Below are 57,671 nucleotides of genomic sequence, written 5' to 3' on the forward strand. Positions count from 1 at the left end.
CGCCATCGCCTGACAAGCATACTTTGACCTCTGCACTTACAGCTTTTGAAAGACACCGCATCAAAACAATCGAAGGATTGGCAAACGGCCCACCGACAGCTTGTAAACCGGCACAAAGTTCCTGATGGATTTCCTCAGCAGTTGTCGGAGCAGATACAACATGCAGTTCTTGCCCGAGATGCTTGCACAGGTTATGCGCGGCAGCGGTTTCGTCATAAGCCGGGTCTTCGAACCCCATGACAAATGCCACTGGCGGTTCCTGCCCGCGTTCCTGGGCAATATCGCTGGCCAATGCGGCAACCCCGGCACTATCCAGACCGCCGGACACCAGTGTTCCAATGCGGCAGTCCACATCCATTGCATCGGCAACCGATTGTCGAACAGCCGATAGCAACACTTGCGGTGCTACCGCCTGCGTTCGGCTTTGTGCCGGGTGCGCGATCATTGCTGATGAAACACTACCACCGCGCCAGCAAAGGACCCTGCCCGGCGGCAAAAGCGTCACGCCCTGTGCCCCGGTCTGTGCTGCATGCACGAACAGATGCGCAAGATAGCTTGGCTTGATGCTCTCGTCCGGTGCTGTCGGTGCGATTGAAGAAAACGCCGATATCTCGGACGCAAATGCGATTTGTCCGGCTGGCAGATTCAAAACATAGAGCGGCTTGATACCCAGCGGGTCCCGCGCCAACCAAAGACAAGATTGCACAGTATCCCACAGCGCAAGCGCATATTGCCCGGATAGGGTTTCAAGCACCTTTGTCGGCTCATGCCCGCGTCGGATGGCATCGGCCAGAAGCAGCAACACAAGTTCAGCATCATTCCCGGTTTCGCATGTCAGCCCGCGGGCAGTTGCATCACCTGTCCTGCGCCGATGTCCCGCGATATACCCGTTAAACACCAGCACAAACCGCCCATCGGATGTGACGCATGGTTGATTGGCCTGATGCGTCAGGTCCGTCGTGGCCAACCGAGCACAACCAACAGAGACCTTCCCGACCGGATCATCCCAAACGCCCGATGCGTCCGGCCCACGATGGGCAATAGACTGAAGCATGGCACGAACGGAACCGGGGTCGTTTGGTTCGGTGATGCCAACGATGCCACACATGGATTCCTCACTTAAATCCGTTCACTGTGGCTTTCAGGATCCGACAGCTTGGCATCGTCACCCGCACTCGGAACGCGGCTTTGCAGATCGCGCAAAACAAACAGACGCAGGGCACTCGACAGGTTGCCTTCGCGATCTGTGTCAATCTCAACAACCAATTCGGCCAAGGTCATGTCGCGCCGTTGCGCAATGCCGACCAATTCTTCCCAGAAGGCATCTTCAAGTGAAAAGCTCGTCCGGTGCCCGGCAATTGTCACTGATCTTTTACGAACGGCATCTTCCATCGGTGTTTAATCTTTGATTCTTGAGCAAAAACGACCATGATTTCAAAAGCTTTCCGCCATGATAGGCCATCGACATGAAATTCATACATCTTTCCGACCTTCACATTCTGGCCCGAAATGATGCTTCGCGCCTACCCGATGCCGCCGCAACGCTTCGTAAGGTCATTGACGAGGTAAACACCTATCACGCGGATGCCGAAGTTTGCATCATCACCGGTGACATCACCCATCGCGGCACGCCGGAACAGTATGAAAATGCGGTTGAGATCCTCTCGGACCTTACCATTCCCTATCTGATCATTCCGGGCAATCACGACATCCGCGAAGCGTTTTGCGATGCCTTCCCGACAACCGAGACCGACACCCATGGCTTTGTCAATTTCGGGCAGACGTTTAATGGTGTGCGGTTTGTCATGATGGATAGCATCGTGCCCGGTCATCATCACGGTACACTATGTGCGCAGCGCCTTGACTGGCTGCGCGATGAATTGACCGCGCATCGGGACACGCCGACCTTCCTGTTCATGCATCATCCGCCGATGGCAATGGGCCTGCCATTTATGGATACAATTCGCCTTGATGCCGAAGACGCGCTTGGTGAAATCGTATCAAGCAACCCGCAGATCAAACATCTGTTCTTTGGCCATCTGCATCGCCCTGCGACCGGCACATGGCTTGGCGTTCCGTTTATTCTGGGCAACAGCACCCAGTCGGGCGAACCACTTGATTTCCGCCATGAGAAAGAAGAAGAGCTTCAGGACCCCAACCCGCTTGGGCCGGGCTATGGCATTGCCTTTGCCGACGCGAAAGGCGGGCTTCGGTATCACTTCAACTTCGTGAAGTTCGATATGCCCGGCTGATCAGTCGGCCTTGGCGGCCATATCCCATTCTTCAAGAACCATGGCATCGTTTTCCTGCGGGGCGTTTGCCTTGCAGACCTTGTCGAATGCTGTGGGTTCCATCAACTGCGACAGGGCCCAAACCGCGCTGGCCCGGATCAGGGCACTTTCATCTGTTAGCAGATTTTCAATGCGCGGGATCAGGCGCGGTGCCCCGCTATTGCCCGCCGCAATCAGAACGTTGCGCAGGAATTTCGCCCGACCAATCCGCTTGATCGGCGATCCGGTAAAGAAAGCCCGAAAACCTGCGTCATCCAGATCAAGGAAGTCCGCCAATCTTGGCGCCGTCAATTCGACACGCGGGATAAAGGCCATCTCGGCTGTCCGGGTCGCAAACTTGTTCCACGGGCACACGGCCAGACAATCATCACAGCCATAGATGCGATTGCCCATGGGTCTACGGAACTCCAACGGGATCGGCCCGTCATGTTCAATCGTCAGATACGAAATGCACTTGCGCGCATCAAGCTTATAGGGTTCTGGAAAGGCATCGGTCGGACAGGCCGACAGGCATTTTGAACAGGATCCGCAATGATCGATTTCCGGTTCGGCTTCCGGCAGATCAAGGGTCGTAAAAATCTCGCCCAAAAACAGCCAACTGCCAAATTCCCGCGACACAAGATTGGTGTGCTTTCCCTGCCAGCCAATTCCCGATGCCTGCCCCAACGGCTTTTCCAGCACAGGGGCGGTATCGACAAACACCTTGACCTGTTCCGTCCCGCCCGACTGTTCAACAACCCAGCGCGCCAATTGCTTCAGGCGCTTTTTGATCAGGTCGTGGTAATCCTTGTTCTTGGCATAAACCGAAATCATCGCCCGATCCGGATGATCCAGCAGTGCCATCGGACTTTCCGCCGGACCATAATTGCTACCAAGCACAATCACAGATTTGACATCGGGCCAAAGCATTTCCGGATCGCGCCGACGCGGCAGGCGTTCAGGATCATTCATCCACGCCATGGAGCCGTATTCACCGGCAGCGACAAATTCATCCAGACGTTGCTGATTGCGCGCATCAACCTTTGGACGCGCCACACCACAGACATCAAAGCCGATTTCACGGGCTTTGGCCTGAAGCATGTCAAACGTGATATTTTGGCGCGTCTTGGTGGTCATAGCATCAGTTCAGTCATTCGGCCTGTTCATTCTTTGGCGCGTTATATCGCCTTACGATCATAACGCAAAAGGCCGCAACATGATGCTGCGGCCTTTTTAACAAACTCATAAACGCAGGTTCTAGCCGCGGCCGCGATACGGGGCCACGCCCTGCTCGGGGATCCAGACACCTTCTGGTGCCGGGCCGGTCTGATAGAACACATCAATCGGAATGCCGCCACGCGGATACCAATACCCCCCAATACGCAGCCATTTCGGATCAAGAGTTTCGACAATCCGCTTGCCGACCTTGATCGTGCAATCTTCGTGGAAAGATCCATGGTTGCGGAATGACGTCAGGAAAAGCTTCAGCGACTTGCTTTCAACCAGCCAGTCACCGGGCACATAATCAATCACCAGATGGGCAAAATCCGGCTGACCGGTGATCGGGCAAAGGGATGTGAATTCCGGTGCGACAAACCGCACACAGTAATCGGTTCCGGCCTGCGGGTTCGAAACGCGCTCCAGAACCGCTTCATCGGGTGATGCCGGCTGTTGGGTATCGCCGCCCAGCATGGTCAGGTTGTCGTAGATCGTTTGATCGGCCATAGCTTAGTCCTCGATAATCGGCACGGGATCGATATCCCCGCCTTCCTGTCTGGAATGGAAATCGCGCGCGAAGGCGTCCATACGTCCTTCGGAAATGGCTTCGCGCATGCCACGCATCAAGTCCTGATAATAGGCAAGATTGTGCCAGGTCAGCAGAACCGCGCCGAGGATTTCCCCAGCCTTGATCAGGTGATGCAAATAGGCGCGCGAATATTTCGTGCAAGCCGGGCAACCACATTGATCATCCAGCGGCCGATCATCATCGCGATGACGACCGTTCTTAAGGTTCAACGTCCCACGATGGGTAAAGGCCTGTGCATTGCGCCCGGAACGGGTCGGTAGAACGCAATCAAACTGATCAATCCCGCGCATCACCGCCCCGACAAGGTCAGACGGTTTGCCAACACCCATCAAATAACGTGGCTTGTTGGTGGGCAGCATATCAACGCAGAAATCAAGCGTATCAAACATGATCTGCTGGCCTTCGCCCACCGCAAGACCACCCACCGAATGGCCGGGAAGATCCAGCTCAGCCAACTTTTCGGAGCTCTCACGCCGCAGGTTTTCAAACACACTGCCCTGCTGAATGCCGTAAAGCGCATAACCTTCGCGGTTAACAAACGCATCTCTGGACCGTTTCGCCCAGCGCATCGACATCTGCATGCTTTCGCGCGCCTGCTGTTCGGTGGCCGGGAACGGGGTGCATTCATCAAACGCCATGGTGATGGTCGACCCCAGCAGATGCTGGATTTCCATCGAACGTTCGGGTGTCAGGTTGAACTTGCGGCCATCGATATGGCTTTTGAAGGTTACACCTTCTTCGGTGATCTTGCGCAGTTTCGCCAGCGACATGACCTGATACCCGCCACTGTCGGTCAGGATCGGCTTGTCCCAGTTCATGAATTTGTGCAGGCCACCCAGACGCGCGATGCGTTCGGCACCCGGACGCAGCATCAGATGGTACGTATTGCCCAAAAGGATCTGCGCGCCGGTATCAGCCACGTTTTCGGGCAGCATGCCCTTAACCGTGGCGGCTGTTCCCACCGGCATGAAAGTTGGCGTATCAATGACGCCGTGGGCGGTGTGAATACGCCCCAACCGGGCCTTGCCATCCTGGGCGAGCAATTCATAGCGAAATTCGGTCATCGGTTCTTATGTCCGTGCATCAATTTTGTTGGCGCATTCAAGCAGGCTGCAATCGCCATAGGAATAAAAACGGTATTCGTTGTCGATGGCGTGCTGATAGGCCGCCTTCATCCGGTCGAACCCGGCAAAGGCCGACACCAGCATAAACAGCGTCGAACGCGGCAGATGGAAGTTGGTCAGAAGCATATCCACTGCGCGGAATTTATAGCCCGGCGTGATAAAGATGTCGGTCTCTGCCTCAAACGGTTCAACCACCCCGTCCTCGCGTGCGGCACTTTCAAGCAGACGCAGTGACGTGGTCCCGACCGCAACCACACGCCCGCCATTAGCACGGGTTTCATTGATCAGGTCGGCGATTTCCTTGCTGATCGATCCCCATTCGGCATGCATCTTGTGGTCATCGGTATCATCGACCTTGACCGGCAAAAATGTGCCTGCCCCGACATGCAGGGTAATCGTCCGGCGATTGATCCCGCGTGCATCAAGATTGGCCAAAAGTTCCGGGGTGAAATGCAAACCCGCCGTCGGGGCCGCCACAGCACCGTCCTTTTGGGCAAAGATGGTCTGGTAATCAGATTTGTCCTGATCATCACCACCGGCATCACGCCGGATATAAGGCGGCAGCGGCATGACACCGAATTCTTCGAGGGCCGCAATCAGGTCCGCGCCGGTTTTGTTAAAGCGCAGGGTCACTTCGCCGCCATCCTTCTTGGCAAGAACTTCGGCTTCGAATTCATCATTAACCTTGAAGGTTTCCCCGATGCGCAGCTTCTTGGCCGGTTTGGCAAATGCCACCCACGTGCCAAGGCCTTCCTGTTTGTGCAGGGTGACTTCAACCTTGGCTTCCCCGCGTTTGCCAAACAGGCGCGCCGGGATCACACGGGTATCATTGGAAATCAGCAAATCACCTGGACGCAGCACATCAGGCAGTTCCCGAACGATGCGGTCCTGTGTCCTATCACCGGACAAATCAAGCATGCGGGCTGCATCGCGCGGATTTGCCGGGTGTTCGGCAATGCGGTCGCGCGGCAATTCAAAATCGAACAGATCGACTTTCATGGATCAGGGCAATTCCGGGTCAATTGAAACACAAATGAAGGGGCGTCTTATGCGCCCCTTCGCAATAAATCACAAGGCCACGGACGGCATATCTGATCCGCCCCGGCCATGCATCAGGCCGGTCTTAGCCCCGGGCTGGTTGCGCATCGGCGCGCGGGGTAACCACGGTCATCAGAAGGCGGAACGGTGCCAGACACGTCAGCGCCATGATCACCTTGGCGGCAAAGTCGCCCATCGCCCACGTATCCCATGGAAGACCGGTACCGGCAAACGCAATCGAGAAGAACAGAGCGGTATCAACCGCCGAGCCAATGCCCGACGAGATCAGCGGGGCTTTCCACCAGCTTGCACGGCGCAGTTTGTCAAACACGGTGACATCCAGCATCTGGGCAATCAGGAATGCCGAACCCGATGCGATGGCAATGCGCGTATCGGCAAAGATCAACGACAGAACAACCGCCAAAGCAAAACCGGCCAGCACCACAACGCGCGCCGCCGCAGCCCCACGCGCACGGTTTGTCAGGTCGGTTACCAGAAAAGCAACCGGATAGGTAAATGCACCATAGGTCAGCCAGTCGGCCAAAACGCCCGGAAGCGGGTATTCGACCAGAATGTTCGATGCGACAACGGTCACCGCCATGGCGAGGACACCGAAAATGATCGCTTTCATATTTTAGCCCTTCTAAGCAAGTGAACCCACGCATAACAAATCTCGCGGCCCACCGAACTGGGCGACGATCACGAACGGATTCTGTGTAACTTTGGTGCGGCTGTTTACGCGCAGACCAAAGGCCGGTCAAGGAAAAACGGCGATCAGGAAAACCTGATCGCCGCTGCAGATCGCTGCAAGTCGCCCCGGGGAAAATGGGGCGCCGCGCCGCGAAACTATATTCGTATGCAATTACAGCATGATGCCGCGAATGGTGAAGAACAGCAGTGCCCCAAGGAAGGCACCGGCCGGCACCGTCACCACCCAGGCGGTTGCGATCGTCACCGCATAGCGACGACGCACCAGAAGGCGCTTGCGGATTTTCTTTTCGGCCTTTTCTGCCTCGCGCGGATCGATCTGACGAAGCGCCTCGATATGTTCATCGGTCTCTTCGTTTTCGGCACGATCGACCAGCATCGGCGGTGCAATCTTGCGACGACGGTGTGAAAGACTTTCACGCAGGAAGCCAACACCGAACACCGCACCAACCGCAATATGCGTCGAGCTAACCGGCAGCCCCAGGGCAGAAGCGATAATCACGGTAATTGCCGCCGACAGCGCCACGGTATAGGCGCGGATCGGATCCAGCTTGGTGATCTTCGAGCCAACCGTCTTGATCAGTTTGGGTCCAAACAGGATCAGACCGGCTGAAATACCAAGTGCACCGATCACCATCACCCAAATCGGAATTGGAGCTGACGTCACGATCTGGCCGCTATCGATGCCTGAGACGATGGCAGCAAGCGGGCCAATGGCGTTGGCCACATCGTTCGAACCATGGGCAAAGGACAACAGGGCAGCAGATACAACCAGCGGAACCCGAAACAGCGATGCGATTTCCTTGCGACGGCCTTCCATATTGGCCGATGCCCGAATGACAGCCTTGCGCATCGGAATAAGGGTCAGGAAGAAGGCGGCAATACCAATCGCGATCACGACGGAAATATCGGCCTTCCAGAGTTTCTTGACCCCCTTCATCATCAGATAGACCGAGAAGACCGAGACCATCACGGCCACCAGAACCGGCACCCATTTGCGGGCAGCCGTTACGCGGTCATCCTGATAAAGGACCCGGAATTTGATGAAGGCCAGGAAACCAGCAGCAATCAATCCACCCAGAACCGGTGAAATCACCCAGCTTGCGGCGATGGTACCCATGGTCGGCCAATTGACCGCACCAATGCCAACCGCAGCCATGCCAGCCCCCATAACACCACCGACAATCGAATGGGTGGTGGAAACCGGTGCGCCAAGCCATGTCGCAAGGTTCAGCCAAAGAGCAGCGGCAAGAAGCGCAGCCATCATCGCCCAAACAAATGTCTGTGCGTCAGGCATCGCCGTCGGGTCGATGATGCCCTTTTTGATGGTGCCAACAACATCGCCGCCAGCGATAATCGCACCGGCCGCTTCGCAAACGGCGGCAATCAACAAGGCACCAACCATGGTCAGCGCCTTGGAGCCGACCGCCGGACCAACATTGTTGGCAACGTCGTTGGCACCAATGTTGAGCGCCATATAGCCGCCAATCACGGCAGCAGCGATCAGAAAGCCACTTTGCGGCAGTCCGCCCATGTGGAAGGCGACAAACGCACTACAGGCAAGGAGGAAAACAAGTGCAAGACCAAGCTTGGCGCTGATCGATGCTGTTTCACCCAGCCCCGCATCCATGCGCTTTTGCCACTTGAGATCCTTATCCAGAGCAGTTTTCTTTACCGACATAATCAACCGTTACCATCAAAGGGAATCGACGGGCGGATCATGTCGAAGCCGAGCCTCTTTGTTAAGGTTTTTTTGCTTATTTGTGACACTCATCACTCAAACGGCTGAACACAAACAAAAACGGCCCCGCAAAGCAGGGCCGTTTCGTTATCAATTTACGCGTTAGATCCTTAACGTCCAAACTGGTTCAGCAGACCTTTTAGCAGTCCCTTTGCCGCATCCTCGGCAGAACCGCCATCAGAGCCGGTCGAACCACCGCTTGATCCATCCCCGCCAAGCGCCTTGTCGAGAATGTTATCAAGAACCTTGACGGCAACCTTGTCCATACGGCCTGTAATGACCGGATCGTCAATCTTGCCTTTGGCATAGACACTGAATGGCGGCAGTTCTTCGATCTTTTCGGAAAAGTCGAAATCGGCCTGCGTATCCATCACCCAACGCGGCAGATCAAGCGTTGCGTCCGCGTCCGCCGTCCCAACCCGTGAAACTGCTGCAACACGGGTGGTTTTGGCGATACCGTTTGCAATCGTCATGTCGGCTTCCAGCGACTGCATGATGTCGTTGTTACCTACACCTTCGACGACCATGGCCTGCGGCCCCTGACGCAACAATGCTTCGATATTCAGTCGCGGATCCGGCGAACGCTTGTCCGCGTTGCTAAAGCGCACATTGTTCAGAACCAGATTGGCCGTCCCATTGAGTGCGGATACCAGACGGCGCGACGTATTGCCCTGTGCGTTGACATCAAATGTCAGGCCTGCACCACCAAGAATGGTGTCACTGGCAACACGGATCGGGGTCAGGCTTTCAATCCGTGCTCCGTCAAGTTTGCCGGCAAGTGCCAATTGCGGGACATCGGTGTTGCGCGCATCAAATGTCCCGTTTATCGCAAGGTCGCCCTGCCCCAGAAGCCCGGTGAAGGATGGAATGGTCAAAAGACCATTGACCAGGTTGGCCGTAAGATCCGGATTGATCAGGCTATAGGTATCAAAATCAAGCTGGTCCAAAGCAATGGCGATATCCGCGTCAATCGACCGCAAGGCCGATACATCAATCACATTGTCATCCCACGGAGTGCCATCGCGGGCATCAACACGCGAGACCATCATGGATTGCGGCAAGTTAAATGCCGCCTTGCGCGGGCCACTGCCGATACCAGGCATCAGGCTTGCCCGCTCTGCCGCAGGCAGGAACGGGTCCACGACAAGCTTCCCACCGGAAAGGGTCACAGAAACTTTTGGCTGCGCCTGCGATGTGTCGAACTGAACCGTCCCGCCTGTTTCAAAGGCCCCGACAATTAGCTTCAAGCCGTCCAGTGCAACATTTTGGGCATTACCCTTAACGTCGCCGGAAACGGCCAAACGGCCAAGGTTACCAGATGGCGTGTAGGCCGGCGCCAACAGTTCCAAAGCGCGGTTCAGGCTGGATGCCTGCAATGCAAGCCTGCCATTGACCCCGGGCGTGCTGCCCAACAGATCCGATACGACACCTTCAAGCGCCACCTGCATAAGCGGGTTAGAAACATCAAGGTCTATCGTCGGGCCGGTGACCGGACCGTTCAGGCCAAGATTTGCCTGAACACTCTTGTAGCTGCTGGCCGGCGCAGGCAACGTGATGCCGGTAAGCTTTGCCAATGGCTCAAGCGTCTTGGCTGTTACACGCACAGACAGATCATCAAATGCCGGAACAGCAGCGCCGCCGTTGAACACACCCTTTGCGCTGGCCGAAAGACCCGCGGCATCCGCAATCGCGAAATTATTCAGTGTGATGTCCGGGCCACTGATGCTGCCGTCAATCGCAATGCCACGTAACGCAACACCTGAGGAGATGACCTCGTCCGCTGCAAGACGATAATTGGCAGCCAAACCTTCAAGCGGCGCCAGGGCATCCCTGATAATCTTGACCATATCCTGCTGCGCGGCGGAAGCAGCACCGCTGTTTGCCCCCGTGTCGGCAGCGCCGGAAGATGCGCCATTACCGGCATCAGAAGTCGACGAAACCGAAACATCAGCAGCAGGCGCGGCCGCAATATATTGATCAAGGTTGATCCGGTCCAGTTTCAGCCCAATCCCCAAAGCAGGCAGCCCTGATTCGTTCAGATTGGCAACAACGGCACCACGAATGGCCGTGTCATCCACCCGCAGATCAAGATTGGAAATGTTGAGCTGTTCGGACGTGCCTTCGATACCACCGGTTAACGAGAAGCGACGCAGGCGATCTGCACGAATGCCATCGACATCAACGCCCAACCACCGAATAACTGCACGGATGTTTTCCGAAGCGACCTCGTAGCTAAGTGCAGCGCTTGGCTTTGGCGTTTCACCGGAAATGCTGCCAAACACAGCCACATCGGTTCCGCCCGGCAGACCGGCCGAAACTTCGTTCAGCGTGATCTTGCTGTTGGCAATTGCCGCATTGATCCGCGCATTGTGAACCGGCGTCTGGTTATAGATCAGGGTTTCAACTTCAAAGTCGATTGAAGCCGTAAGATCCGAAGGAATAGCCGGCGCATTGGCCGCACCGGATTTCTGGACCGAGCTTTGCGACGGGATCGATTGTGCGCCACCTGCTGCATCTCCGGATGCATTGGAGGTTGCTTCACCGTTGCCCGCTGCGGGTGACGCGCCTGCTTCACCGACTTCGGCCAGCACCAGAATGCTGTCAAGATCAAGCTGGTTAAAGCGCAGCGCAACATCGGCACTCAGGCTTGGTTCCTGATCAATGGCAATTGCGCCCGACCCACGGGTTTCACCAAAGCGGATCGACAGATCATTCAGGGTGACGGATTTGGCATTGGCCGTAATGTGCCCGCCCAGATCAAACGGCTTGGCTGCGATGTCGGGGATGTCGGCATTGTCACCGGCAATCCGAAGGGCGGCTTCGCGCAAGTCTTCGAAATCACCATCAATTTCACCATCGAAACCCGGTGTATCAGTCGAAAGATCGACACGTCCGGCAACGGTAACGCCACCATCAACCTCATCAATGCCAAGTTTGACGCTGACCGGGAACGGCGCTGTTTGACTGATCTGTCCGACATTCAATGCAAATGTCAGCGGGATACCACGATAGAAGACATACCCTTCCCCCTCAATCGGACCATTCAGACTGTCTGCTGATATGCCAAGGGTAAGGCCTTCGATCCGTTCTTCGGAACCCGGGGCGCGATAGATAATGGTCGCGTTTTCAATCTCGAGCCGATCAACCTGAATGGTATTGGCAAAACCGCCATCAGAACCATTAGCGGACTCTTCTGTTGCCTCGCCCCCATCGGCGGACCCGGCGCCACCATCTGTCTCACCCGGGGTGGTGATAAGGCCCGCATCCGGGCCAGAGCGCGCGGCCTGATCAGGATCAAACACCAGATTGTTTGAACCATCTTCAAAGGTCTCGATGGCAATTACCGGATTGATCAGGCTGACTTCCGTAACCTGCACATTGCCGGTCAGAAGTGGCATCAGGGCGACGGATACCCGAACCTCGCCAATCGATACCATGTCGGCATCCTGCGCGCCTGCCACATTCCCAAGGCTGACGTCAGCCGCATTCAGCGATGGGGATGGGATCAGCGACATCGACAGATCGCCCGCCAGATCAAGCTCGCGGCCCGTGGCATCGCGAACGGCTTGACTGATTTGTGCCTTGTAGCCATTCCAGTCAATCAGCGACGGAATGATCAGCAACGCGGCAACAAGAACCACGAGAAGTGCACCAATTGCGGCAAGGATTTTTTTCAACAGTCGGGCTCCGCTAGATCGCGAGGTCGTCCGCCGAATGTGGCCGCGACCCTCAAAGGTTTGATTTTATGTCCGAAAGCATAAGGCTCGTGATCGCTCTCGCAACAGAAAATGGCCAAAGATTATAGCTTATTTCGGGCACGTTTGATCATTCAGTAACGCCGGGATCACTCCCCGTGTTCCATTCGCACCATCTTCATGTGTGCCAACACAGCCCGAGGATCAAGCATCATCTTGAATTTGCATTGTTTTGAAGCATTACAAACAAAACCGGAATCCACGGAAAGTAAACCCTTAACGAGATTTTCGAACTTACCAGATGGCGAAATACATAGTTTAAAATCAATTGGATGTGGAAATCGGCTTTCAAAATGATACATTTTAAAAAACAAAAAGAAACTCGATCCTGACTTTCATTCAAATCGAATGATCGTTGTACGCAATCGCGACAGGGAGGATTAAAATGACCGAAACAACAATCGAAACGCCGAAAGAAGCGGTCGATCCCGGTCAGCGCGGAATCGTCATACGTACCATCACCACAGATCAATCGGGCGCCTGGTTGCAAGCCGGATGGCGCGATTTCAAACGAACGCCCGCCATCGGTCTGACGTATGGCGCGCTTTGCACCATTGCTGGCTGGCTGATCGTACTCAGCATCTTCCGGTCGGGAGAGCCTTACCTGACGCTGCCCCTTGCGGCCGGTTTCATGCTGCTTGCACCGCTGGTGGCCGTTGGGCTTTATGAAACAAGCCGCCGTCTTGAGATGGGCGAAAACGTCACCCTGTGGCACAGTCTGAACGGTTTCCGCCGCAATCCGGGGCAGATCGGGGCCATCGGCATACTCTTGATGCTGTTCTTCTTGGCCTGGACGCGCATTGCAATGCTGCTGTTTGCACTGTTTTACAACGGGACCATGCCATCTCTTGATGTTCTGGTGTGGCAAACCTTCTTCTCGCGCGATGCCATTACATTCCTGATTACCGGCGGCCTGCTGGGCGGTGTTTTGGCCGTGATTGCCTTTGCGGTATCGGTGGTATCGATCCCGCTTCTGGTTGATCGCGATGTGGATGTGATTACCGCCGTCATCATCAGCGTTTGGGCGTTTCGCAAAAACTGGAAGGTTCTGATTGGATGGGGCGCTGTTATCGCCATCCTGTCTGCTTGCGGGATGGTCGTATTCCTGTTCGGTCTTGCCATCACGATGCCGCTTCTGGGCTTTTCAAGCTGGCACGCCTATCGCGGAATCATTGATGAAAGCAAGGCCGAAGTCGCCCGATTGCGCCGACAGGTCCCCTGAAACAAACCGATAAAAGATCAATGCGTAAACGCCGCCTGAACAAGGGCGGCGTTTTCTGTTGGGGGCCCGGTTCAATTTTCTTATCGCTGGCGACGGAACAAACGCCGTATCTGGAGGTTTAAGATTTGTGGTAATCAACCTGTGTCACGACGGGTGAGACATCGTTCACAGATCCCAAACTTCGCTGGCATGCTTGCCATAAATTGTCCAAGATCGGACGGCACCAGATCGGTGTATCGCAACCAACTGCTTTTACGAGTAATTTCGATCATGTATCAGGCCAGTGCGCTTCGTCATTTCATCACCATTTCCGCCCCGCTTTTTGTCTTGCTGATGGGGATGAAAGGTGCACTTGCGCAGACCGATACCGCGGATGGCCCGCAATCGACCCGTGCCCCGGATGACAAGTGGGGCGTATCCCTGTCGGTTGAAAATGATCTGTTCACGCCCACCAACAGCGATCAGCATTACACGAATGGTGTCCGCCTTGCCTTTATCTCGCCCGAGGACAACGCACCGGCAAGTTTTCTGAACGTTGCCAAGAAAGTCCCGTTCTTTGCATCGGAAGGCCGAATTCGCACCAGTTACTCGCTGGGCCAGACCATGTACACGCCCGATGACATTACGGTTGCGGAAAATCAGCCCAATGACCGCCCATGGGCCGGGATGCTGTATGGCACGGCGGGACTGTTGTCCGACACCGGTCAGCAGAAAACTGGTTCGGACAGCAACTATTCGCGGATTGATACGCTGGAACTGACCCTTGGCGTGGTTGGTCCGGCATCGCTTGCCGATGAAACGCAATCGTTTGTCCACAAGTTGATCGATAGCCCCCATCCCGAAGGCTGGAACAACCAAATCAAGAACGAACCGATCATTGGTGTGACCTATGAACGGAAGTATCGTGGCTGGTTTGAGGCTGATCTGTTGGGTGTTGAGTTCGACGCCACCCCGCACGGCGCCGTAACGGTGGGCAATGCCTTTACCAATGCGGAACTGGGCACGATGTTCCGGATGGGCTTTGACCTGCCTGCCGATTATGGCCCACCGCGCATCCGTCCCAGCCTGCCGGGATCGGATTTCTTTGTTCCAGACACCGATGGCTTCCCGCTGAGCGGTTATGTGTTTGCCGGGTTTGCGGGACGCTATGTCGCACGTGACATCACCCTTGATGGCAACACCTTTGCCGACAGTGCGTCGGTGGACAAGGAACCATGGGTTGGCGATCTGCAGGTTGGTCTCGCGGTCATCATTGGACAGGCACGCTTGACCTATACCCATGTTTACCGCACACCGGAATTCACCGCGCAAAGCGGGGCGGACCAGTTCGGATCCCTATCGCTTTCCTTCCGCTTCTGAGGCGAGAACAAAAAACGGGGCCAAGTGGCCCCGTTTTCAATGAGATAAGCTTATTTGTCTGATGATATCAAAGACCCGGAATCAGCTTGCCCGGATTCATCAGACCTTTGGGATCAATCGCTGCTTTAATCGCACGCATGACCGCGATGGTGTCTTCGCCATGCTCGGTCACCATGAAATCAAGCTTGCCATAGCCAATGCCATGTTCGCCGGTGCAGGTGCCGCCAAGTTTAAGTGCACGTTCTACCATGCGCTTGTGCAGGCGGTTGGCTTCTTCCATCTGGGCCGGATCTTCGGGATCAAGCAGGATCAGGGTATGGAAGTTGCCATCGCCAACATGACCAATGATCGTGCAGGTCAGCGGGCTGGCATCGCAATCAGCACGGGTTTCTGAAATTGCCTCGGCCAGCTTTGAAATCGGCACACAGACATCGGTCGGCATGCCGGCCTTGCCCGGTTCAAGCTGAAGCGACGCGTAATAGGCCTTGTGACGTGCCGCCCAAAGCTTGTTGCGATCTTCCTGACGGGTAGCCCACTGGAATTCCTCGGCACCAAATTCCTCGGCGACCGATTGCACGAATTCTGCCTGTTCCTTCACCCCGGCCTCTGTGCCATGGAATTCAAAGAACAGGGTCGGCGCTTCCTTGTGGTCCAGCTTGGAATAGTTGTTGACCGCACGGACCTGCAAAGGATCAAGAAATTCAATACGGGCGACCGGAATACCGGCCTGAATGGTCAGGATGACGGTGTTAACGGCATCCTCGACAGTTGGGAAGGCACAGACGGCTGCCGACATCGCTTCGGGAATACCATAAAGCTTCAGGCCGATTTCGGTAATGACACCCAGCGTACCTTCGGAACCGACAAACAGACGGGTCAGGTCATAGCCCGCCGAAGATTTACGCGCACGGTTGGCCGTTTTGATGATTTTGCCATCCGGGGTCACAACCGTCAGACTCAAAACGTTTTCACGCATGGTGCCGTAACGCACCGCATTGGTACCCGACGCACGTGTCGCGGTCATGCCGCCGATAGAGGCATTGGCCCCCGGATCAATCGGGAAGAACAAACCTGTATCGCGCAGATAATCATTGAGCTGTTCACGGGTCACACCGGCCTGAACACGGCAATCAAGATCCTCGTTATTCACTTCAAGGATCTGATTCATCTGCGATACGTCGATACAGATCCCGCCGCGAAGCGCGGCAACATGACCTTCAAGCGACGAGCCGGTGCCAAACGGCACGATCGGAACATCGTGCGCAGCACACAGCTTTACGACCTCGGCCACTTCCTCGGTCGAGTTTGCAAAGACCACCGCATCGGGTGGTGATGCCTCATGCCAGCTTTCATCCTTGCCATGCTGTTCAAGCACGGACGCGGCAGTGGAAAGACGATCACCAAGCAATTCGCGCAAAGCGCTGATCAGACTTTCCGGGGTTTCGATACGTTCATACTGACGATCTGACATGATTTTACTCTTTCGGCCTTTGTGGTCCTGATGGCGTTTGTCCGGGATGCCCTTTGACTGTGGGGAAGGCAACGGCGGACAGAAATTTGGCAGACACCCTACGCCCTGATGCCTGAAATTGGTATTACCTTTTGCCGGAAAACAGCAAAAAATTATCACACTATTTCCCTGTGAGGGGTCCGGGGATACCGTGCCGATATCAAAGGACGATATCCCCAGTGCTTTTTGCTGTGCCCAACATCCGGATCACTTGTCGGGCTTAGCCCTTGTTACGATCCTGCGGCAAGGCAGCGGCAATACGGTCTGCCAGACGCGAGAATGGCAAACTTTGCAGCCAGACAGTACCCGGCCCTTCAAGGGTGGTGACAAACAGCCCCTCACCCCCAAACAGGGCATTGGTAAAGCCACCAACAAACTTGATGGAATAATCAATCGACGGCGTCATGGCCACCAACGCACCGGTATCAACCCGAAGAGTCTCACCCGCCTGCAGATCCTTGCGGATGATTGTCCCCCCGGCATGCATGAAAGCCATGCCATCACCGCTCAGACGTTGCAGGATAAAGCCTTCGCCGCCAAACAAACCGGCACCAAGCTTCTTGGAAAAGGCGATGTCGATATCAATGCCCGATGCCGCACACAGAAACGCATCCTTTTGACAGATGATCTCGCCGCCATGCTCGGCCAGATTAAGCGGCACGACCTTGCCGGGGTACGGCGCAGCAAAGGCAACATGCCCCTTGCCCGATCCTTCATGGACAAAGCTTGTGATAAAGAAGCCCTCGCCGGTCAGCATGCGCTTGAATCCGGAAAACAGGCCGCCACCCGTACCGGTCTGCATGGCAATACCGTCGCCCATATACATCATGGCCCCGGCCTCTGCCCGAACGCCTTCGCCCGGATCGAGTTCGATTTCAACCAACTGCATTTCTTCGCCATGGATCGTATAATCGATCACGTCTGCCATCCGGGCGTCTCCTGTTTATCTGAATTGATCGGATCTATCGGACAAGTTTGGAACTTGTCGGTTCCAATCGCAAGAAAAAGGGGCAAAAACACGACAAATGGGCGCGATCCACACGCCGCAAACACACGGTTTCACCTTTTTATGGGCTTGTTTGAAAAATCGGCCTCAAGATGTTGATGGGAAAGCATTTTGTTAAGAGGTTTCTTATACTTCCTTATAGTACTGTGCTATGGTGTAGATAACGCTGATTGGGCACTTTGATCAGCAAAGGGGCAAAGGCGCATGCGATGGTCTTGCTAAGGAAAGTCGACTGGATCACTCAGGACGAGGCCATGACGGCGTCGCTTGATAAATGGCAACGTGTTGTCGACCTGATGACCAAGCTATTGGGTGCGACGGCAGGTTACGTTGTTGAATACAATGAAAAATACGGCTATCGCGCCGCGCTAACCAGTCAGAACCCTGACAATCCGCATCCGCACATTTCGGAAAAACCCGAACCACTGGATTCCAATGTCTATTGCCGCCGGGTCGTGGAAACAAAGCTGGCTCTTTATGAACGCGATGCCCGCGACAAGCCGGAATGGGCCGACAACCCCGAACTGACCGAGGAAGGATATGTTTCCTATCTCGGCATCCCGTTGTTGTGGCCCAACGGGACTGTGTTTGGAACCCTCTGTGTCTTTGATCGAAAGCCGACCGGATATGACGACACGCTTCAGGAGTTGATGGAAGTCTTCCGTGATTTGATCGAAGCTGACCTGCGCCTGTACGAGCAATATGAAATCATGCGCAATCTGTCGATGAGTGACCCGCTGACAGGTATGAACAATCGTGCAGGGTTTGAATTGCTCGCCCATCAGAAAATCCGCATTGCCAAACGTTATCACCATCACATCGGGATCATCTTTATCGACCTTGATAACATGAAGCACTGGAATGATGACTATGGCCATGCTGCCGGGGATGCAGCCCTGCGCGCGGTTGGCGACGCCATCAGCGAAAGTATCCGCGAAGTCGATATTTGCGGACGCATCGGCGGTGACGAATTTGCCGTTCTTGGATATGTGCGTAACCGGGGTGACTTGACCACCATCGTCACCCGGGTACGCAACGCACTTGATCAAGTGAAGCTGACCGTGCCGAACTCAAAATCCCCCATCCGCGAAACACCGCAGATCAGCTCAGGTGCGTCGGTGTTTTTCCATCCGCTGGATAAAAGCCTGGAAGACATGATGGCGGTTGCCGATATGGAAATGTATCGTGACAAGAAAAGTCGACGCAAGTAACGCCCGGCCCTTCACCACAAGCCCCTGCAAGTCATCACCGAAATGCCACGCCGCCCATTGGCAACTGCGAGGCATTAACCTCCCGGTATTCTTTTTGGGCGAAACTCCTCGCAAAGGGTCCGCCCCTAAGAACAATGACTTAGAGCATGATATGCAGATACGCAAAGGCACTATCAACGACCTGCCAGAGGTTCGTGCGATTTCAGAGCGCGCAAATGAAGCCTGCTGTGTTGTTGATGACACCGACGAAACGCCCGTTTCACTCGACCATTGCCTGACCAACACTGCCATCGAAGCATTTGTCACCGGGATCGATTCCGAAAATCAATCCGTCTATGTCGCAACACGTGACGATGTTCTTCTGGGTTATGTTGTTGCCATTCATGAAACGCCGGAAATTCGCTGGATCGTGGTCGATCCCTCGGTCCTGGGTAACGGGACCGGCAAAGCATTGATGATCACGGCCCTTGATGCATTGGCAGATCTCGGTGTGCGCAGCAATGTACGCCTGACCGTTCCGGTGACCAATGAACGTGCCAAGGCGTTTTATCGCAAGTTCGGCTTTATGGTGACCGGCCCGATCAATGACCGACACGTTCCGATGCTGGAAATGCAGCGCGCAGCTTGACAACTGCGCGCAATCGGACAAATTTGCATCCGAACACTAATCGGAGATTTTATGTCAGAGTCCCGGCACAGCCGCTGATCGCGGTTTGACAGCTTAGCGTCTTTCCAGCTTCCAGACCGCTGATCAGCAGATCGGACCGCCTGCCCGACCTTAAATCGGGTGCGCGTGACCGGTACTGTTGTGCCCGTCCCGATCGAAAACCGTTTTCCCAACTGGTTTTCGGACTTTGACCGATGAATATTTCAAAGAATGAACAGCGCGTGCTTCATGCACTCGCACAAGGCGGACTGATCAAAGTGATCAAGGACGACAAAAACCATGTTCTTGAAGCAGATTGCATCACACGCGATGGCTGGTTTCTGACCGCCTGTACGCTTGAAGTCTTCAAGAAGCTGCGCAAACGCCGACTGATCCGTTCACAAGGCGGCGGACCTTACCGCATTACCCGCGAAGGGCTGCTCGCAGTTCGCGCAGAACTATGTCAACGCTAACAGAAAAGCCCGGCTGCTCTGACAGCCGGGCTAATTTATGACGCATCCAAATACATAAAGAACCAAACCAAAGTCATCGAAAATGCAATTACTGAGATTACCCCAGCAAGATACTTGGTACGCTTGTAAGCCGGCTCACCGGCCTTCACTCTTTCCCATTCTTCCTTAAGAACGGCATTCACCTGTTCGACCAACTTGCGGTCAAGAGAATATAACTTCTCACGGTCTGGACCTTGATCATTCGTGAATAGCTTCTCCATTTGAACAAGTGTGCTCAGTACTTCTTTTGATAAGCTCTCAGATGGATTTAACAGCATTCGAACACGGGCACCTGCCTCATTCATTTTTTGGAAATCTGGCTTCATTCTCTCCCAATGCCCCGGGACATCTTCAACCTTAAACTGATACCCGTCGACAGCCGCTCTGGCACATGAAATCAGATTGGCCACCTCCGATCGCAGCGAATTAATCCAGTCTTGGCGGAATTCAGAAGTCTTGTTTTCTTTGCTAATGATAATGCCGACGAACGAGAAAAACCCCGCAATGAATGCAGCAATGATTACGCTGGGATTCAGTTCATCCATTTACTCGTTCCATTGGTCTGTAACGAAAACTCAGCAAGATCGTAGTGGCTGTCAGCGGCTACTGTGCCGCCTTCTCACCAGCAATCGCCTGTGCCCGTTTATAGGGGCCCACCGGGATCTCTTTCGGCTCGAAGGTTTCCGGTGATGCGCGGCCCCAACGTGAATGCCATTCATGCAGTTCCGGGATTTCCGTGTCTGAAAGAAGGAACCCTTCTGGTAGATAGGGATAGGCTTCGTTGCCATCAACGAATTCGTTTTCTTTCTGGCGCACCATGAAGTGATAGGGCATGAAATTGCGCGGGTCGGTCAGGCCGGCTGCGCCTGTGATTTCGGCGAGCGCATGCATGGTGTTTTTATGGAAGCGTGCGACACGTTCGCTTTTGTCACCCGGATCAAGGGCGCGCTGGCGGATTTTATCCTGTGTCGCGATGCCGACAGGGCAGCAGTTGGTATGACAGCTTTGCGCCTGAATACAGCCCAAAGCAAACATGAAGCCACGTGCGGCATTACACCAGTCCGCGCCAAGGGCAAGGGTCCGGGCAATATCAAAGGCCGAGACAATCTTGCCCGCAGCACCGACTTTGATCTGATCGCGCAAACCAGCCCCGCGCAGCGCATTATGAACAAATGTCAGGCCTTCTTGCATCGGCATGCCGACATGGTTGGCAAATTCGACCGGGGCAGCACCTGTGCCGCCTTCCTTGCCATCGACCACGATAAAGTCCGGCGTAATGCCGGTTTTAAGCATCCCCTTGATGATCGACATGAATTCGCGCCGATGCCCGATGCAAAGCTTGAACCCGACGGGCTTGCCATCTGCGAGATCGCGCAGTCGGCCAATGAACTCCATCAGGCCAATCGGGGTTGAAAACACGCTATGTGCGGCGGGCGATACGCAATCATGTCCCATCGGAATCCCGCGCGCCTCGGCGATTTCCGGGGTAATCTTGGCCGCAGGCAACATGCCGCCATGGCCCGGCTTTGCGCCCTGGCTAAGCTTTACCTCGATCATTTTGACCTGTGGGTCAGCGGCGGTTATGGCAAACTTTTCCTCGGAAAAGCTGCCATCTTCATTGCGCGCCCCGAAATAGCCCGACGCCACCTGATAAATCAGATCACCGCCGCCGGCGCGGTGATAGCGTGAAATGCTGCCTTCGCCGGTATCATGGGCAAAGCCGCCCTTTTTCGCCCCCTTGTTCAGGGCAAGGATCGCATTGCCTGAAAGCGCGCCAAAGCTCATGGCAGAGATATTATACAGGCTGCAGTCATAGGGTTGCTTGCAATGCGGGCCGCCAACACGCACCCGGAAATCGGTATCGGTAATGTGCTTGGGCGCAACGGAATGGGTGATCCACGAATAGCCCGATTTATAAACTTCCTCGATCGTGCCAAACGGACGTTTGTCTTCGACACCCTTGGCGCGCTGATAGACAAGACCGCGCGCCTGACGGCTAAACGGGATTTCGTCCTGATCGCTTTCAAGAAGGTACTGGCGGATTTCCGGACGGAAGCTTTCAAGGATGAAGCGAATATGCGCGCTTATGGGGTAGTTGCGCAGGATCGAGTGCTTGTTCTGATACAGGTCATGAAACCCGACCACCACCAGCAGCCCGAAGACGATGGCAGGCAGCCAGAACCAGATATCTATCGCAAGCGCAAGGATCACTGATGCCAATGCCAGAACAACGACACCGGCGATGACGAAATAACGCTGGTTCAATATGAAGAATTTCACGGCGCTCTTTTCCTGTCCTGTTCAGGCCAATCTGATCCCCGAAACACCGCCTGCGCGGGCAGGTGCATGGCATTTCGTATCCAAGATCGCAGCAACACCCGTGATCATGGTTGATTTGACCACGGGCCTCAATGGGCAATGTCGTTGATTTCAGTGACTAATCGCAACTGAATGTGGGTATGCGCAAAAGAACATCAAGAAAAAGCCGCCTTGCAACAGGGAAGCAAGGCGGCTTTGGGGACCGGAAACATCAGGTGTTTAAGGGGGGAACACATTCCCGGCCCGGGACATCTGGTTGTGTGGCGCTATCAGGCCTTGCCGTAGCCGCCACCACCCGGGGTTTCGATGATGAAGACATCCCCCGCATGCATTTCCGCACCATCGGTGCCCTTAAGCTCGATCACTGTGCCATCAACACGCTCAACGGCATTGCGGCCAAGCTTTCCGGGTTCACCGCCCGCACAGGCCTGACCCGGCACACGACGGTGGTTGGACAGGATGGATGCGGTCATGTCTTCAAGGAAGCGAACACGACGGATTGCACCATCGCCGCCCTTGTGCTTGCCGTTACCACCTGATCCTTTGCGGATTTCAAAGCTTTCGAGCAGGACCGGGAAACGCCATTCAAGCACTTCCGGATCGGTCAGGCGCGAGTTGGTCATGTGCGAATGAACAGCTGCCGTACCATCAAAGTCGGGCCCGGCACCGGTACCGCCACAGATGGTTTCGTAATACTGGTGCGTATCGTTCCCCCAGGTGAAGTTGTTCATCGTGCCCTGACCACCGGAAAGCACGCCAAGGGCCGCATACAGCGTATCGGTGACATGCATGCTGGTTTCGACGTTACCGGCAACGACAGCGGCCGGATAACGCGGATTAAGCATCGATCCTTCGGGCACGATCAGATTGACCGGCTTCAGGCACCCGGCATTGAGCGGAATGTCGTCATCGACAAGTGTTCTGAAGACATAAAGCACAGCCGCACGGGTCACAGCCGATGGCGCGTTGAAGTTGTTATCAAGCTGGTCGGATGTGCCCGTGAAATCAACCGTCGCCGAACGGCTTGCCTTGTCGATGGTGACCTTGACGCGGACAACCGCGCCATTATCCATCTCGTAGGCATATTCACCGTCTTTAAGGACGTCGATCACACGACGTACGCTTTCTTCGGCGTTGTCCTGAACGTGCTGCATATAGGCATGCACCACATCAAGGCCAAAGTGTTCGACCATCTTGCGCAGTTCCTGCACACCCTTTTCATTGGCGGCGATCTGGGCCCGCAGATCGGCGATGTTCTGATAAGGGTTACGTGCCGGATATTTCGCACCTTCAAGAAGGTCGGTCAGACCTTTTTCATCGAACGTGCCCTGATCAACCAGTTTGAAGTTGTTGATCAGAACGCCTTCTTCTTCAAGAACACGCGAATTCGGCGCCATCGAGCCCGGCGTGATGCCCCCGACATCTGCATGGTGACCACGCGATGCGACATAGAACAGCACTTCCTTGCCATCATCGCCAAAGACCGGCGTGATCAGGGTAATGTCAGGCAGATGCGTACCGCCGTTATACGGATCATTGAGCATATAGACATCGCCCGGCTTCATTTTCCCGGCGTTGTTTTTAATCACGGCCTGAACCGATTCACCCATCGAACCAAGGTGGACAGGCATATGCGGGGCGTTGGCGATCAGAAGGCCTTCCTGATCAAACACCGCACACGAGAAGTCCAGACGTTCCTTGATGTTGACGGAATATGATGTGTTGGCAAGGGTCACACCCATCTGTTCGGCAATGTTCATGAACAGGTTGTTGAATACTTCAAGCATCACCGGATCGGCTTGGGTACCAATCGCTTCAGTCCGTTTCATCGCGACAACGCGGGTCAGGATCAGATGATCAAGACCATTCACCTTGGCTTCCCAACCCGGATCAATCACGGTGGTGCCGACCGGCTCCACAATCACCGCCGGACCACGCACAGTCGCACCAGGTTTCAGGTTTTCACGTTTGTAGAACGGGGTCTGTTCGGTTTTGCCATCAAATACGACCGGACGGGTCGCAAGTGGCTTGAGCATGACTTCCGCACCATCAAGTTCAGTCGACGACGCCGGGAGACTTTGGGTTTCACCAATGGCTTCAACCGCGACGGCCTCTACCACGAGTGGCTTTTCACTCATGACAAAGCCGTAACGCTGTTTGTGCTGCTCTTCGAACTGGGCCTTGATGGCATCGACATCACCAAAATCAACGATCAGCGGGGTGTCGGTACCGTCATAGCGCAGATGCAGACGTTTCAGCAGGCGGATCTTGTCATCCCCGATGCCCTGCTCCTTGAGTTCAGCCAAAGCATCGACTGCCAGAGCGTCAAGCTGCTTATCGAGATCAGCCAAGCCTTCAGCGGCGAGCTGGCCTTCGACGGCCTGTTCACGCATGGCACGGATATCGGCCAAGCCCATGCCATAGGCCGACAGAACGCCGGCGAATGGATGAACAAAGACCTTGGTCATGCCAAGGGTATCGGCAACCTGACAGGCATGCTGACCGCCCGCACCGCCAAAGCACTGCAGAATATAATCACTGACATCATAGCCGCGCTGTACCGAAATCTGCTTAATCGCGTTTGCCATGTTTTCAACAGCAATACGCAGGAAACCCTCGGCGACTTCTTCGGGTGTGCGGACCTGACCGGTGTTCTTTTCGATATCGGCCGCCATGTCTTCGAAGCCCTTGCGGACGGCTTCGGCATTGAGCGGTTCGTCACCCTCGGGGCCAAAAACATTCGGGAAGAAGTCCGGCTGGACCTTGCCCAGCATGACGTTGATATCAGTCACCGCCAGCGGACCGCCACGGCGATAGGCCGCAGGCCCCGGATTTGCACCGGCACTGTCCGGGCCAACGCGGAAACGCGCCCCATCAAAATGCAGGATCGACCCGCCACCGGCCGCAACCGTGTGGATTTTCATCATCGGTGCGCGCATGCGCACACCGGCAACCTGGGTTTCAAAGTCGCGTTCGTATTCGCCGTCATAGTGCGAAACATCAGTCGATGTGCCGCCCATATCAAAACCGATGACCTGTTTGTAGCCATCCATTTCTGCCGTGCGTACCATGCCGACAACCCCGCCAGCAGGCCCCGACAGGATCGCGTCCTTGCCCTGGAACTTGACGGCATCGGTCAGACCACCGTTGGATTGCATGAACATCAGTTTCACACCGCCCAGTTCACCGGCAACCTGTTCGACATAACGACGCAGGATCGGCGAAAGATAGGCGTCAACCACGGTGGTATCCCCGCGCGAGACCAGCTTCATCAACGGGCTGACCTGATGGCTGACGGACACCTGGGTAAAGCCGATGTCACGCGCAACCTTTTCAGCCGCCAGTTCATGTGCGGTATAGCGATAACCATGCATGAACACGATGGCACAGGCGCGAATGCCGCTGTCATAGACTTTCTGCAAGTCCGCCCGCAGGGCATCAAGGTCCATCCCTTCGAGCTCTTTGCCCTGCGCGTCAAAACGACCAGCGGTCTCGATCACGGTTTCATAAAGCGTTTCGGGCAGGATGATGTTGCGATCAAACAGACGCGGGCGGTTCTGATAGGCCAGACGCAGCGCATCGCGGAAGCCCTTGTTGGTGACCAGAACAGTGCGGTCGCCTTTGCGTTCGAGAAGGGCATTGGTTGCAACCGTTGTGCCCATTTTGACGGCTTCGATTTTCTCGGCTGGAATTTTCTCTTCTGCCGGGACTTCAAGCAATTCGCGGATGCCCTGAATGGCGGCGTCCTTGTAGCGTTCGGGGTTTTCCGACAGCAGCTTGTGGGTGACAAGCGCGCCATTGGGCTTGCGGGCAACGATATCGGTAAAAGTGCCGCCGCGATCGATCCAGAACTGCCATTTTGGCTGTCCAGTCGTCTGCGAGTTGGGCGATTTTTGGTCGAGCGGTGCCATGATGCGCACTCCTTCAGGCATCTGTATTCAGAAAATTCGAGTATTTTGGTCAGTTCAAATAATGAACTGTTAGCCACTCATTTGCGTTGGCAGCCATGTGACGATCCCCGGGAAAACGGTGATCAAAAGGGCTGCAAACAACAGCAAGAAGAAGAATGGCAAAGCAGAAACTGCAATCTTGAACAGGTTCTTGCCTGTCAGTCCTTGCAGAACAAAAAGGTTAAAGCCGACCGGTGGCGTGATCTGCGACATTTCGACCACCAGCACCACATAGATGCCAAACCACAACAGATCGATACCTGCCGCCTGCACCATTGGCAGGATCACCGATGTGGTCAGAACCACCACCGAAATCCCGTCAAGGAAACAACCAAGAACGACAAAGAAGACGGTGAGGGCTGCCAGCAACGCATATGGTGACAGATCCATATGGGCGATCCATGCGGCCAGTTCACGCGGCACCCCGGTAAAGCCCATGGCAACGGTCAACACTGCGGCCCCTGCAAGGATAAAGCAGATCATGCAGGATGTGCGGGTCGCACCCATAATGCCATCAAGCAGGCTTTCCTTTGAAAGCGAACCACTAAGGCCTGACAGGATCAGCGCGCCAACCACGCCAAAGGCCGCAGCCTCGGTCGGGGTGGCAACCCCGCCATAGATCGAGCCGATCACAGCCGCGATCAGAAGGATGACCGGGATCAGACGACCGGATGCGCGAATTTTTTCGGCAAACGGAATGCTGGGTTCGGCAGCTGGCATCTTGTCCTTGTTGATCGTGGCCCAGATGCCAACGAAGCTCATGAACATGATGATCAGCATGGCGCCGGGAATAACACCGGCAATGAACAGACGGGCGATGGAAAGCTCGGCCGAGACACCATAAACAATCAGGATGATCGACGGCGGGATCAGAAGACCCAGCGTGCCGGACCCGGCTAGCGTGCCCAGGATCAGGCTATCGGCATAGCCCTGTTTACGAAGTTCAGGGATCGACATGCGCCCGATGGTGGCCGCTGTCGCGGCCGAAGACCCCGACACCGCAGCAAAAATACCGCAGCCCAGAATGTTGACATGTAACAAACGGCCCGGAAGCTTGTTCAACCACGGGGCAAGCCCGGTGAACATGTCTTCGGAAAGGCGGGACCGAAACAGGATTTCACCCATCCAGATAAACAGCGGCAGCGGTGCCAAGGACCAGGTCGCAAGGCTTGACCATGCTGTGGTCGCGATGATGGGACCGGTTTGTGCACTGGTGAAAACATCAATGGCAAAAACGCCAATGGCAAAAAGTGCAAGTGCAACCCACAGACCAGCGCCCAGAAACAGGAACAGCAGGCCCATCAGGATAAGACCAATTTGAAGTACGTCCATGACCGCCCCCTACTCGTTCAATTCGTTTGCTTCGCCGCCAACAAAAGCGGGTTCGCGGCCAGCCAGAAGGTCAACAAACGCTTCGAGCAGGGCAATGGTGAAGACAACAAGTCCGAAAGCCATGGCGGTTTGCGGGATCCATAGCGGGAAAGCCAGAACACCCGGCGACGTATCACCGTATGAAAAGCTTTCCTGTGCCAGAACCGCCATCCACCAGGCGAAGTAACCAGCAAGATAGATCGCAGCCAGCAAGGTGATTGCCTCGACTGTACGGCGGGCGCGCCCTTTAAGGTGCGACAGAACGATCATGACCCGGATGTGGGTTCCGGCACGCAAGGCCGGACCAAGGGCAAGGAACGTACCGGCAGCCAGCGAAAACCCTGCCAGCTCGTTGGCGTCATGCACAGCGATCCCGACGAGACGCCCCAGCGACTGAGCCAAAATCAGCAGAGCAATGATTACCAAAAACGCGGCCGCCAAAACGGCGCTGAATTTGAACAAATAGTCTAGCAGTCTGCGCACAGCAGTCCCCCTTTCCGCCAACGATCATTCCCAAAGCGAACTATCGCAATCAACGGACAGTAGCATTAAAATGTGCGGATTGTCCGGGACCGAACGGAAGACGAAAACCGTCCGGCCCCGACAAATGGCAAGTACTGATGATCAGTTCTTGAACGCGTCGACGATTGCTTTGCCTTCGTCGCCGGTTTTTTCCAGCCAACCGGCGACCATTTTGTCACCAGCTTCTGCCAGACCGTCTTTGAGTTCTGCACTCGGTGCAGCAACGTTCATGCCGTTTTCAGCCAGGATTTTCTTCTTGGCTTCGGCTTCTGCCATGCTCATTTCCCAACCGCGGGTCTCAGCTTTGGCTGCCGCTTCAAGAACAGCGGCCTGAACGTCTGCCGACAGGCCGTCAAATGCGCTTTCGCTTACGACAACCATGTTTTTCGGCAACCATGCCTGAACGTCGTAGAAGTTGGAAACAAAGTCCCAGGCCTTGGAGTTCGCACCGGTCGACGGCGAGGTGATCATTGCCTCGACAATGCCGGTTGCGAATGCGGTCGGGATTTCCGGAACTTCAACCTGGGTAGCAACCATGCCGGTGAGCGACGCCAGTTCGGACGTGGTCGCGTTATAGGCACGGAACTTCACACCTTCGAGGTCAGCAACGCTGTTGACTTCGTCTGCGGTGTAAAGGCCCTGAGCCGGCCACGGAACAGCATAAAGGACTTTAAGGCCGTCTTCTGCCAGAGCCGCTTCAATGCCCGGACGTGAAACTTCCCAAAGTTTCTTGGCACCTTCATAGGAAGTCGCCAGGAACGGGATCGCGTCAACGGTGTAGATCGGGTTTTCGTTGGCCAGCAGCGAAATCAGGGTTTCGCCGATCGGGATCAGGCCACGCTGAACCGAACGTTTGATATCTGCATGCTTGAACAACGAACCACCGGAATGAACGGTGATGTTCAGTTCGCCACCAGATGCCTCATTCACGTCCTTGGCGAATTCGATGATGTTCTGGGTGTGGAAAGTCGCGTCAGGATACGGGGTCGCCATATCCCAAGTTTCTTCAGCCGATGCAAAGCCAGCCGACATGGTGATCGCTGCAACTGCGACGGTAGAAAGTGCTTTTTTCAACATTTCTCAAGTCTCCCTGTGTGTGATGCAAGCCGATACACGTTTACGCGTATCGAGACTCCAATGTAGCCTCCCGACACATTGATCACATTTTACCGATAAATTGTCAATGTTGATTCATAACTACCATGCAAAAACTGCAACCCAAAAACTGTCAGAAAATGGACTGAAGATCTCTAAGCGTTTGTTAAACCAAAGAAAACGGGCGGCAGTCGATATCAACTGCCGCCCGCAACTTTTTTTAGGATCAATAAAGTAAAATCTGCAACGTGATCGGTTTGGGCACCTAGATCGAACTTGCCGCCCGTGATGCCTGATCATACACGCCCGAGATTGCACGCAGGGTTTTGGCAACATCACCGACTTCTTCGCTGTTTACTCCCAGACGCTGGAAGGTTTCAACAAGACAGTCTTCACGTACCTGGCGATATTTCTCACACATATCGCGCCCATCGGCCGTGGTTGCATAATGCACTTCCTTGCCGCGCTTAACCCCTTCGACCAAACCTAGTTTGCGAAGCTTTTTGAGCGAGTAGTTCACAAGATGGCTGTCCTCGACATTAAGGACAAAGCACACCTCAGACAGACTTTTTTCCCGTTCGCGCGAATTAACATTGTGCAGCACCAGAATATCGAGAACCGACACATCAGGCATACCGGCCGCACGCATGCACCGCACCATCCATCGGTTAAACGCATTGCCTGACAGAATCAGCGCAAATTCAAGTTCCGACAGCTCGGCGGCGCGTTCCGAGACAAGATGTGACGATGATACGATACGTGTTTTATCAGCCATCCGACGTTCCCCGTTGTCCTGTATGATGAGGTATTGCAGCTATTTTTAACCAATATCACTGCAAGTTTGTCGGCATTTTATCTTGATAAAGGCAGCAGGGCAAACCCCTGCTGCCTTATACTTATCGACAATTCGTCATTAAAGTGCCCGCATACGTTCCAGGAAACCGTCAATCTGGGATCGAAGATCACCACTTTGCGTCCCGAGATTATTGGCCGCATCATTGACATCACCTGCCGCGGCATTCGTTTCTCCGACCGCTGCCGAAACGCCTTGCATTGCCGACGATATTGCCTCGGTCCCCGATGCCGCCTGTTCGACATTTTGCGAAATTTCGCTTGTGGCAACTGTTTGCTCCTCGACCGCAGCAGCAACGGCTGAGGCGCGTTCACTGATATCGGAGATCATTTTGACAATTTCGTCAATTGCGTCGACGGCAAGTCCAGTGGCCTCCTGAATATCGTTGATCTGACTGGTAATATCTTCAGTTGCCTTACCTGTCTGCTTGGCGAGGTTTTTGACCTCGCTTGCCACAACAGCAAAGCCTTTGCCTGCATCACCAGCACGGGCAGCCTCAATCGTTGCATTCAGTGCGAGAAGGTTCGTCTGTTCGGCAATATCACTGATCAGACTGATGACCTCGCCAATCTTGATTGCGGAGTCATTTAGCCCCTGAATATTGTCGTTCGTACTGCGCGCACGTTCAGTTGCTGAAACAGCCATGTTTGAGGTTTCCGTGACTTGCCCAGAAATCTCGTTAATGGATGCGGACAGCTCCGTCGCCGCCGTAGCAACAAGCTGAACATTTGATGATGCTTCCTCGGCTCCCGATGATACCGCCATTGATTGATCGGTTGCGGTTTTGGCACTGTCTCGCAAGACGTTTGAGACCTGATGAAGTTGCTCGACCGCAGACCCAACATCTGACATCACGGCAACAACGGCCTCGTCGAATTCTTTGATGTACTGCTCCTGGATTTCCATCCGCTTGCGACGTCGTTCATCCTGAGCACGCTGGGCCTCTTCGAGTTTGGCTCGCTCTATCCCGTTCTCGCGGAATACTCGCACGGCACGCCCCATCTCGCCGATTTCGTCCGAACGGTTCACTTCATTGATTTCGACATCAAAATCGTTGTCAGCTAAACGGGTCATTTTGCCTGTCAGGCCCGAAATTGCCCTGACGATTGCACCTGACAACAAAAGCGAGAGCCCCAGCAGCGCAACAATACCCGCCACATACATGAAAATAGTTACTGTAAGGCTGGTCGCAGCGATTTGTTCGGCACGCTGCTTTTCCGCTGTTGCGATAGAGCCAATCGCCAAACTGATGTCATCAAGAATTGGTTCGGCTTCCGCGTAGAATGCAGAAAGAAAGCCCAGTTCTTCCTCGCGCTGAAGGATTTTGGCTGAAAGCGCTTTGAAGTCAGTTACATAAGACTTCATGAGGTCAGAGATTCTTGCCTTGTCGTCTGCCGGAATGGCTGATGCAGCCAAAGCTGGCCCGAACTCTGCAAGACGATCATCTATGCGCCCAACATATTTTGGATCAAGCCGGGCGAGAAAATCTTTCTCGTGGCGGCGCATCATCAACATGATCACTGTCAGGTTATCTGCGTTGTATTTCTTAAGCGCCTCTTCAACATTGTGCACTGAACCACGAAGGCGCCCCAAAAGGCCCTCTTCTTCGTTCAAGCCGATATGCCGCTGCAGCGCGACAACCGTGGCAAACTTCGCTGTGTAATTCGCAAAAGCTGTTTCAATTTGGGAGATCTGCGCATCAAACGCCCCAAGACTTGGTTCGCGTGACAATTGTTCAAGCCCCGCGATAACACTGGCAACGACATCCGCATGCTGAGCAACGTACTTTTCATCTTTGCGCAGAAGAAAGTCTTTCTCTCGCCGGCGGGCGTTCAGGAAGTCCTTTGAAATAGCATCCGCGACCAACCTGTTATCAAGGGTCATATCGGCAATTGATTGCGCAGATCGTCTTTGATGCTCGGCTGCAAATTGAACCCCACCGACCACAACAAATATTACAAGTGACACGGCACCGATCAGGGATATTTGATAAAGAAGCCTCATTCTGGAAAGAAAATTCATCTCAGCCCCACAGAGATTGATCGCGTTGATGCTACGACACTCGGCTTAGTCATCAGCGCAGATAAAATTCAAAACGAATTGAAGACATCCAAGGGCTTGCAATCGTTGCTTCTGAGAAGTCGCACAGCTTGATTACGATGCAGATTGATCGTTCAAATGTGCCCACCCGCAGTATTTTGTCGCCAAGCCAGCTGAATTGGCGCGCCCGTTGTCTCGTCTTGACTGTGAGTCACATTTGTTTTCAGTCGAAACAAAACAAGGGGGAAGACCACTCTTCCCCCTTGTCTCCATACTCATAGCCTCGCCAAGTGCCTCAGGAGATCGAGCGCATTCTGGCAAGGAAGCTGTCGATGCGTTCGCTAAGCCCATCGCTTTGACGGCCAAGGTTGTCAGCCGACCCGCGCACGTCGTTGGCCGCCTCGCTGGTTTCGGCCACCGCAGTTGAAACACCTTGCATAGCATTGGAAATTTCGCTGGTGGCAGATGCAGCCTGTTCAACATTCTGGGAGATTTCGCTTGTAGCGACAGTCTGTTGCTCTACAGCAGCCGCCACGGCCGAAGCCCGCTCGCTTATATCGGCGATCATTTGCACGATGCCGTCAATCGCATCGACTGCTGATTGGGTTGCCTGCTGAATATCGTTAATCTGGCTTGAGATATCCTCGGTCGCCTTGGCAGTCTGATTGGCAAGGTTCTTGACTTCGCTGGCGACGACCGCAAATCCTTTGCCGGCATCACCGGCCCGCGCCGCCTCAATCGTTGCATTCAGTGCCAGAAGGTTCGTCTGTTCGGCAATATCACTGATCAGACTGATGACCTCGCCGATCCGCACAGCAGCAGCGTTCAAACCCTGAATGTCGTCGTTGGTTGTTTGGGCACGTTCACTGGCGCTGTTGGCCATATTGGAGGTATCGCTGATCTGTCCGGCGATTTCATGAATGGATGCGGAAAGCTCGGTCGCGGCTGTCGCCACAAGTTGCACATTTGATGATGCTTCCTCGCTGCCTGCGGAAACAGTCGTGGACTGTTCATTGGCCGTGGCCGCACTATTGCGCAAAGCTTCCGACACGGAGTGCAATTGTTGTACCGCGGTGCCGACCTCGCTCATCATCGCGACAACGTCATCATCAAACTCGCGGATGTGTTTTTCCTGCTGTTCAATGCGCTGGCGTTGTTTTTCATCAAGCTCGCGTTGCTGGGCTTCAAGTTTCTGACGCTCCAACCCGTTTTCACGGAACACCATCACAGAGCGGGCCATTTCACCGATTTCGTCCTTGCGGTCGGCCTCATCAAGCTTGACGTCAAAGTCGTTTTTGGCCAGTCGGGCCATCTTGGCTGTCAGGCCGGTGATCGCACGCACAATGGCACGCGCCAAAACAAACGACAGCAAAACCATGATGATCGCACCAGCGATAAAGATCGCAAAGGTAACCTGAACCCCTGTATGTGCGATTTCCTCAGCCCGCGATTGCATGTTTTCTGCAACCGTCTGAACTTCAACGCGCAGAGTATCGAGAATGGGTTCGACCGCCGCGTAATAGGTACTCAGACGCTTCAGGGATTCCTCGCGCTCAAGGGCTGCCGCGGCAAGCGTTTTGAAATCCTCTACATAGGATTTCATCAGGTTGCCAAGTTGTTCTTTCTTGTCATCCTTGATGCTGCCTGCGCGCTCAAGCGCCGCAGAAAACTGTTTGGCATTCTCTTCGACGCTTTGGACATAGGCCGGATCAAGACGCGCCAGAAAGTCCTTTTCGTCGCGACGCATTTCTAGCAACGCAATCGACAAATCCTTGGTGTTGGTCAACCCCAACATCGCTTCCAGCTTGGCAACTTCGCCAAGAGCACCTTCGACTTCTGAGGCCGCATTGCGCATCTCCCCCAGCAATCCGGAACTCTTATCCAGTCCGACCTTGCGCTGCAGTTCGACGACAGTCGCGAATTCGACAACATAATTATCGACCGCTGACTGCACCTGATTGACCTGTTCAAGAAGTGCGCCGAGTTCTTCACGCCCCGAAAGTTTTTCCAACCCGGCGCGAATTGCAGCCGCGGCCTCACCATGGGCGACGACATACTCTTCACGTTTTCGAAGAACGAAATCTTTCTCATGACGGCGGGCATCAAGAAAGGCCCGCGCAACGTCCCCGACAACTTGGGAATCCTCACTCGCATCCTTGGCGATCACCTGGGCAGACTGACGCTGCTGATCGGCAATGAATTGCGTCGCCCCAACGATGGCAAAAATCACCAACGCTACAAGACTGAGCAGCGATATCTGGTAAAGCAGCTTCATGCGCGACAAGAAAGACATTTTTCCACCCCACTTCTTATTTCAGTTTTCTTTATTTCGGTATTTCTTCACCGTATAATATTCTACCATCAGTAGATATCCAAACACTAAAGTATAGACTAATTATTAATTCCCCCTACCTTTGGACATACCCTCTCCGAAATTAAGGCATTTCCTTTTAACGGGTGCACACTATGTTTGTGCTCTGGCTAGCGCGTGACACCTATTCATTGGGATATGGTGCTTCGCAGGGAAACTACAAACAGGGCAATGATCACCCATGAGCATCTGGGGTAAAATAATTGGTGGCACAGCAGGTTTTGCCTTGGGCGGACCACTGGGTGCAATTCTTGGCGCGGCAGCTGGCCACGTAGTTGACAAACTCAAGAACAGTAAAAGCGCAAGCGGCCCTCATATCGGGGGCCCTGATACCAGACAAATCGCTTTTGCCACTGGCGTGATCGTGCTAGCCGCCAAGATGGCCAAGGCCGATGGCCATGTCAGTCGCGATGAAATCAACACTTTCAAACGCGTGTTTCATATCCCGCCGGGCGAAGAGAAGAATGTCGGCCGCATATTTGATATGGCACGCAAGTCATCTGACGGTTTTGAGATTTATGCCCAACAGATGGCCACCATGTTTCGTGGAGAGCGCGCAATCCTTGAAGGCGTGCTTGAGGCGCTCTATCAGATTGCCATGGCCGATGGTGAACTCCATCCGGCAGAACAGAATTACCTCAAGAAGGTCGCCCATATCTTTGGCTTTGCCGATGTTGATTTTGACCGTGTCCATCATGCGTTTACCGCATCAAATGGACCGGATCCCTATGAGCAGCTTGGTCTGACCCGCGATGCCAGTGACGACGACCTGAAATCGGCACATCGCAAATTGTCGCGCGAAAACCACCCTGACACCCTTATGGCCAAGGGCATGCCGCCCGAGTTCATCGAACAGGCCAATGAAAAGATGGCGCGGATCAATGCTGCTTGGGATCAGATCCGTAAGGAACGTGGCATCAGATAACCGACCCTGAATGCATCCGCCCGCCAGATCTGCCCCGTCAACAGATGATTTCCCTTGCAACAGCGCCTGATTTGCTGTTTGCAGGGGGCCGGTTATTGTGACCGGATTCAAACTTTAAAGCTTATCGGTTTTTCCATGGCGCCACCGCTGATCAATATAAATGACATTCACCTGACCTTTGGCGGGAACGATTTGTTTTCCGATGTGTCGTTTGCCATCGGGGATCGTGATCGCCTGTGCCTTGTCGGGCGTAACGGTGGCGGAAAATCGACGCTTTTGAAAATCATCGCCGGGGAAATCGAACCCGACGGTGGCGAACGGTTTGTTCAGCCGGGCTGCAAGGTGGCTTATCTGAACCAGGAACCGAAATTCGACGGTTACGACACGGTCGAGGAATTTGTTCTTTCGGCCCTGGACGAGCACGAAGAGGAATATTCCTATCGCTCTGACATGTTGCTGGCATCGGTCGATATCGATCCGAAATCCGATCCCAAGCAGCTTTCAGGCGGTGAAGGCCGCCGGGCAGCCATCGCGCGTGCATTGATTGCGGACCCACAGGTCCTGTTGCTTGATGAGCCGACCAACCACCTAGATCTGCCGACGATTGAATGGCTTGAAGGCGAGATCAAGAATTTCCGTGGTGCTGTTGTCGTGATCTCGCACGACCGTGCATTTCTCAATGCCGTGTCCAATGGCGTGCTGTGGCTGGATCGTGGTGTGATGCATCAAGGTGCGATCAACTTTGCCAAGTTCGAGGAATGGTCCGAGGAAATCTATCGCAAGGAAGCCGAGGAACGCGCCAAACTTGATAAGCTGATTGCACAGGAAACCGTCTGGTCGGTACAGGGTATTTCCGCGCGCCGCAAACGGAACCAGGGTCGCCTGCGCCGGCTTTATGACATGCGCGCACAGCGTTCCCAGCAGGTTGATCGCATTGGCAATGTATCGCTTGCGGCAGATGCCGGTGAATCATCGGGCAAGGTCGTGATCGAAGCCACTGACACTGCCAAGTCGTTTGGTGACCGCCCGATCATATCGGACTTTTCCACCCGCATCATGCGCGGCGACAAGGTTGGCATTATCGGCCCGAACGGGGCGGGTAAAACCACGCTTTTGAAGATGCTGACCGGCCAGCTTGAACCCGACAGTGGCACGATCAAGATCGGTACCAACCTTAATCCGAGTTACTTCGATCAGAAACGCGCCGCCCTTGATGACGACAAAACCCTTTGGGATACGTTGTGTGATGTTGGCGGTGATCAGGTCATGGTACGTGGCAACCCGCGCCATGTGGTCAGCTATCTGCGTGATTTCCTGTTTGATGAAAAACAGGCGCGAAGCCCGGTTGGCGCGCTTTCGGGCGGTGAACGCAATCGGTTATTGCTAGCCAAGCAATTGGCAAAGCCGACCAATCTTCTGATCATGGATGAGCCGACCAACGATCTGGATATGGATACGCTCGATCTGCTTCAGGAAATGCTGAGCGACTATGAAGGCACACTTCTTCTGGTAAGCCACGATCGTGATTTCCTTGATCGCGTGGTTACATCCTCCATCGTGATGGAAGGCGATGGGACTGCCATCGAATATGCAGGCGGGTATTCCGACTATATCGCCCAGCGCAAATTGTCGCGCGCCGAGGCGGCCAAGGAAGAAAAAGCTGCTGCGAAACAGGTCAAGAAAACAGCGCAGGCCAGCGCGCCCAAGTCAAAGCCATCTGGCAAGCTGAGCTACAAGGACCAGCGCGAATACGATAACCTGCCAGATGCCATGGCCAAACTCGAAAGCGAAATCGCAACTCTTGAGGACGCGCTTTCTGATAGTGACCTGTTCACCAAGGACCCGGACGGCTTCCAGCAGAAAGTAGACCGTCTGGACGCTGCCCGTGCGGAACTGGAGTCCTCGGAAGAACGCTGGCTCGAGCTTGAAATGCTGCGCGAAGAACTTGGTCAGGGTTAACCCGAAGCCAAACCATTTCGTGACAGTTTAGGCCAGAGTTGAGAACAACTCATTTGTGCTTCGCGCCAAAACATCGGATCAAGGGATTAGAGGCCGTCTAAAAAATGGGCGGGCTTGACCAACTGTCTGATATCCTTGATGTCGATACCGCCCCTTTTACCGAAAGGCCTCGTCATGCCGATCAAAGCCTTGCTTATGGCCTTTACTGTCGCCGTCATCTGGGGGGTGAATATGCTGACCGTCAAAGGCGCGGTTGGCGAAATTCCACCCTTTATCCTGACCGCGATGCGTTTTGCAGCCGTGGCGATCCTGTTGATTCCATTCACACAGGTACCGCGGGGGCGTATCGGAAAACTCGCGCTTATTTCGGTAACATTCGGCGGACTGCATTTCGGCGTTCTGTTTTATGCCCTGTCGATGATTGATGCTGGCCCGGTCGCCGTCATCATCCTTCTGGGCGTACCGTTTTCATCTATGCTTGCTACCTATTTCTTCAATGATCGACTGGGATGGAAACGGCTTTCGGGCATGGCACTGGCCTTTATCGGTGTGACCATCATGTTCTGGGATCCGACCATGACAGAGCTGCAACTGCCGCTGTTGCTCGTGGTGTTTGCGTCCTTCATGTGGGCGGTTGCCAATGTCATGATCAAGAAACTGGGCGACATTGACACCTTTCAGCTTAATGGCTGGATGGCGTTGATGGCAGCGCCGCAACTCTTGGTCTTGTCCCTGATCTTTGAACCACATGCCTTTCAGGCGATTGCCGAAGCAAGCTGGGTGGCGTGGGCTAACCTGACATTTACCGTCGTGATGTCTTCTATCGTTGCCTATGGTTTTTGGTATCACTTGCTGAAAACTCAGGATGTGAATGTGGTGGTTCCCTGGATGCTTCTGGCACCCGTGGTCAGTGTTATCGGCTCGCTCCTTGTATTTGACGAACAGTTCTCGCTGCTTAAAATCATCGGCAGTATCGTTGTTCTGTGCGGTGTGGCTGTCATCATGCTGCGCAAGCCGGTACAGCGCAAAGCACAAGGGATGGACTGATCCCAATGGGGGACGACTTGCATAACAACAGCTTGCAGGGATGCATCATTTCCCATCCCTCCCCCAACTTCGGTGACCGCCCTGATGGCTGCCCAATTGACATACTGGTTTTGCATTACACCGGGATGCAATCAGGCCAAGCTGCACTTGATCGCCTGTGTGACCCGGACAGTTCTGTTTCCTCGCACTACCTGATCGAGGAAGATGGCCGCGTCTTTGGGCTCGTGGACGAAGAAAAGCGCGCATGGCATGCAGGCGTCGGGGTCTGGCAGGAATGCAAGGATGTAAATTCCCATGCCGTCGGGATAGAGATCGTCAATCCCGGACATGAATATGGCTACCGCCCCTTCCCCGAAATTCAGATTAAATCGATTATCGACCTGACCAGGGATATCCTCGCGCGCCATGACATTCCGGCAAGCCGGATCATTGGTCATTCGGATATGGCGCCTGACCGCAAGGACGATCCGGGCGAACTTTTCCCATGGCAGCAACTGGCTGAAAACGGCATTGGGCTTTGGCCCGGATGCAATGGCATTCCGACCGTCCCTTCCGAAACGACCGACGCGCCAGCCAACCCGGACGAATTTCATGCCCTGCTGGATGCCATCGGCTATGGCCCTGCAGCCAGCAAAGAAGATCGGACCAAACGCACCATCGCCTTCCAGCGTCACTGGCGCCAAAACGATATTTCCGGCAAGGTCGACGGCGAATGCGTTGCCATCGCCAAGGTCCTGACCAGCGCGATTGCCAGCTAAGCAACCTTAGCCACATCGCTTTTTCTTGACGTCATCATTGATGTGACCTACATCCCGATCACCAGATGGTCGGATGGCTGCCCTGATTGCTTGCAATCGGGGAGGAAAGTCCGGGCTCCACGGAAACACGGTGCCAGATAACGTCTGGCGGGGGCGACCCTAGGGAAAGTGCCACAGAAAGGATACCGCCGGATCGCGCAAGCCATCCGGTAAGGGTGAAAGGGTGCGGTAAGAGCGCACCGGTCCTTCAGCAATGCGGGACGCATGGTAAACCCCACCGGGAGCAAAACCTAATAGGAATGGTCGGCCGGATGCTTCGGCATTGTCGGCAGGTGAGTTTTCGCACCACCATTCGGGTTGGTTGCAGGAGGCGTTCGGCGACGGACGTCCCAGATGAATAGTCATCCAGTGCGGTTCGCCGCATGGACAGAACCCGGCTTACAGGCCATCTGGTATTATCTTTCCCAGACAGATCAAAGGCGATGACAGTTTCCCGTCATCGCCCGCAAAAATTTCCCCTGCTTGCAGGCAGAAGATCATCCGCGCTCGGCAATGGATTGCGCGAAATACTTGTCTGCTTCTTCCTGCGTACCTTCGGCGAAATCGCTCGACGTCTGATCCTTGATCATCTTGCCCAAGGTCGGCAACGTCTTGCGTTCAATCCGGGTTTCAGGGTCCCACAGCTTTGAACGCATCAGGGCCTTTGCGCAATGCAGGAAGGCTTCCTCGACCGTGATCCTGATCGCCGTAATCGGCGACTTGGGTGTATCGGTAAACAGCCCCAAAAAGTCTGGGTCGGTGCTGATCTCGGCAATACCGTTGATGCGCAGGGTTTCATTCACACCAGGCACGAAGAACAGCATGCCGACTTTTGGGTTGTCGACGATGTTTGACAGGCTATCAACCCGGTTGTTTCCCGGACGATCAGGCATGACCAATGTCTTGTCATCAAGAACCTTGATGAAACCCGGGCCATCACCACGCGGACTGACATCCGCATTGCCATCCGCATCTGCCGAGGAAATTACCGCAAAGGGCGCCAGCGAAATGAAATGCTTGCAGTGTGGATCAAGTGCCGACAAACATTTGGCAGCAGCAAGTCCATTGGGCTCCCCATAAATGTCACGGAGCTTTTCCTGAGTATCGATTTTGGTCATGGATGGCACACCTTTCGCGGGGACTGAAGGCAGAAACTGCTTCAGTTGCGAACGCAAGTCAATTGCCGATTAACCGGCAATGATTTCATCAACGGTTTTGACTGCCGCGAACTCGCCATTCAGGCTGGACAACGCCACATCATGCACCAGTTCAGCCGGGAAAGTGCGGCCATCGGGCAAGCCACGATCAAAGGTCGCACAGGCATCTGCGGCAATTGTGGCCTCAAACCCAAGATTGGCCGCCATGCGCGTGGTCGTATTCACGCAATGATCCGTCGAGATTCCACACAGAACCAGCTTTGAAATACCCTGCGCACGCAGATCCGCCTCAAGCTCCGTTCCGATCAGGGCGGAATTTACGTTCTTGCCATAGACCGGTTCTCCGTTGCGGGGCTCCAACCCTGGCTTGAAGGCATTGCCAGGGTGGTCGGGATGCAAGCGGGACTGCTGTTCCGTCGAATTGTGCTTTGCATGAAACACAGGCCAACCTTTGGCGCGCCAATGTTCCAACAGTTTTTCCCCGTTAGCTTCGGCGTCGGGGTTGTTGCGATTTCCCCAGTAATTGAGGTCATCAAATCCTTGCTGCCAGTCAATCAGGATAAGGGCGGTTTGGCTCATTTGTGGGGCTCCGATATTTGGGGAATGTGCTGATCAGTTTAGCAGCAAAAATAGTGCCTGAAAGGACAGAAGTCCCACCAATATTGCCAGCAGGATCAAAGCCAGCCTTTGCGCTTGAAATACAGCAACGGCAGGACGGCAGACAGCACCATCAGGCCGATTGCGACCGGATAGCCGAACTGCCACTCCAGTTCCGGCATAAATTCGAAGTTCATGCCATAGATACTGGCAATAAGGGTCGGCGGCAGAAACGCGGCTGCGGCAACCGAGAAGATCTTGATGATGTTGTTCTGCTCAAGACTGATCATGCCAAGTGTAGCATCAAGCAGGAAGGTCACCTTGTTGGCGATAAAATTGGCGTGTTCGGTGATCGAGACAATATCACGCGACAGGATCTTGAGACGCGCCTTGGCGTCCTTTTTTAGTCGCGCCTGTGTTGAAAGGAACAAGCCCAGACGATGCAGGTTCAAAAGACTGTCCTTGGCCTTGCCCGACAGGTTGCCGGTACGTCCAATCTGACGCAGGGTTTCGCGATGATCACCATCAGAATCCTGATCTTCGGGACTGGCAAAGACCTGATTGGACAGTTTTTCAAGATCAATCGTGGTCTGTTCCATCAAATCAGCAAGACGATCAACGATCTGTTCGAGCAGACCAAACAAAACCGTCTCTGCGCTATTGGCAAGCGACGGGCTGCGCTTTACCCGGCGGATGAAGGTCTTGAAGGGCACCGGATCAGCATATCGCACCGTTATCAGGGTTTTCTTGACCAAAATGAAGGTAACAGCGGTCGTCTGGGGCGCATCGGTGGTTGCCTTGGTCAGAACCGAAACGGTCATGAACAGTGCCCCGTCCTCTTCATACAGGCGCGATGACAGCTCAATTTCCTGCATTTCTTCACGGGTTGGCATCTCAATGCCAAATCGTTCTTCAATCTCGTGAATTTCTTCGGGTGTCGGAGAATGCAAATCGACCCAGACCGGAAGACGATCAGCCTTGCCCCCCGCAGGCTTGGCAGACGTAACTTCACCGGCATCAACACTGGCAGAGGACTGCGTTTCGATCGGAGTTGCTGTGTTGGTGTCGTCAGTCGTCGCGCGCACCGGAGCAAAAAATTCGTTGGTGTCCATGAGCCTCTCCGTCATTTCCGGCTTACCGACTATATCGGATGCCAGTTTATGTCTTGCTTGTCATGCGATGAATGCGTTTCAGACGAAATCACGCCTAAAACGGCAACACTGTCTGAAAGGAAAACGGGTCGATATCCTGATCGTTTCCACGCTTTTCATCATAAGTCGTGCGCGCTTTTGCCATAAACTCTTCCTTGGTGACCATCTTGTCCCCGTCCGCGTCGTAATCGGGAAACAATAAATCCAGTCGGCGGCTTTCGGTACGCAGTCTTTGGCGATTGGCTTCTGCAGAACCGGGCAGTTTTTCAACCGCGGCAAATTCGCGTGCGACAAGCACATTGTCGCCGTTAATGTCACGGCGCCTAAACATCCAGCTTGCATAGGCAGCGGCTTCGTCTGGACTGATACGGCCATCCTGATCAATATCAATTGGATGATACTGTTCGCGATACACCCTGACCTGTTCAGGGATGCCGGACGGTGCAACACCCGTTCCACCATTTTGCTGGGCAAGGGCCTTTGCAATTGCTTCGCTCAGTCCGGGGATATTGGCAGCACCGTCAGCTGACATACCGGGCACACCAGGCATACCTGTGCTGGAACCGCCCCCATCAAGACCATTCAGCCCTGAAAGTCCGCCCAAACCGAATTGCGACATCAGTTCCGGATTGTTTTGCAGTTGTTTCATAATCAAGGGCAGCAATTCGCGCATCTGCGGCGACGAGACTTCTGGCGAATTTGATCCGCCACCGGCCGGATCAAGGGGCAAGCCTTGCGCAAACGCCGTCCCGCCAGAAACAGCACCAAGCCCGGGCAGGAAAAACGCACCGGAGAATGCGCAACCCATTAATAGAATGGCAGCTTTTATCCGCAACAATCGCTTCCTTCGTTTCACTGACGCTGCCCCGCGCCAGATGATGCTGCCCCGTTCGGGGCCATATTCAACCCTGATGGCCGATCAAATTGATCAAAAAGACCATCAGAGATCATTTTGACATTTTGCAGGAGTTTGCCCGCGCATCAAACCCGATTGGACATCAAATCGCAAACTGTCTTCGGCACTCCATCAAAACCCGATGCCAAATCTGATCCATAAAAACCCGAATTCCGGTTTTTCAATGGTCTTCCCATGGGACCCCATGGAACGAGTTTGGGATTTTATGGGCACATAATGGAACCATGCTGATTTTCCGCGATTTTTGACCGAATTCAGCCTTTCTGCATATACCGCAGAAACCCTCGGGAAGCGCCAAAACATCACGTATTGGCCCATCAAATCCCATTGACCCCCATCATTTCCCATGGTACCCCATAAAGAGGCACAAATTCCGTGCCATGCGGGGCATATCCATTTCAGACATCACACAGTCGCAAGACAGCCCATCAGGGCCCGAGGTTTGAGATCGGATTTTTGATCAGGGGAATGGCGACGTGCTGTTCACAGGGACGCACATTCACAAGCTGGACCGGAAGGGGCGCGTATCCGTCCCCAAGCGGTTCCGTGCGGCCCTTGACCAAGAAGAATTCGCCGGCATCTACCTGTATCAATCCCACAAGGAAAGCGCGCTTGAAGGCTGTAGCCACAGCCATATGGAGCGCATTGCCGCATCGCTTGATGAACTCGACATGTTCTCTGACGAGGCCGACGATCTGGCAGACACCATCCTTGGCTCCTCGCATATGCTTCCTTACGACGGCGAAGGCCGCATCATTCTGCCTGCAGAACTGATCGAATTCGCACGTATCGAAGATCAGGTCGCCTTTGTCGGCCGTGGTCGCACCTTCCGCCTGTGGAACCCTGACATCTTCAAACCCCTGCAAGAAGCCAGCCGGACCCGCACGCTCAACCGTGGTGCGACATTAAAGCTCAAACCGATGTCCGAACTCCCCAAAGGTGCACGTCCCGGCACCGCGGATGAGGAGGACGCATCATGAGCGACAAGGACCTGAGCTTTGCCACCGAAGACCGTCCACATAAGCCGGTCCTGCTACGCGAGGTACTAGAATCCCTTGCACCGCGTGACGGCGAGATCATGGTTGACGGCACCTTTGGCGCAGGCGGTTACTCCCGCGCCATTCTTGATTCTGCCAATTGCGAGCTTTACGGCATCGACCGCGATCCAACCGCCGTTGCCACAGGCAAACAGCTTGAAGCCGAATATGACGGTCGCTTCCACATGGTCGAGGGATGCTTTGGCGATATGGGCCGCCTTATCCCCGAAGCAGGTCCAGAACAGGTCGATGGCATCGTTCTTGATATCGGTGTTTCATCCATGCAGCTTGATCAGGCGGATCGCGGGTTTTCATTCCGCGAAGACGGCCCGCTTGACATGCGCATGTCCATGTCCGGGCCGACGGCGGCCGACTTCGTCAATACCGCCGAAGAAGAAGACATCGCCAATGTCGTTTATCGCTATGGCGAGGAACGCGCATCGCGCAAGGTCGCACGCAAGATTATCGAGATGCGTGCAGAGGAACCCTTTACCACCACATCCCAACTGGCGCGTGCGGTACGTTCTGTCGTGCGCAAGTCCAAGGACGGAATTGATCCGGCGACCCGCACCTTCCAGGCCTTGCGCATCTATGTGAATGACGAGCTTGGCGAACTTGAACGCGCCATGGATGCCGCCGAGACATTGCTGAAACCGGGCGGCCGTCTGGTGGTTGTAACCTTCCACTCGCTTGAGGATCGGCAGGTCAAGACCTTCATGAAGGAACGCTCAGGCGATCCGAACAAGATGTCACGCCGCCTGCCCGGCGAACCAGAAGTTGCCATCCCGACCTTTACGGCGATCACGCGCAAGGCTGTCACCGGTCAGAAAGATGAAATTCGCGCCAACCCGCGCGCACGTTCGGCAAAGTTGCGCGCCGTTGCACGTAACGAGCAACCGGCATCACCGCAAGGAGGTCGCAAATGACCCGTGCGGTAACCATCATCGGCCTCATCATGACCATCCTGATCGGCACCGGCACCTATTGGGTCAGCCATCAGGTCGAACGTCTTGAAAAGCGCTACGCCGAAATCCAGTCCGACATTCTGGCCGAGCAGGAAAGCATCCATGTGCTTCAGGCGGAATGGAGCTACCTGAACAATCCGGAACGGATCGAGCGCCTGTCCCAGCAGTATCTGAGCCTGGCTCAGATTGAAGTCCTGCAGATGGCCAGCATCAACGATCTGCCAGAAGACGCCGATCTGCATCAGTATCGTATCGACAAGTTTGGCGAGGCGGTTGCCTTTATGCCGGTACCGCGCGCCCGTCCGGGTGATCTGATGTATGACGAGGCAGCGGATTCAATGATCATTGATGCGCCGTCGGTTGCCACCGAAACGGGGGGCGCACAATGAGCCTGACCCGTTTTTCCTACTGGTTGCGCGGGGATCGTCCGGAACTGGGCCCGGATCAGCGTGAGCGCCTTGCGCTTGAAACAGCACGTAACCGTATCTTTATTACCGGCGCGATGTTCATCATCGGTTTTTGCTGGATCACCTATGGTCTGGTTGATGCATCGGTTCTGCGTCAGGGCAATGAACCCGCCGTCGCATCCGGCACCGATACCCGTGAACTCAAGACCGAGCGCGCCGATATCGTTGATCGCAACGGCATGCTGCTGGCGACCGATCTTCCGACCAATTCGCTTTATGCTGACGCCCGTGTGGTCAAGGACCCGGTTGAATCGGCGGATCTTTTGTTGACGGTTTTACCCGATCTGGATCGCGACACGCTGATCCGTCACCTGAGTTCGCGCAAGGCATTCGTCTGGCTGCGCCGCAACCTGACGCCCGAGCAGCAATATGAAGTCAATTCACTGGGCATTCCCGGCCTGAATTTCCAACGTGAAGAACGCCGCGTCTATCCGCATGGACGTCTGTTGTCGCACGCCCTGGGCTTCACCGATATCGACAATAACGGCATCGCTGGTGCTGAGCGCGAGTTTGATAACGAGCTGCGCATCAATAACGGTCCGCTGGAACTTTCGCTTGATACCCGGGTGCAATACGCGCTTGCCGAAGAAGTCGAAACCGCGATGGAAACCTATAGCGCGGTTGGTGCGGCAGGCCTTGTGATGGACGTCTATACCGGCGAAGTGGTTGCGATGACGTCGCTTCCGAATTTTGATCCGCACCGTCCGGGTCAGGCACCGGCTGATGCCCGCTTTAACCGGCCAACACTTGGCGTTTACGAGATGGGTTCGGTGTTCAAGCTGTTTAACACGGCCATCGCCCTTGAAACCGGCACATCGACCTTGAACTCGGTCTATGACGCGACGGAGCCGCTGGCCATTGGCGGCTTCAGAATTCGGGACTATCACGCCGAGAACCGGTGGCTGACCCTGCCGGAAATTCTTGTGCACAGCTCAAACATCGGCTCAGCGCGCATGGCAATGGCCTTTGGCGGCGAGAACCAGCGTAAGTACCTTAAAAAGCTGGGCATGCTCGACAAGCCTCAGATCGAGCTTCCTGAAGTCGGCGGACCGCTTGTGCCCAATCCGTGGCGCGAGATTAACACCATGACGATTTCGTTTGGTCATGGTCTGGCCGTTACCCCGCTTCAGGTTGTCAGCGGCATCTCCACCATCGTCAATGGTGGCATTCGTCGCCCGGCGACCATCCTCAAACAGGATGGTGCACCGGCAGGCGAACGTGTGTTTTCCCAGAAAACTTCGGAACTGATGCGTCGCCTGATGCGGCTGGTCGTTACCGAAGGTTCTGGCAAGAAGGCCGAAGTAGCGGGTTACTTCCTTGGCGGGAAGACCGGGACTTCGGAAAAACTCGTGAACGGGCGCTATGTCAAGAACGCCCGCATGTCGACCTTTGTCGCCGCCTTCCCGATGCAGGACCCGAAATATGTGGTCCTGGTGACGTTGGACGAGCCCAAAGGCACCAAAGAAACTTATGGATTTGCCACAGCAGGTTGGGTGTCCGCCCCTGCAGTTGGCAAGGTTGTGACACGTATTGCTCCCCTTTTGGGCATTGAACCGGCGAATGCGAAGGCGCCGGAGATTGAGCAAGCGCTGCAGATCGAACTTCGCAAGGGGGAGCGCAAACTTGCGTCTTTCTGAGCTCATGGCAGGTGATCAAGCGGCATTGAAACATGCCGAAGGACAGGACCCGGATATCACGGGCCTGACAGCAGACTCACGCACTGTAAAGGACGGCTATATGTTTGCCGCCCTGTCCGGTGCGCGTGATGACGGGTCCAAGTATATTGAAGATGCGATCAAGCTTGGTGCCGCAGCCATCCTTGCAAAGGATGGCACGCCAAGACAGGCAGCCCCCACCGTTCCGTTGATCCCGGTGGAAAACCCGCGCAAGCGTTATGCCCAGCTTGCTGCGCGTTTCTATGGCCAGCAACCCGCAAACATCGCGGCGATCACCGGTACCAACGGCAAGACATCGACCGCGATCTTTACCGAACAGCTCTGGACGATCCTTGGCAATATGTCGGGATCCATCGGCACCCTTGGCATTCGCGCAGCGGGCGCGAAAATTCCCGGTTCGCTGACAACGCCAGATCCGGTGGCACTTCATCAGAGCCTTGATGAAATGTGCGGTATTGGCGTGACCCATGTCGCGATGGAAGCCAGTTCACACGGGCTTGATCAATATCGCCTTGATGGCGTGAAGGTCACCGTTGCCGCCTTTACCAACCTGTCGCGCGACCATCTGGATTATCACGGCACGTTCGAAAAATACTTTGCCGCCAAAGCCCGCCTGTTCTCTGATCTTCTGGTCGCCGATGGCACGGCAGTGCTGAATGCCGATGTCGAACAATTCGACCTTCTGAAAAAACTTTGCGCCAAGCGCGGTGTGAATGTTCTGTCCTATGGACAGAACGCAGATGACATCAAACTGGTCAAGGCAACGCCTGACAGCACCGGCACCCAGATCCGCCTTGCTGCGAACAAGGGTGAATACAACATCCACCTGCCGCTGATGGGCAGCTTCCAGGTGATGAATGCGCTGGCCGCCCTTTCAATCGTTGTGGCATCGGGTGCCGACCTTGATCAGGCGGTTCTTGCGCTTGAAAAGCTTGAAGGTGTCCGCGGCCGACTTGAACTGGTTGGCAAAACCGGCTTCGGTGCACCGGTATTTGTCGATTACGCCCATACGCCTGATGCGCTTGAAACCGTGATCAAGGCTGTCCGTCCGCATTGCAAAGGCCGACTTGTTTGTGTATTCGGGGCCGGTGGAGACCGTGACGTCGGGAAACGCCCGTTGATGGGACAGGTTGCCCGTGACTTTGCCGATATTGCCATCATCACCGATGACAATCCGCGCAGCGAAGACCCGGCCACCATTCGTGCTGCAATCAAGGAACAGTGCGAAGGTGCCGTCGAGATTGGTGACCGTGCCGAAGCCATCAAACGGGGCATCGGCATCCTTCAGCGCAACGATGTCCTTATTATCGCCGGAAAAGGCCATGAAAGAGGCCAAATTGTCGGAGATACGGTTCTTCCATTCGATGATGCATCTGTTGCCCGCAGCATCCTTGTCGGCGGCAACTGACCTTAATTCCCGTTACGGCGCTTTGGCCGTGATGGTCTGAGCGAAAAGAAAGTGACGTTATGACGAAGGCTGTTTTATGGACCGCACAGGATGCTGCAACCGCAACCGGTGGCAAAACCACAGGGGACTGGACGGTAACCGGCATCTCGATTGACAGCCGCAAAGTCAGTAAAGGCGATCTGTTCATCGCCCTGAAGGGCCCGAATTTCGATGGTCAGAAATTTGCGCAGGCCGCCCTTGATGCCGGTGCGCACGCCGTCATGGTCTCGGATGCCAATGGCATTGACGATACCGACAAGGTTCTTCTGGTTGATGACACGATGGCCGCCCTTGAACGACTTGGAATTGCCGGACGTGAACGCAGCAAAGCCAAGATCGTTGCCATCACCGGCAGCGTCGGCAAGACGGGCACCAAGGAAGCGCTTAAATATGTGCTGTCCCAGCAGGGTAAAACCCATGCCAGCCCGGCCAGCTTCAACAATCACTGGGGTGTGCCGATTACTTTGGCGACCCTGCCTGTTGATGCCGAGTTTGGTGTTTTCGAAATCGGCATGAACCATCCGGGCGAGATCAGCACACTTGTCAAAATGGTCAAGCCGTCTGTGGCGTTGATCACCACTGTGGTCGGCGCGCATACAGAGTTCTTCAAGGACGAAGCCGAAATCGCCATGGCCAAGGCCGAGATTTTTGAAGGCCTTGATAGCGACGGTACCGTCATCCTGAACCGTGACAATCTGCATTACTTTGCCCTGGTCCGGCGCGCCAAGGAACTTGGCCTTTCCAACATCAAGTGCTTTGGCACGGATGCCGTATCAAACTATCGCCTGTTTGAAGCAAATATCGTCACCGATGGCAGCGCTGTTCGCGCACGCGTCGGTGGCCAGGATCTGGAATACTTCATCGGTTGCCCCGGCGAACACTGGGTTTTGAACTCGCTTGCCGTTCTTGGGTGTGTTGATGCGATAGGTGCAGACCTTGTCAAAGCGTCGAAGGATCTGGCGGATGTCACTCCGCCTGCCGGACGTGGCGAGACGCACACCGTCAAGCTGCCGACTGGCGAGGGTACCTTTACGCTGATTGATGATGCCTACAACGCCAATCCGACCTCGATGATGGCCGGGATCAAGGTCCTGTCGCAAACCAAACCGGGCGAAGGCGGTCGCAAGATCGCAGTTCTGGGTGAAATGCGCGAGCTCGGAGACAGTGCAACCAAAATGCATGCCGATCTTTATCATCCGCTGACCTCGCTTGAGATTGACCGGGTTTACTCGGTTGGGCCGCTGATGGCCGAACTCGACAAAACTTTGCCTTCCGAACGAAATGCCGGCCACTTTGAAACTGCCGAAGACGCGATAGAGCCCATCAAGGCCGATTTGCGCGATGGCGACGTGGTTTTGATCAAAGGGTCGCTTGGCATTTACGTTTCGAAAATTGTATCGGCCTTAAAATCCTGTGGCGTGGTGGAAAAATCCACAACCGCAACAGAAGAGGGTCAGGACTGACCCTCAGTCGCAAAAGGAACGACCAGAGCAATGCTCTATAATCTGCTTTATCAATTTGCTGATCAGATGCCGGTACTGAACCTGTTTCGGTATATCACCTTCCGCACGGGCGGTGCGATCATCACGTCGCTTATTCTTGCCTTTGTGATCGGTCCGCATCTGATCAACTGGTTGCGTTCCAAACAAAGCGAAGGCCAACCGATCCGTGAAGATGGACCCGAAAGTCACCTTCTGACGAAAAAAGGCACGCCGACAATGGGCGGGCTTTTGCTGTTGCTATCAACCTCGATTGCCACCCTGCTCTGGGCTGATCTGACCAATCCTTATGTCTGGGCTGTTTTGCTGGTCACAATCGGCTATGGCTTCCTTGGTTTTCTGGACGACTTTCTGAAGGTTTCCAAGCGTAACACCAAGGGCCTTCCGGGAAAGCTTAAACTTCTTGGGCAGTTTTCCATCGCAGCCCTTGCCGCCTGGTGGATTTCTTACAATACCGCCGATCCGCTTTCGACAGCGCTTGCTTTCCCGTTCTTCAAGAATTTCCTTCTGGATCTGGGTTGGTTCTTTGTGCCGTTTGCCATGTTTGTCATGGTCGGGGCCTCAAACTCGGTCAACCTGACCGATGGCCTTGACGGTCTGGCGATTGTTCCGGTGATGATTGCCGCGGCCAGTTTTGCGCTGATCACCTATCTGATCGGTAACGTTCAGTTCGCTGAGTATCTGCAGGTCCATTACGTTGCCGGTTCGGGCGAATTGACCATTTTCCTTGGCGCACTTGTCGGTGCTGGCCTTGGCTTCCTCTGGTACAATGCCCCGCCTGCGATGGTATTCATGGGCGATACCGGCTCCCTCGCCCTTGGCGGTGCTTTGGGTGCGGTTTCGGTTGTCACCAAGCACGAACTGGTTCTGGCCATCATTGGTGGTCTGTTTGTTCTGGAAACCCTGTCGGTGATCATTCAGGTCGGGTCGTACAAACTGACCGGTAAACGCGTGTTCCGCATGGCCCCGCTTCATCACCATTTCGAGAAAAAGGGCTGGCAGGAAGCAACCATCGTCATCCGCTTCTGGATCATTGCCGTCATCCTCGCACTGGTTGGTCTTGCGACCCTGAAACTTCGTTAAGGACACCCCATCGTGATTGATCTTTCACATCTGCGCGGCAAAACCATCGCGGTTCTGGGTCTGGGAAAATCCGGACTGGCCAGTGTGAAAGCATTGATCAATGCAGGCGCAATTGTCTGGGCGTGGGACGACACCGCATCATCGCGTGAACAGATCGAACCACTTGGTCTTGCGCCGATCAATCTGGCGGAATGTGACTGGTCTGAACCCGACATGCTGGTGATCAGCCCGGGCATTCCATCCACCTTTCCGACCCCGCATCCGGCGGCCGAAAAGGCCCGCCGTGCGGGCAAACCGATTATTTGCGACGTTGAACTGCTTTGCGCGGCACAGCCTGATGTGCCAACACTTGCCATCACCGGCACCAACGGCAAGTCGACCACCACCGCACTGACCGCCCACATTATCGGGCAGGCTGGGATTAAAACGCAGGCTGGCGGCAACCTTGGCAATGCAGCCCTTGGGCTTGAACCCTCTACCACAGATGATTGTCTGGTTCTTGAACTGTCATCCTATCAGCTCGAACTGCTTGAACATGCGGCCTTTGATGCCTGTGCGCTGTTGAACATCACCCCGGATCATCTGGATCGCCATGGCGGGCTGGATGGCTATATCGGGGCAAAACACCTGATCTTTGCACGTTCCAAAGGGCCGAAATGGGCAATCATTTCCGTTGATGACGAACCATGTGCCAAAATGGCGGTTGAACTGGCGCGCGAAGGCGGTCGTCACATCATCGAAGTTTCTGTCAAACAACCGGTCGATCACGGCATCTATGTTGATGCGGATGGTTGGCTGATTGATGACATGACCGGGGCGCAAACCCGTATTCTGGATCTTGCGACCGTCACCCATATGCCCGGTCGACACAACTGGCAAAACATTGCCTTTGCCTATGGGTTGTGCCGTGCGCGGGGTGTGGATGCCACCCGGATCATTGATGGCGTCATGTCCTTCCCGGGTCTTGCCCATCGACAGGAACTGCTTGGCAGCATTGATGGTGTGGTATTTGTCAATGACAGCAAGGCCACCAATGCCGAAGCATCGGCAAAGGCGCTTTCAGCCTATAAGAACATTTACTGGATCGCGGGTGGCAAACCCAAGGAAGGCGGAATCGCGGGATTGCAGGAATACTATCCCCATATCAAGAAAGCCTACTTGATCGGCGCTGCAACCAACGAATTTGCAGAAACCCTTGGTAATGACCTGTCCTGGGAGAAATGCGAAACCCTTGATGTCGCAACCAAGGCGGCCTTTGCGGATGCCCAGGCAAGCGGCGATGACAAACCGGTGGTAATGTTAACCCCTGCCTGTGCATCCTTTGATCAATTCAAAAGCTTTGAGGCGCGCGGCGATGCATTCCGCGACCTTTATGCCGCCTTGGCGAATAGTGACCGGACCGGGAAGGAAAGCGCATGAAGTCCCTGTTTGGTCATAACACGCATATTGCCTTTTCCCGTGCGGATACCTCGGTTCTGGGGATCTGGTGGTGGACCGTAGATCGCTGGCTGTTGGCAGCCATCATCCTTTTGATGGGGATTGGCGCACTTCTGGTGATGTCGGCAAGTCCGCCGGTCGCGGATCGCATCAATGTCGACAGCTTCCACTTTGTCACCCGCCAGTTTGTCTTTCTTGGCATGGCGACGATCTGCATGTTCGGCATTTCGCTGTTGCCGGTGAAATGGGTCAGGCGTCTGGCATCCTTCATGTTTTTGGGCGTGATCTTTTTGCTGATCATTACCCCGTTCATCGGATCAGACATCAAGGGTGCGGTACGCTGGATCAATGTTGCCGGGATCAACCTGCAACCGTCAGAATTCCTCAAACCCGCCTTTGCGGTTGTCATTGCCTGGATGTTTGCCGAAGGGCGACTTAACCCGAACTTCCCGGGCTATATCGTTTCAAGCCTGATCCTTGCTGTTTGCATCTTCCTTCTAATGATCCAGCCGGACTTCGGCCAGACAGTTGTGATCACCTCAATCTGGTCAGTTCAGATCTTCCTTGCGGGTCTTCCGATCATTCTGGTGTTTTGCCTTGGACTTGGGGCGGTTGGGTTGGCGGTAACCGCCTATCTGATCATGCCGCACGTACAGTCACGTGTGGATCGCTTCCTTGATCCGGCATCGGGTGACAGTTATCAGATCGAACGATCCATGGAAGCCTTCATGAATGGTGGCATTATGGGCCGGGGCCCGGGTGAAGGCTGGGTAAAGAACTCCATTCCCGATGCCCATTCTGACTTCATCTTTGCAGTTGCCGGCGAGGAGTTTGGTCTTCTGTTCTGTGTCCTGGTGGTTGGTGTCTTTACCTTCATCATCATGCGCGGTCTTTCGCGCCTGATGGGGGAACGCAACCTGTTCGTGGTTCTGGCGGTAACCGGCATTCTGGTTCAGTTCGGCTTGCAGGCCGTGATCAACATGGCATCGACCCTGCAATTGGTCCCGCCAAAGGGCATGACATTGCCGTTTGTATCCTACGGTGGTTCAGCGACGATCGGTATTGCGATCGGTATGGGATTTGTCCTTGCCCTGACGCGCAAGCGGCCCGGTGAATAACCAACCTGCTTCCCAAAAACTTTCTGCATTAAAACGACAAAATCAGGCCTTATTCAGGAACTGGTTTGAAGGGATATTAACCTTTGTCGGGTTCTGATGGGGGTAACTGTCGGGGACCATCCCTGCACCGCCGTCGTTTTACATGTGGACAAGATGACTGACTTAGCAAATCCAGAACTTTCTGCCGCCGAGACGCCGCTGGCAGGTCAGGTGATCGCCGTAACATCCGGTGGTACCGGCGGGCATATGTTTCCGGCTGTTGCCTTGTCCAAATCACTCGTGCGTCGTGGCGCACAGGTACTGTTTTTCACCGACGCCCGCGCGGCCCGCTATACCGAGGATGTTGAAGGTGTCGAAACCGTTATCTTGCCTGCTGGCGGCATTGCCGGCAAAGGCATCAAGGGGCGCCTGATCGGGGCCGCCCGCCTTGGCCTTGGCACGCTTAAAGCCAGAAGCCGCATCAAAAAGGCCAAACCGGCAGCTGTGATCGGATTTGGCGGCTATGCCTCTATCCCCGCGACAATGTCGGCCAAGTGGCTGGGCATTCCATATGCCATTCATGAACAAAACGCCGTTCTTGGCCGCGCAAACCGTCTGGTGGCAGGCAATGCACAGCGTATTGCAACATCCTTTGCCAAGGTCAGGATGATTGCACCGGGTGACGAGGCCAAAGTAATCTGGACCGGCAACCCGGTACGTGCCGAAGTCGCCGCCCTTGCATCAAGTGAGTATGATGCGCCAACCAATGACGGGCCGATCCGGCTTTTGATCACAGGCGGATCACAAGGGGCGCGCATCCTGTCCGAAGTCCTACCGACTGCACTGGTCAATCTGCCTGAAGGTTTGCGCAAACGTCTGGTCGTAACCCAGCAGGCACGTGAAGAAGATCTTAATGCTGTTCGCAAGACCTATGACGGATCGCAGATCGACGTAACACTGGCATCCTTCATCGATGACATTCCGGAACGTTTGCGCGACTGCCATCTGGTGATTGCCCGTTCAGGGGCATCGACGGTTGCCGAGCTAACCGCAGCCGGGCGCCCCGGTTTTCTGGTGCCGCTTCCCCATGCCATTGACGATCATCAGCGTTACAACGCCCAGCAAGTCGAAGATGCCGGTGGCGCATGGCTGATGCCACAAGACCGGTTTGGCAGCGAGGCGGTGACGGATCGTTTGGCGAAACTTTTGACCAACCCTGCCGCCTTGACGCGTGCCGCAAAGGCCGCCAAAAGCAGCGGAAGGGCCAACGCCGCCGAGCGGTTGGCCGACATGGTGCTTGATATGCTGGGACTGAACCCGGCAGGAAGCCCGGATAACAAGAACATGAGCAAAGACCGAGGAGACATGCAATGAACACCCTGCCGCTCAACATCGGCACCATCCACTTTGTCGGTATTGGTGGCATCGGCATGTCCGGTATTGCCGAAATCCTCAACAACCTGGGCTATTCGGTGCAGGGCTCGGACATTTCCGACAATGCCAATGTGCAGCGCCTGCGCGCCCTTGGCATTAAAGTCTTTGTCGGGCACAAGGAAGAAAATGTCGAAGACGCCAAGGTCGTTGTGATTTCAACCGCCGTCAAGCCGACCAACCCCGAAGTCGTAGCCGCACGCGCGGCCATGATCCCGGTCGTGCGCCGTGCCGAAATGCTGGCCGAACTGATGCGCCTTAAGGCAGCAATCGCGATTGGCGGAACCCATGGCAAAACAACCACCACGTCACTGGTGGCCACCATGCTGGATGCCGCCGGGCTTGACCCGACCGTCATCAATGGCGGGATAATTAATTCATATGGCACCAACGCGCGCCTTGGCGAAGGTGACTGGATGGTGGTGGAGGCCGATGAGTCTGATGGCACCTTTGTCAAAGTGCCGTCCACCATCTCGGTTGTGACCAACATTGACCCCGAACATCTTGACCACTGGAAAGATTTCGATCAGCTGCGCGAAGCCTTCAAGAACTTCGTTCAGAACATCCCGTTTTATGGCTTTGCGGTTCTGTGCATCGATCATCCCGAAGTCCAGGCCCTGATTGGGCGCGTGACGGATCGTCGTATTTTCACATTCGGTTTTTCACCGCAGGCTGATGTCCGCGCGGTAAATGTGCGGACCAATATCGGCGACAGTGTCTTTGATGTTGTTATCCGCGAACGGGTTGATAGCGAAGAACGCGTGATCAAGGATGTCCGCCTGCCAATGGTTGGCGATCATAACGTGTCAAACTCGCTAGCAGCGATTACGGTCGCGCTGGAACTTGGCATCCCCGATGAGAAAATCGTCTCCGCCTTTGACGGGTTTACCGGCGTTAAACGTCGCTTCACCAAAACCGGCGAGGTTGATGGCGTTACGATCATCGACGATTACGGTCATCACCCGGTTGAAATCAAGGCAGTGCTAAAAGCTGCCCGTCAGGCGACGCAAAACAACGTGATCGCAGTCGTTCAGCCGCACCGTTACTCACGCCTGCATGACCTGTTCGAAGATTTCTGCACCTGCTTTAACGATGCGGATAACGTCATTGTCGCCGACGTCTTTGAGGCCGGTGAAAGCCCGATCGAGGGTGCCTCGCGTGATGCACTTGTCGAAGGCCTGCGCAACCGTGGCCACCGCCATGTGAGCGCACTGGAAGGCCCGGAAAAACTGGCCGAAGTCATCAAAGCCGAAGCAAAACCGGGCGATCTTGTCGTTTGCCTTGGTGCTGGTTCAATCAGCGCATGGGCAAATGCCCTGCCCGCCCAACTTGAAGCGATCAAGAACTGAGGCAGATATGAGCACGCCGAAACACCATACGCCCCTGATCGACCGCCTGCCAAAAGTGCGCGGCAAGCTGCGCGAAGGCGCACAACTTGCCAAAGTCACCTGGTTTCAGGTTGGTGGCCCGGCAGATGTTATGTTTCGCCCAGAGGATGAAGCCGACCTTGCTGATTTTCTAAAAGGCAAACCGGAAGACTTGCCTGTGACTGTCATTGGGGTTGGGTCAAACCTTTTGGTTCGCGATGGCGGCATTCGTGGCGTCGTCGTCCGCCTTGGCCGCCCGTTTACCGATGTCGTGGTCGAGGACGGCGCGGTTCACGCCGGTGCTGGCGCACTTGATCTCAATGTTGCGCAAACCGCGCAGATGAATGGCATTGCCGGTCTGGAATTTCTGTCTGGCATTCCCGGCACCATCGGTGGGGCGTTGCGCATGAATGCCGGGGCCTATGGAACCGAGATCAAGGATGTTCTTGTATCGGCAACCGCAATTGACGGCAGCGGTAATATCCATACCGTCACCCCCGATGAAATGAACATGACCTATCGGCATTGCAGCGTTCCAGAGGACTGGATTTTCACGTCTGCAATCTTGCGCGCATCGTCTGGTGATCCTGAAGACATCGCCAAACGCATGGATGAAATCCAGAAGTCGCGGGTAGAATCGCAACCGATCAAATCGCGTACCGGTGGCTCAACCTTTGCCAATCCCGTCCCAAAACGCGCATGGGAAGTCATTGATGCGGCCGGGTGTCGCGGACTTAAAATCGGCGGTGCGCAAATGTCCGAGCAGCACTGCAATTTCATGATCAATACGGGCAACGCCACAGCCCTTGATCTTGAACAGCTTGGCGATGAAGTCCGCAGACGGGTCAAAGAACATAGCGGCGTTGAGCTGCGCTGGGAAATTCGGCGCATCGGTGAGCGCCTTGGCCACTCGATCATAGGAAAAGACGCATGAGCAAACATGTCGCTGTCATTCTGGGCGGTTGGTCAGCAGAACGGGAAGTTTCCCTGTCATCCGGGCACGAATGCGCCAAAGCGCTGCGTGAAAAAGGTTATAAGGTTACCGAGATTGATGCGACGCGTGACCTTGCAAGCCAACTTGTGGCGATTGATCCCAAACCCGATGTGATCTTTAACGCCCTGCATGGCCGCTGGGGCGAAGACGGCGCGGTTCAGGGATTGCTTGAAATCATGAACATCCCCTACA

47 protein-coding genes and 1 other RNA gene (2 of these 48 cut by a window edge) are annotated in these 57,671 nt (G+C 54.8%); 24 read left to right on the forward strand and 24 right to left on the reverse strand.

The window, feature by feature from the left end; translation table 11 throughout:
- Both asnB and AUQ43_RS10420 read right to left on the reverse strand, forming a co-directional pair.
- A protein-coding gene (gene asnB, locus AUQ43_RS10415) for an asparagine synthase (glutamine-hydrolyzing) (protein WP_062956231.1) crosses the window boundary here: on the reverse strand, positions 1-1,108 show its 5' portion. 743 nt of this gene lie to the left of the window's left edge; the window shows 1,108 of its 1,851 coding nt (coding positions 1-1,108); the start codon lies at positions 1,106-1,108; its stop codon lies beyond the left edge, outside the window.
- Positions 1,109-1,119: 11 nt separating this feature from the next.
- Positions 1,120-1,392 (reverse strand): ribbon-helix-helix domain-containing protein, encoded by a 273-nt coding sequence (locus AUQ43_RS10420; protein ID WP_062956232.1) that lies wholly within the window; start codon positions 1,390-1,392, stop codon positions 1,120-1,122.
- Between the two features lie 74 nt (positions 1,393-1,466).
- Here AUQ43_RS10420 and AUQ43_RS10425 point away from each other — a divergent pair, with 74 nt between their 5' ends.
- Positions 1,467-2,252, forward strand: coding sequence for a phosphodiesterase (locus AUQ43_RS10425; RefSeq protein WP_062956233.1), 786 nt, complete (start codon positions 1,467-1,469; stop codon positions 2,250-2,252).
- Here AUQ43_RS10425 and queG read toward each other — a convergent pair whose 3' ends face one another.
- The 7 genes from queG to AUQ43_RS10460 form a co-directional block, all read right to left on the reverse strand.
- On the reverse strand, positions 2,253-3,407 hold the full coding sequence (gene queG / locus AUQ43_RS10430) for a tRNA epoxyqueuosine(34) reductase QueG (protein WP_062956234.1): 1,155 nt from the start codon (positions 3,405-3,407) through the stop codon (positions 2,253-2,255).
- A gap of 120 nt (positions 3,408-3,527) precedes the next feature.
- A complete protein-coding gene (queF, locus tag AUQ43_RS10435; RefSeq protein ID WP_062956235.1) occupies positions 3,528-3,995 on the reverse strand; it encodes a preQ(1) synthase in 468 nt (155 codons plus the stop codon).
- A gap of 3 nt (positions 3,996-3,998) precedes the next feature.
- On the reverse strand, positions 3,999-5,141 hold the full coding sequence (gene tgt / locus AUQ43_RS10440; protein WP_062956236.1) for a tRNA guanosine(34) transglycosylase Tgt: 1,143 nt from the start codon (positions 5,139-5,141) through the stop codon (positions 3,999-4,001).
- A 6-nt stretch (positions 5,142-5,147) separates the two neighbouring features.
- The gene (queA, locus tag AUQ43_RS10445; RefSeq protein ID WP_062956237.1) at positions 5,148-6,200 is read right to left on the reverse strand and encodes a tRNA preQ1(34) S-adenosylmethionine ribosyltransferase-isomerase QueA; all 1,053 of its coding nucleotides are present in this window, start codon (positions 6,198-6,200) and stop codon (positions 5,148-5,150) included.
- Between the two features lie 124 nt (positions 6,201-6,324).
- Positions 6,325-6,870, reverse strand: coding sequence for a VUT family protein (locus AUQ43_RS10450; protein ID WP_062956238.1), 546 nt, complete (start codon positions 6,868-6,870; stop codon positions 6,325-6,327).
- Between the two features lie 231 nt (positions 6,871-7,101).
- Positions 7,102-8,628, reverse strand: coding sequence for an inorganic phosphate transporter (locus tag AUQ43_RS10455; RefSeq protein WP_062956239.1), 1,527 nt, complete (start codon positions 8,626-8,628; stop codon positions 7,102-7,104).
- A gap of 170 nt (positions 8,629-8,798) precedes the next feature.
- Positions 8,799-12,365 carry an AsmA family protein gene (locus AUQ43_RS10460; RefSeq protein WP_062956240.1) on the reverse strand — a complete coding sequence of 1,189 codons (3,567 nt, stop codon included), beginning with the start codon at positions 12,363-12,365 and terminating at the stop codon, positions 8,799-8,801.
- Positions 12,366-12,828: 463 nt separating this feature from the next.
- On the opposite strand from AUQ43_RS10460, the gene AUQ43_RS10465 reads away from it, so the two are divergent.
- Together AUQ43_RS10465 and AUQ43_RS10470 are read left to right on the forward strand one after the other, a co-directional pair.
- Positions 12,829-13,665: a DUF2189 domain-containing protein gene (locus AUQ43_RS10465; protein WP_062956241.1), complete on the forward strand. Its 837-nt coding sequence runs from the start codon at positions 12,829-12,831 to the stop codon at positions 13,663-13,665.
- A 270-nt stretch (positions 13,666-13,935) separates the two neighbouring features.
- Complete coding sequence (locus AUQ43_RS10470) at positions 13,936-15,024, forward strand: lipid A deacylase LpxR family protein (RefSeq protein ID WP_062956242.1); 1,089 nt, start codon at positions 13,936-13,938, stop codon at positions 15,022-15,024.
- 67 nt (positions 15,025-15,091) lie between these two features.
- Here the strand turns inward: AUQ43_RS10470 and AUQ43_RS10475 are convergent, their stop codons facing one another.
- Together AUQ43_RS10475 and AUQ43_RS10480 are read right to left on the reverse strand one after the other, a co-directional pair.
- Positions 15,092-16,495 carry an FAD-linked oxidase C-terminal domain-containing protein gene (locus AUQ43_RS10475; protein WP_062956243.1) on the reverse strand — a complete coding sequence of 468 codons (1,404 nt, stop codon included), beginning with the start codon at positions 16,493-16,495 and terminating at the stop codon, positions 15,092-15,094.
- A gap of 259 nt (positions 16,496-16,754) precedes the next feature.
- Positions 16,755-17,462, reverse strand: coding sequence for a TIGR00266 family protein (locus AUQ43_RS10480; protein ID WP_062956244.1), 708 nt, complete (start codon positions 17,460-17,462; stop codon positions 16,755-16,757).
- Positions 17,463-17,749: 287 nt separating this feature from the next.
- On the opposite strand from AUQ43_RS10480, the gene AUQ43_RS10485 reads away from it, so the two are divergent.
- The 3 genes from AUQ43_RS10485 (at position 17,750) to AUQ43_RS10495 (ending at position 19,870) form a co-directional block, all read left to right on the forward strand.
- Positions 17,750-18,751 (forward strand): sensor domain-containing diguanylate cyclase, encoded by a 1,002-nt coding sequence (locus tag AUQ43_RS10485; RefSeq protein WP_232310652.1) that lies wholly within the window; start codon positions 17,750-17,752, stop codon positions 18,749-18,751.
- Between the two features lie 151 nt (positions 18,752-18,902).
- The gene (locus AUQ43_RS10490; RefSeq protein ID WP_062956245.1) at positions 18,903-19,379 is read left to right on the forward strand and encodes a GNAT family N-acetyltransferase; all 477 of its coding nucleotides are present in this window, start codon (positions 18,903-18,905) and stop codon (positions 19,377-19,379) included.
- A gap of 233 nt (positions 19,380-19,612) precedes the next feature.
- Complete coding sequence (locus AUQ43_RS10495; protein ID WP_008889624.1) at positions 19,613-19,870, forward strand: YjhX family toxin; 258 nt, start codon at positions 19,613-19,615, stop codon at positions 19,868-19,870.
- A gap of 35 nt (positions 19,871-19,905) precedes the next feature.
- On the opposite strand, the gene AUQ43_RS10500 is transcribed toward AUQ43_RS10495, so the two are convergent.
- From AUQ43_RS10500 to AUQ43_RS10540, 9 genes are all read right to left on the reverse strand, one after another.
- The gene (locus AUQ43_RS10500; protein WP_062956246.1) at positions 19,906-20,454 is read right to left on the reverse strand and encodes a hypothetical protein; all 549 of its coding nucleotides are present in this window, start codon (positions 20,452-20,454) and stop codon (positions 19,906-19,908) included.
- Positions 20,455-20,512: 58 nt separating this feature from the next.
- Complete coding sequence (locus AUQ43_RS10505; RefSeq protein ID WP_062956247.1) at positions 20,513-22,189, reverse strand: FMN-binding glutamate synthase family protein; 1,677 nt, start codon at positions 22,187-22,189, stop codon at positions 20,513-20,515.
- Positions 22,190-22,497: 308 nt separating this feature from the next.
- Positions 22,498-26,139 carry a hydantoinase B/oxoprolinase family protein gene (locus tag AUQ43_RS10510; RefSeq protein WP_062957240.1) on the reverse strand — a complete coding sequence of 1,214 codons (3,642 nt, stop codon included), beginning with the start codon at positions 26,137-26,139 and terminating at the stop codon, positions 22,498-22,500.
- Between the two features lie 69 nt (positions 26,140-26,208).
- Positions 26,209-27,510: a TRAP transporter large permease gene (locus AUQ43_RS10515; protein ID WP_062956248.1), complete on the reverse strand. Its 1,302-nt coding sequence runs from the start codon at positions 27,508-27,510 to the stop codon at positions 26,209-26,211.
- A gap of 9 nt (positions 27,511-27,519) precedes the next feature.
- The gene (locus AUQ43_RS10520; protein WP_062956249.1) at positions 27,520-28,032 is read right to left on the reverse strand and encodes a TRAP transporter small permease; all 513 of its coding nucleotides are present in this window, start codon (positions 28,030-28,032) and stop codon (positions 27,520-27,522) included.
- A gap of 141 nt (positions 28,033-28,173) precedes the next feature.
- Positions 28,174-29,148: a TRAP transporter substrate-binding protein gene (locus AUQ43_RS10525; RefSeq protein WP_062956250.1), complete on the reverse strand. Its 975-nt coding sequence runs from the start codon at positions 29,146-29,148 to the stop codon at positions 28,174-28,176.
- A gap of 283 nt (positions 29,149-29,431) precedes the next feature.
- Positions 29,432-29,941 carry a winged helix DNA-binding protein gene (locus AUQ43_RS10530; RefSeq protein ID WP_062956251.1) on the reverse strand — a complete coding sequence of 170 codons (510 nt, stop codon included), beginning with the start codon at positions 29,939-29,941 and terminating at the stop codon, positions 29,432-29,434.
- Positions 29,942-30,079: 138 nt separating this feature from the next.
- Positions 30,080-31,987: a methyl-accepting chemotaxis protein gene (locus AUQ43_RS10535; RefSeq protein ID WP_232310653.1), complete on the reverse strand. Its 1,908-nt coding sequence runs from the start codon at positions 31,985-31,987 to the stop codon at positions 30,080-30,082.
- A gap of 367 nt (positions 31,988-32,354) precedes the next feature.
- The gene (locus AUQ43_RS10540) at positions 32,355-34,352 is read right to left on the reverse strand and encodes a methyl-accepting chemotaxis protein (RefSeq protein WP_084272058.1); all 1,998 of its coding nucleotides are present in this window, start codon (positions 34,350-34,352) and stop codon (positions 32,355-32,357) included.
- 259 nt (positions 34,353-34,611) lie between these two features.
- Between AUQ43_RS10540 and AUQ43_RS10545 the strand changes: the two genes are divergently transcribed.
- The 5 genes from AUQ43_RS10545 (at position 34,612) to rnpB (ending at position 39,576) form a co-directional block, all read left to right on the forward strand.
- Complete coding sequence (locus AUQ43_RS10545) at positions 34,612-35,355, forward strand: TerB family tellurite resistance protein (RefSeq protein ID WP_062956254.1); 744 nt, start codon at positions 34,612-34,614, stop codon at positions 35,353-35,355.
- A 135-nt stretch (positions 35,356-35,490) separates the two neighbouring features.
- Positions 35,491-37,314, forward strand: coding sequence for an ATP-binding cassette domain-containing protein (locus AUQ43_RS10550; RefSeq protein ID WP_062956255.1), 1,824 nt, complete (start codon positions 35,491-35,493; stop codon positions 37,312-37,314).
- Between the two features lie 138 nt (positions 37,315-37,452).
- A complete protein-coding gene (locus AUQ43_RS10555) occupies positions 37,453-38,361 on the forward strand; it encodes a DMT family transporter (RefSeq protein WP_232310654.1) in 909 nt (302 codons plus the stop codon).
- 5 nt (positions 38,362-38,366) lie between these two features.
- Positions 38,367-39,119, forward strand: coding sequence for an N-acetylmuramoyl-L-alanine amidase (locus tag AUQ43_RS10560; protein WP_062956257.1), 753 nt, complete (start codon positions 38,367-38,369; stop codon positions 39,117-39,119).
- Positions 39,120-39,180: 61 nt separating this feature from the next.
- Positions 39,181-39,576: RNase P RNA component class A (rnpB, locus tag AUQ43_RS10565), an RNA gene on the forward strand.
- A gap of 79 nt (positions 39,577-39,655) precedes the next feature.
- Here the strand turns inward: rnpB and AUQ43_RS10570 are convergent.
- From AUQ43_RS10570 to AUQ43_RS10585, 4 genes are all read right to left on the reverse strand, one after another.
- Positions 39,656-40,276: a pyridoxamine 5'-phosphate oxidase family protein gene (locus tag AUQ43_RS10570; protein ID WP_062956258.1), complete on the reverse strand. Its 621-nt coding sequence runs from the start codon at positions 40,274-40,276 to the stop codon at positions 39,656-39,658.
- Positions 40,277-40,345: 69 nt separating this feature from the next.
- Positions 40,346-40,894 carry a cysteine hydrolase family protein gene (locus AUQ43_RS10575; protein ID WP_062956259.1) on the reverse strand — a complete coding sequence of 183 codons (549 nt, stop codon included), beginning with the start codon at positions 40,892-40,894 and terminating at the stop codon, positions 40,346-40,348.
- Between the two features lie 95 nt (positions 40,895-40,989).
- Entirely contained in the window at positions 40,990-42,024 is a 1,035-nt protein-coding gene (gene corA / locus AUQ43_RS10580; RefSeq protein ID WP_062956260.1) for a magnesium/cobalt transporter CorA, read from the reverse strand.
- Between the two features lie 94 nt (positions 42,025-42,118).
- Entirely contained in the window at positions 42,119-42,871 is a 753-nt protein-coding gene (locus tag AUQ43_RS10585; RefSeq protein WP_062956261.1) for an EF-hand domain-containing protein, read from the reverse strand.
- A 584-nt stretch (positions 42,872-43,455) separates the two neighbouring features.
- Here AUQ43_RS10585 and AUQ43_RS10595 point away from each other — a divergent pair.
- From AUQ43_RS10595 to AUQ43_RS10655, 13 genes are all read left to right on the forward strand, one after another.
- The gene (locus AUQ43_RS10595; protein ID WP_062956263.1) at positions 43,456-43,959 is read left to right on the forward strand and encodes a division/cell wall cluster transcriptional repressor MraZ; all 504 of its coding nucleotides are present in this window, start codon (positions 43,456-43,458) and stop codon (positions 43,957-43,959) included.
- Positions 43,956-44,942, forward strand: coding sequence for a 16S rRNA (cytosine(1402)-N(4))-methyltransferase RsmH (rsmH, locus tag AUQ43_RS10600; protein ID WP_062956264.1), 987 nt, complete (start codon positions 43,956-43,958; stop codon positions 44,940-44,942). The genes AUQ43_RS10595 and rsmH overlap by 4 nt, the downstream gene beginning before the upstream one ends.
- The gene (locus AUQ43_RS10605; protein WP_062956265.1) at positions 44,939-45,370 is read left to right on the forward strand and encodes a DUF3962 domain-containing protein; all 432 of its coding nucleotides are present in this window, start codon (positions 44,939-44,941) and stop codon (positions 45,368-45,370) included. The genes rsmH and AUQ43_RS10605 overlap by 4 nt, the downstream gene beginning before the upstream one ends.
- The gene (locus AUQ43_RS10610; protein WP_062956266.1) at positions 45,367-47,085 is read left to right on the forward strand and encodes a penicillin-binding protein 2; all 1,719 of its coding nucleotides are present in this window, start codon (positions 45,367-45,369) and stop codon (positions 47,083-47,085) included. Before AUQ43_RS10605 ends, AUQ43_RS10610 begins: the two co-directional genes overlap by 4 nt.
- Positions 47,072-48,532, forward strand: coding sequence for a UDP-N-acetylmuramoyl-L-alanyl-D-glutamate--2,6-diaminopimelate ligase (locus AUQ43_RS10615; protein WP_062956267.1), 1,461 nt, complete (start codon positions 47,072-47,074; stop codon positions 48,530-48,532). The genes AUQ43_RS10610 and AUQ43_RS10615 overlap by 14 nt, the downstream gene beginning before the upstream one ends.
- A gap of 59 nt (positions 48,533-48,591) precedes the next feature.
- Positions 48,592-50,034 (forward strand): UDP-N-acetylmuramoyl-tripeptide--D-alanyl-D-alanine ligase, encoded by a 1,443-nt coding sequence (gene murF / locus AUQ43_RS10620; RefSeq protein WP_062956268.1) that lies wholly within the window; start codon positions 48,592-48,594, stop codon positions 50,032-50,034.
- A 30-nt stretch (positions 50,035-50,064) separates the two neighbouring features.
- Entirely contained in the window at positions 50,065-51,153 is a 1,089-nt protein-coding gene (gene mraY, locus AUQ43_RS10625; protein WP_008889597.1) for a phospho-N-acetylmuramoyl-pentapeptide-transferase, read from the forward strand.
- Between the two features lie 12 nt (positions 51,154-51,165).
- Complete coding sequence (murD, locus tag AUQ43_RS10630; protein WP_062956269.1) at positions 51,166-52,572, forward strand: UDP-N-acetylmuramoyl-L-alanine--D-glutamate ligase; 1,407 nt, start codon at positions 51,166-51,168, stop codon at positions 52,570-52,572.
- Positions 52,569-53,708, forward strand: coding sequence for a putative lipid II flippase FtsW (gene ftsW, locus AUQ43_RS10635; protein WP_062956270.1), 1,140 nt, complete (start codon positions 52,569-52,571; stop codon positions 53,706-53,708). The genes murD and ftsW overlap by 4 nt, the downstream gene beginning before the upstream one ends.
- A 153-nt stretch (positions 53,709-53,861) precedes the next feature.
- Positions 53,862-55,061 (forward strand): undecaprenyldiphospho-muramoylpentapeptide beta-N-acetylglucosaminyltransferase, encoded by a 1,200-nt coding sequence (gene murG, locus AUQ43_RS10640; protein WP_062956271.1) that lies wholly within the window; start codon positions 53,862-53,864, stop codon positions 55,059-55,061.
- Entirely contained in the window at positions 55,058-56,467 is a 1,410-nt protein-coding gene (gene murC, locus AUQ43_RS10645; protein WP_062956272.1) for a UDP-N-acetylmuramate--L-alanine ligase, read from the forward strand. The genes murG and murC overlap by 4 nt, the downstream gene beginning before the upstream one ends.
- Before the next feature lie 7 nt (positions 56,468-56,474).
- A complete protein-coding gene (gene murB, locus AUQ43_RS10650; protein WP_062956273.1) occupies positions 56,475-57,419 on the forward strand; it encodes a UDP-N-acetylmuramate dehydrogenase in 945 nt (314 codons plus the stop codon).
- On the forward strand, positions 57,416-57,671 hold the start of the coding sequence (locus AUQ43_RS10655) for a D-alanine--D-alanine ligase (protein WP_062956274.1). Its footprint extends 659 nt past the window's final position; the window shows 256 of its 915 coding nt (coding positions 1-256); its start codon is at positions 57,416-57,418; the stop codon falls past the right edge of the window. The genes murB and AUQ43_RS10655 overlap by 4 nt, the downstream gene beginning before the upstream one ends.

This window comes from Thalassospira sp. MCCC 1A01148, assembly GCF_001613795.1.
Lineage (GTDB): Bacteria > Pseudomonadota > Alphaproteobacteria > Rhodospirillales > Thalassospiraceae > Thalassospira.

Excerpts from the sequence above, each read along its gene's own strand:
- AUQ43_RS10420 (WP_062956232.1), bottom strand. The coding sequence starts at position 1,392 with ATGGAAGATGCCGTTCGTAAAAGATCAGTGACAATTGCCGGGCACCGG.
- AUQ43_RS10425 (WP_062956233.1), top strand. The coding sequence starts at position 1,467 with ATGAAATTCATACATCTTTCCGACCTTCACATTCTGGCCCGAAATGAT.
- queG (WP_062956234.1), bottom strand. The coding sequence starts at position 3,407 with ATGACCACCAAGACGCGCCAAAATATCACGTTTGACATGCTTCAGGCC.
- queF (WP_062956235.1), bottom strand. The coding sequence starts at position 3,995 with ATGGCCGATCAAACGATCTACGACAACCTGACCATGCTGGGCGGCGAT.
- tgt (WP_062956236.1), bottom strand. The coding sequence starts at position 5,141 with ATGACCGAATTTCGCTATGAATTGCTCGCCCAGGATGGCAAGGCCCGG.
- queA (WP_062956237.1), bottom strand. The coding sequence starts at position 6,200 with ATGAAAGTCGATCTGTTCGATTTTGAATTGCCGCGCGACCGCATTGCC.
- AUQ43_RS10450 (WP_062956238.1), bottom strand. The coding sequence starts at position 6,870 with ATGAAAGCGATCATTTTCGGTGTCCTCGCCATGGCGGTGACCGTTGTC.
- AUQ43_RS10455 (WP_062956239.1), bottom strand. The coding sequence starts at position 8,628 with ATGTCGGTAAAGAAAACTGCTCTGGATAAGGATCTCAAGTGGCAAAAG.
- AUQ43_RS10465 (WP_062956241.1), top strand. The coding sequence starts at position 12,829 with ATGACCGAAACAACAATCGAAACGCCGAAAGAAGCGGTCGATCCCGGT.
- AUQ43_RS10470 (WP_062956242.1), top strand. The coding sequence starts at position 13,936 with ATGTATCAGGCCAGTGCGCTTCGTCATTTCATCACCATTTCCGCCCCG.
- AUQ43_RS10475 (WP_062956243.1), bottom strand. The coding sequence starts at position 16,495 with ATGTCAGATCGTCAGTATGAACGTATCGAAACCCCGGAAAGTCTGATC.
- AUQ43_RS10480 (WP_062956244.1), bottom strand. The coding sequence starts at position 17,462 with ATGGCAGACGTGATCGATTATACGATCCATGGCGAAGAAATGCAGTTG.
- AUQ43_RS10485 (WP_232310652.1), top strand. The coding sequence starts at position 17,750 with ATGGTCTTGCTAAGGAAAGTCGACTGGATCACTCAGGACGAGGCCATG.
- AUQ43_RS10490 (WP_062956245.1), top strand. The coding sequence starts at position 18,903 with ATGCAGATACGCAAAGGCACTATCAACGACCTGCCAGAGGTTCGTGCG.
- AUQ43_RS10495 (WP_008889624.1), top strand. The coding sequence starts at position 19,613 with ATGAATATTTCAAAGAATGAACAGCGCGTGCTTCATGCACTCGCACAA.
- AUQ43_RS10500 (WP_062956246.1), bottom strand. The coding sequence starts at position 20,454 with ATGGATGAACTGAATCCCAGCGTAATCATTGCTGCATTCATTGCGGGG.
- AUQ43_RS10510 (WP_062957240.1), bottom strand. The coding sequence starts at position 26,139 with ATGGCACCGCTCGACCAAAAATCGCCCAACTCGCAGACGACTGGACAG.
- AUQ43_RS10515 (WP_062956248.1), bottom strand. The coding sequence starts at position 27,510 with ATGGACGTACTTCAAATTGGTCTTATCCTGATGGGCCTGCTGTTCCTG.
- AUQ43_RS10525 (WP_062956250.1), bottom strand. The coding sequence starts at position 29,148 with ATGTTGAAAAAAGCACTTTCTACCGTCGCAGTTGCAGCGATCACCATG.
- AUQ43_RS10530 (WP_062956251.1), bottom strand. The coding sequence starts at position 29,941 with ATGGCTGATAAAACACGTATCGTATCATCGTCACATCTTGTCTCGGAA.
- AUQ43_RS10540 (WP_084272058.1), bottom strand. The coding sequence starts at position 34,352 with ATGTCTTTCTTGTCGCGCATGAAGCTGCTTTACCAGATATCGCTGCTC.
- AUQ43_RS10545 (WP_062956254.1), top strand. The coding sequence starts at position 34,612 with ATGAGCATCTGGGGTAAAATAATTGGTGGCACAGCAGGTTTTGCCTTG.
- AUQ43_RS10550 (WP_062956255.1), top strand. The coding sequence starts at position 35,491 with ATGGCGCCACCGCTGATCAATATAAATGACATTCACCTGACCTTTGGC.
- AUQ43_RS10555 (WP_232310654.1), top strand. The coding sequence starts at position 37,453 with ATGTCGATACCGCCCCTTTTACCGAAAGGCCTCGTCATGCCGATCAAA.
- AUQ43_RS10560 (WP_062956257.1), top strand. The coding sequence starts at position 38,367 with ATGGGGGACGACTTGCATAACAACAGCTTGCAGGGATGCATCATTTCC.
- AUQ43_RS10570 (WP_062956258.1), bottom strand. The coding sequence starts at position 40,276 with ATGACCAAAATCGATACTCAGGAAAAGCTCCGTGACATTTATGGGGAG.
- AUQ43_RS10575 (WP_062956259.1), bottom strand. The coding sequence starts at position 40,894 with ATGAGCCAAACCGCCCTTATCCTGATTGACTGGCAGCAAGGATTTGAT.
- corA (WP_062956260.1), bottom strand. The coding sequence starts at position 42,024 with ATGGACACCAACGAATTTTTTGCTCCGGTGCGCGCGACGACTGACGAC.
- AUQ43_RS10585 (WP_062956261.1), bottom strand. The coding sequence starts at position 42,871 with ATGGGTTGCGCATTCTCCGGTGCGTTTTTCCTGCCCGGGCTTGGTGCT.
- rsmH (WP_062956264.1), top strand. The coding sequence starts at position 43,956 with ATGAGCGACAAGGACCTGAGCTTTGCCACCGAAGACCGTCCACATAAG.
- AUQ43_RS10605 (WP_062956265.1), top strand. The coding sequence starts at position 44,939 with ATGACCCGTGCGGTAACCATCATCGGCCTCATCATGACCATCCTGATC.
- AUQ43_RS10610 (WP_062956266.1), top strand. The coding sequence starts at position 45,367 with ATGAGCCTGACCCGTTTTTCCTACTGGTTGCGCGGGGATCGTCCGGAA.
- murF (WP_062956268.1), top strand. The coding sequence starts at position 48,592 with ATGACGAAGGCTGTTTTATGGACCGCACAGGATGCTGCAACCGCAACC.
- mraY (WP_008889597.1), top strand. The coding sequence starts at position 50,065 with ATGCTCTATAATCTGCTTTATCAATTTGCTGATCAGATGCCGGTACTG.
- ftsW (WP_062956270.1), top strand. The coding sequence starts at position 52,569 with ATGAAGTCCCTGTTTGGTCATAACACGCATATTGCCTTTTCCCGTGCG.
- murG (WP_062956271.1), top strand. The coding sequence starts at position 53,862 with ATGACTGACTTAGCAAATCCAGAACTTTCTGCCGCCGAGACGCCGCTG.
- murC (WP_062956272.1), top strand. The coding sequence starts at position 55,058 with ATGAACACCCTGCCGCTCAACATCGGCACCATCCACTTTGTCGGTATT.
- murB (WP_062956273.1), top strand. The coding sequence starts at position 56,475 with ATGAGCACGCCGAAACACCATACGCCCCTGATCGACCGCCTGCCAAAA.